The following is a 56,844-nucleotide window of genomic DNA, read 5'->3' on the forward strand; positions in this document are numbered from 1 at the left end:
GGAGTGGACGTGGGCTTCCGGATACCGGGACGCCACCTGCTCCGCGCGCTGCCCGCTGGAGGTGACCACGGCATCCAGCCGCAACCGCGGCTGCGCCGCGATGAGCGGGGCGTGAAAGGCGGAACCCGCCAGACCGTAACCGAACAGACCGACCCGAAATCGTCCCTCCGAATCCATGCCCCCATTACATCAAGCGGGCCACCGGCCCCGAGGTGCCCGTCTCAGACGGACTCGCCGCTCGCACGGCGGACAGGGATTTCCGGGTCGAGGGCGGGTCCCGGCATCGACACATCGCGCCCGGGGCGGACCAGCCCGGTCTCGTAGGCCAGGATGACGAGTTGGGTGCGCGAACTCAGGTTGAGTTTCTGCATCACGTGGTAAACGTGCGACTTCACGGTCAACTCGGCCAGTCCGAGATTCTCGGCGATCTCGGCGTTGGAGCCGCCGCGTGCCACCTGGAGCAGCACGTCCCGCTCCCGATCGGTCAACGGCGCCAGTTCGAGCGAGGCGTCACGCATCTCCAGCGCGGCGAACCGGTGCAACAGCCTGCGGGTAACGCTCGGGGCGAGCAGGGCGTCACCGGATGCCACGGTGCGAACGGCGCGGAGCAATTCCTCCGGCGGCGCGTCCTTGAGCAGGAAACCGCTGACTCCGGCCCGGAGCGCGGAGTAGACGTACTCGTCCAGGTCGTGGACGGTAAGCATGATCACGGCTGTGCGTCCGTTCGTGGCTCGGATGATCTCGCGTGCCGCGACTATGCCGTCGGTACCGGGCATTCGTATGTCCATCAGCACCACGTCCGGCATTCGTCGTCGAACGGCGGCCACGGCACTGCGGCCGTCGTCCGCCTCGGCGGTCACCCGAAGATCCGGCTCGGCCGACAGCAGGGCCACCAACCCACCACGAATCATCGCCTGGTCATCGGCGACCAGCACATCCGTGACCGACTGCTTTACCACCTACGGACCTCCTCGGATCGCCCCGGGTCCGAAATTTCCGGGCACGGTAGCACGGCAGACAAGTGAAAGCCGTTCGAAACAGGATGCGCCGTCAGGGTGCCGCCGAGCAACGACACCCGCTCACGAAGTCCGATCAGACCATGCCCGGTGGAACCGGGATCGCCCTGCGCCACCTGCCTCGCATCGTGCTCCGTGGAACGCACCCGACCGAGGAAATCGGTGGTGTGATTGTTCACCTCGATATCCAGTCCGGACGCCCGGTAGCTCAGCGAGACGCGCGCGTACCCCCGCCCGGCGTGTTTGAGCACATTGGTCACCGCTTCCTGAATCACCCGATAAGCCGTCATCTCCACTCCCGGATCCAGTTCGCGGACCCGGCCGATGCGCTGCAGTCGCCAGGTAACCCCGGTCCCACGCACCGAATCGATCAACTCGTCCAATTGCGCCAGCCGCGGCGCCGGGGTGCGATCGGCTTCGCCTCCGGCGAGAACTGCTTCGTCGGAGCCGGATTCGGCCTCGGAACCGCCCCTGCCGTCGGGAACGGCACCGTCGTCGCTGTCCGCCCCGGGAACCGCGCGCAACGCGCTGACCAACTGGCGCATCTGCTCCAGAGAGGAACGTGAGGTCTTTTCGAGCTCCCGGAGCGTGTCCCTGGCATGGTCGGGATCGCGGTCCACCAACGAACGGGCCACCCCGGCCCGCAGCGCCACCACCGAGAGATTGTGCGAGACGATGTCGTGGAACTCGCGGGCGATGCGGGCTCGCTCCACGGCCGCCGCCTCCCTGGCGAGCTGGTCCCGTGCCCGGTCGAGCAGATTCACCGCCTGTTCGAGCTGTGCGGCCTGCCTGCGTTTGATTCGCATGGCCCTCCCCCAACCGAGCACCATGACCACGTTGACCAGCGCGCCGAGCAGCATCACCGTAGCGGCGTACGGCGACATGGAGGGCAGCCTGCTGAGGGGCCAGATCATCGCCACCGCCCCGGCGGCGACCGTGGTGGGGAGCTCGCCACGTACGCACACCGAGTAGACGCTGATCAGAATGGCCAGGTTCAACGGACCCACCGGCTCCTCGGTTCGGGTGAGCACGATGGTGACCGTCACCAGCACCACCAGACTCACCCATGGCAGGAACCGCCGTAACAGCAGTACGGCCAACGCGGGCACACCGAGCGACAACGACCACCGAAACGTCTCTCCCTGGTGCGCGGGCAGGAAGACCACGAGCAGGTGACAGCAGACGAAAACGGCGACCAGCCCGATCTCCAGCAGTGCTCTGCGCCACCGCTTCGGAATCGGGGCCGATAAGGAGACCGCCTCGGAATTCCCGTTGCGCAACAGGGAGCCCTTTCGGAGTACCGGCGTGGGGTGCACAACAGTACTTGCCCACGCGGTTCCGATCACCCGGGCGAAACGACTTCTTCGCCGCGTTTCCGTGGGAATCGGGAGCATCGGTCGAGCTCGGACGAATCCGGCCGGGAAAGTCCTGTTCGGACCTGTCTCGGATTGCCTCTCCGGGATTCGGGCCCTCATCGAGGTGAGAAACGGCGAAGCCCGGTAACTCGGTTGTGATCACCCGGTCAGTCAAGCGAAGTTGATCTCGAATCCAATGATCGGCGTGCTAGTTCCGGACGGGGTGACCGCTGCCGGAGTCGCCGTCCTGACCGAGGTACCGCGTTCCCACGGCACGGACCGAGGGGCTGTCTCCGGAGCATAGCCGCTGGTCACGGTCGAGGTCCCCCGCGGATTCCGCCCCGGAAACGGCTACGAAAACCGAGACCGCGAAGTCCCGCTAGTAACCCCGGTCCTTCCACTCACTCAGATGTGGCCGCTCGGTGGCGATCGTGGTACTGGGGCCGTGCCCGGGACGGACGATGGTCTCGCCCGGTAGCGTGAACAACCGGTTCGCGATCGACTCGATGATCACGTCGAAGTCCGAATAGGAACGCCCCGTGGCTCCCGGTCCCCCCGCGAAGAGGGTGTCGCCGGTGAACACCGTGTTCAGCTCCGCCGAGTACAGACTCACCGCGCCGGGGGCGTGCCCCGGGGTGTGCAAGACCCGCAGCCCGGTCCCGGCCGCTACACCGATCACCTCGTCATCGACCAGCATCCGGTCCGGTTCCCGGTTCGGATGCGTCATCCGCCACAGCACCGAATCATCGGGGTGCAGCAGAATCGGTGCTCCCACCGTGTCGGCCAGCTCGGGAGCGAACCGGACGTGGTCATCGTGTCCGTGGGTGGCGATGATCGCCGACACGTCACGGTCCCCGACGAGTTCCAGGATCGCGTTCACGTCGTGCGGGGCGTCCACGACTACGCACTCGTGGTCGTCACCGATCACCCAGACGTTGTTGTCGACCTCGTGGGTCTGCCCGTCCAGCGAGAACGTACCGGAAGTGGTCGTGTGGTCGATACGCGCGTTCACAACACCACCACCGAACGGAGCACGTCGCCGCTGCGTATCCTGCCGAACGCGGCTTCCACCTCTCCCAGCTCGATCTGCTCGGTGACGAACTTCTCCAACGGCAGTCTCCCCTGCAACGACATCTCGATCAACGCGGGAAAGTCCCTGGTGGGCAAGCAGTCGCCGTACCAGCTCGACTTCAACGCGCCACCTCTCGCGAACACGTCCAGCAGCGGCAGGTCCAGCCGCATCTCGGGCGTGGGGACCCCGACCAGCACGACCGTACCCGCCAGGTCACGTGCGTAGAACGCCTGTTCGTAGGTGCGCGGGCTGCCGACGGCCTCGACCACCAGGTCCGCACCGAATCCGTCGGTGACTTCGCGGATCGCCGTGACCGGATCGGTCCGGCCCGCGTCCACGGTGTGGGTCGCGCCGAATTCGCGGGCCCACTCCAACTTGCGGGGGTCGGTGTCGACGGCGATCACTCGACGCGCTCCGGCCATGACGGCACCGGCCACCGCGCCGTCGCCCACACCGCCACAACCGATCACGGCCACCGAGTCCCCGGGCCCCGCGGCGCCGGTGTTGACGGCAGCGCCGATACCGGCCATCACACCGCAGCCGAGCAGACCGGCCACCGCGGGACGCGCGGCCGGGTCGACCTTGGTGCACTGGCCCGCGGCCACCAGAGTTTTCTCCGCGAACGCACCGATGCCCAGCGCGGGGGACAGCGGGGTGCCGTCGCGCAGCGTCATCGGCTGGCTCGCGTTGTGGGTGTCGAAGCAGTACTGCGGACGTCCCCGGCGACACGCCCGGCATCGACCACAGACGGCACGCCAGTTGAGCACCACGAAGTCGCCGACCACCGGATCGGTGACGTCGGACCCCACGGCTTCCACCACACCGGCGGCCTCGTGCCCCAGCAGGAAGGGGAACTCGTCGCTCACCCCGCCGTCGCGGTACTGCATATCGGTGTGGCACACCCCGCACGCCTGCACCCGCACCAGCGCTTCCCCGGGGCCGGGATCCGGGACCCGGACAGTGGTGACCTCCACCGGCTGCTCCGCGCCACTCGCGACCACCCCACGAACCTCAGTCGCCACCAACAACCTCCGGCAATCGAGCGAAACCTCGCGATCCGATCATCGTCGTACGGCGGTGCCGCGAGCACAACCGCGACGCCGGAACCGTCGCTCGATCGAATTGTCGGGGGCCGACAGGCATACTGCCGACGCCATCAGCGGCCGATCACACCGGTAAGCACGTTGAGTAACATAGAGATCACACTACGACTGCGGCGTTCACCCATGCCGTAACCGACACGCCCCGGACTCACGGTGAACATTTCCACGCCAGGTAGTTCTCCGTAACGCCGCGCCCCAGGAGAAGACAAACAGGATGTGGGCATGAACTGGGACGATTCCCGATACCGGCGGCAACTGGACCTGACGCGTCCCTGTGGCGCACGAATCACCGACGCTTTCCTCGGGGGCTGCCACAACTTCGGTGTCGAGCGAGAGTTCGTGGAACGCGCCGAGCGGAGGATCCCCGGGATCACCGCCACGATGCGGGAGAGCCGGGCGTTTCTGCGTCGCGCGGTCGACCACTCCCTCGCATCGGGGATCAGGCAGTTCATCGACCTCGGTTCGGGCTTGCCGACCGTGGGCCACATCCACGAGATAGCGGGCAGGCTCACTTCCGACTACCGGGTCGTCTACGTGGACAACGAACCGTTGACCGCGGCGCACGGTGCTCGGCTCCTGACTGAGGAACCGAACACGGCGCTGTTGCACGAGGACTGCCGCGAGATCGACTCGGTACTCGCCGCGCCGGAACTACGACGGCTGATCGACCTGAACGAGCCGGTGGCGCTGGTACTGACCGGGGTGGTGCACTCGCTGCCGGAGAGTTCGGACCCGCGTGCACTGGTGAGTTCCTACCGCCGGAAGCTGGCGACCGGCAGCCACTTGGTGCTCGCCCACCTGACCGACAGCCTCCAACCCGATCGGGCTCGAACCCTGCAACGACTGTACTCGGAGAGTTCGGATCCGGTGTTCGCCCGCGGTACCGGTTGGATCGACACGCTGTTCGGGGACTTCGAGATACTCGCCCCCGGGCCGGGCCCGCTCACGGCCTGGCGCCCCGATCCCCGGGAAACCGGGGAGACCGAACGCTGTCGGATGCTCTACGGCGGAATCGGCCGCAAACGCGAACCCGCGGAAGTCGTTTCGGCGACAGCCGGTTCAGTGGGCACGGCGCACGGTGGTGCGGCGCCACACGATCCACAGCGAAACGGCGGCGAGCAGAGCCACCAATCCAGCGGCGGACCACGCCTCGGCCAGTCCGGCTTGCGAGGCCACCACTCCGAATAGCAGCGGCCCGGCGCTACCGCCGATGTAGACGCCGGTCTGGCTGACCGAGGTCGCGCCGGCGACCCGCCGCGGGTACAACCCGGCCACCGCGAAGTTGAGCAGCCCCGGCCACGACCAGCCCGCCCCGAAACCGACTACGGCTCCGATCAGGAATGCCACCGGTAGCGGCAGCGCCATCAGCACGAATCCCGCGGATCCGATCAACAGCAGTAACGTGATCACCCCTATGGGGTTCGGATTCCTGCGGTCCGCCAGCACCCCCATCGTCAACCGCATGCACAGTCCGGCGACCGACCCCACGGCAAGCACCAGTCCGGCGGTGCCGGGGTCGAAACCGACCTCCACTCCGGTCGTGGTCACGAAGGAGCCCAGCGAATTCGCCGCCGCCGAGGCGAGCCCCGCTGCCAGGGTTATCAGCAGCAGTACGCTCCTGCCCGGCTCGGCCGACTCCGTTCTCGTGACGGCGGTGGAACCGCCGTGGCCGGTCACGCTCCTCGGCACGGCCAACGCGGCAACCAGTCCGACCAGCGCCGCGCCCGCAAAGGCCCAGCGCCAGCTGAACGTCAGCGCCACTGCCGGGACGGCCAGCCCCGCCAGCAGAGTGGACGCCGGAATGGCGGACTGCTTGATACCGAAAGCGGTGGCGCGACGGGTGCCGGGCACGCACCGCGCGATCAGCAGATTGGAGGCGGGCTGCCCCAGGGCGTTGGGAAGCCCGGCCAGCCACAACATCACCAGCAGCCAGCCCAGGTTTCGAGAAGCCGCGATTCCCCCGGCGCAAACCGCGCTGCCCACCGCGGCCAACCGCATCGCGGGAACGGGCCCGATCCGCTCGGAGAGCCAACCCATCAGCCGGGAGGAAAGCGCTGCCACCGCGAAGAACCCGGCGGCACCGGCACCGAGCACGGCGGGACCGAATCCGAAGTCCTGTTGCAGCTGAACCCCGAGGCCGCCGACGAGGAACGCTGGCAGGATTCCCACGGTCACCACCACCGCGACCGCGGACATCGCCCGCTTGGGCAATCGGACCGCGGGGTCACGTGTCAGCGGCATCGCTTCCGGCATCACGGCACCAGTCCTCGTCGGCTCCGGTAACGGGCACCCCATGTCCTAGCACTCCGTACCGTTACACCGAACGGACCAGTGACCGATCCCTCGCCCGGCGCTCCGGTTCGCTCGCCCACACCCCGGTGCACATTTCGCGGGAAATCACCACCGCCCTGCCTCACTGACGCTTTCCTGCCCTGCTGTCGGGCGGGATAGGTCTTTTACGGTTCCGATAACACCGAAAGCCACCTCACCAACGCGACCACCCGCGGGTTCTCCCGTGCGGCTCTCGCGAGGACGCCGGAGACGTGGCGTAGTACCTACTCGATGTCTCCGGACCCGCAGCGAGAGCCGTGCGAGAGGTTCCGCCGAGCGAGCGACCCGCCAACCCGACCGGAAAGCTTCAATCAGTCCCGGAAGGCCTGCATCCCCGTCATCGCGGCGCCGATAGTCAGCGCGTGCATCTCGGAGGTTCCCTCGTAGGTCAGCACCGACTCGAGATTGGTCATGTGCCGCATCACCGGGTACTCCAGCGAGATGCCGTTGGCGCCCAACACGGTCCGGGCGGTGCGCGCGACCTCCAGCGCGCCGCGCACGTTGTCCAGCTTTCCGAAGCTGACCTGCTGCGGCAGCAGCCTGCCCTCGTCCTTGCGCCTGCCGAGGTGCAGCGCGAGCAACCGCGCGTTGTGCACCCGCACCGCCATGTCGGCGAGCTTGGACTGGGTGAGCTGGTGGCCGGCCAGGGGTTTGCCGAACTGCTCGCGCGTGGTGGAGTAGTCCAGTGCCGCGCGCAGACAGCTGTGCGCGGCGCCGGTGGCTCCCCAGACGATGCCGTACCTGGCCTCGTTCAAACAGCTCAGCGGACCACGCAGCCCGGTCGCTTCCGGCAGCACGGCGTCCTGCGGCAAGCGGACGTCGTCGAGGACGAGTTCACTGGTCACGGAGGCGCGCAGCGAGAGCTTGTGCCGCATCTCCGGTGCGGCGAAGCCCGGTGTGTCGGTGGGGACGACGAAGCCGCGGATCCCCTCGTCGGTGCTCGCCCAGACGACCGCGACGTCGGCGATCGTGCCGTTGGTGATCCACATCTTGCGACCGTTGAGGACCCAGTCCGTGCCGTCCCGGCGTGCCGAGGTACGCATCGAAGCCGGATCCGAGCCGTGGTCGGGTTCGGTCAGGCCGAAACAGCCGATGGCCTCCCCAGCCGCCATGCTCGGCAACCAGTGCTGCTTCTGCTCCTCGGAGCCCCAGCGCCACAGGGCGAACATCGCCAGCGACCCCTGCACCGACACCAACGAGCGGAGTCCGGAGTCGCACGCCTCCAGCTCCTCACAGGCCACGCCGTAGTCCACAGCCGACATCCCGGCGCAGCCATAGCCGTCCAGATGCATGCCGAGCACGCCGAGCCCACCGAGTTCACGCGCCAGCTCGCGCGCCGCGGGCAGTTCACCGTTCTCGAACCACTCCCCCACGTAGGGCTGCACCCGGTCGCGACACAGCGCACGGACGCTGTCCCGGATGGCCAGTTGTTCGGTGCTGAGCTCGTCGTCGATGCCCAGCGGGTCGCGGGGATCGAAGTCCGGGCGGGTTCCGGCGTTCATCTGCTCATGCCTCCAAGGACGCGTCAGATCGGGTGAATGTCCATTCCCGGACCGGTGAGATCGCGAGCTCGCGATTCCGGTTCGGGCGCGGCCGGGGGCACCCCGCGGCCGAGCAGCCAGTCGAGGATCTCGGTGTTGTGCTCGCCCAACCGTGGTGGCGGGGAGGGACGGGCGTGGCCGGACTCGGACAGTCCTATCGGGTTGCGTACCGACGGGGACTCCCCGCCGCCGGGGGAAACGGTGGGGGCCAGGCCCAGGGACTCCGCGTAGCGCACCGCCCCGGCCAGGTCGTTGACCTGTCCGCAGGCGATTCCCACCCGCTGCAGCCGGTGTTGCCAGGCGGCGGCCGGACGTGCCCCGAGCACGTTCTCCAGTTCGACCACGAGCTCCTCGCGGTTGTGCACCCGATCCGCGTTGGTGGCGAACCGCGGGTCGTCGGCCATCCCGACGAGCCCGAGGGTTTCGGTGAACCTGCGGAACTGCTCGTCGTTGCCTACGGCCACGGCGAGCGACGCGTCCTCACAACGCAGTGTCTCGTAGGGGGCGATACTGGGATGCCGGTTTCCCATACGTTCCGGACTCTCACCGGTCGCCAGGAAACCGCCGACCTGGTTGACCAGCCCGGAAAGCAGGCTGGAGAGCAGGTTGACCTCGATGTGCTGCCCGCGGCCGGTGGACTCGCGCTGCCGCAGCGCGGCCAGGACACCGAGCGCCGCGTCCTTGCCGGTGAGCACGTCCACGACGGCAACCCCCACCTTGTTGGGTGGCCCGTCGGGTTCCCCGGTGATGCTCATCAGCCCGCCGACGGCCTGCACCACGAAGTCGTAGCCCGCCAGCTCAGCCCCTTCCGCGCTGCCGAAGCCGGAGACGGAGACGTAGAGCAGACCGGGGTTGTCCGCGTGGAGGCTCTCGTAGTCGAGCCCGAACCGCTCCAGTGCGCCCGGCTTGTGGTTCTCCACCAGCACGTCGGCGCGGCGAGCGAGCTCTGTCGCGGCGGCGCGGTCGCGCTCGGCGGCCAGGTCGAGGGTGACGCTGTGTTTCCCCCGGTTCAGCGATTCGAAGTAGGCAGAGCCCGAGTCGGTCCACGGCGGTCCCCAGGCTCGGGTGTCGTCCCCGGTGTCGGGGCGTTCGACCTTGACGACGGTGGCACCGAGATCGGCGAGCAGCATCGTCGCGTAGGGGCCCGCGAGCACCCGGCTGAAGTCCGCGACGAGCACCCCCTCCAACGGCAGAGTCCGCGCCATTCGGCTCCCACTTTCTCGCACTCGCGGCGCGTATCGCGTCCTGTCGGTGTCCTCCGCCACCGCCGTACGGCGGCCTTGCCACCGGCCGAGTGTGCTCACCGCGACGGGTTCGGTGGTAAGGAAGGCTTGCGCGACGTAAGGTTGGATCCAATATACAGTCGAGCGGGCGCCGGTCAAGCCGAACCGAATGTGACAGGAACTACCCGTCCGACCGCATCGGTCCAGTAACGGCTTTCCCTGCGAACAGGGGGCGTCGAGCGCACCGAAGAGGTGCCGGTCCTCTCGACTCCGCCGGCGGATCACAGGAGGGGTGATATGCCACGACCGCCGACAACCCAGCAGTTCGTACTCGACGAGTTGCGCAGGGCGATCCTGTCCCGCGAGCTGGCACCGAACCAGCCGATACGGCAGGACAGCGTCGCCCACGAGCTGGGAGTCAGCCGGGTACCGCTCCGGGAGGCACTCAAAACGCTGGAGGCGGAGGGGCAGGTGGTCTACCGCCCACACCGGGGCTACACGGTCGCCGAGCTGTCCCTGGCGGATCTGCTCGAGGTATACCGGTTACGCGAACTGCTGGAGACCGAGGCCTCGCTGGTTTCGGCAACCAAGGCCGACGAGCGGGACTCGGCCACGGTTCGGGCGGAACTGCGTGCCGTCGCCGAGGCGGCGGCGAACGGCGATCTGGTGGAGATGATCGCGGCCAACCGGCGGTTCCACTTCGCGATACTGGAACCGGCGGACATGCCATGGCTGATGCGCATGGTGCGCACGCTGTGGGACACCACCGACGCCTACCGCGCGGTGTACTACAACGCCCCCGCCAACCGGAGTCGCGTGCTCGAGGAGCACGAGGCGATCGTGCGTGCCTTCGAGGCGCGCGACGGCGCGGAACTGGCCGGGCTATTGCAGCAACACCGGGAACACGCCGTGGCGGCGTTGCGGGCGACACTGGCGGACACCGCGAACGGCTGACCGGGCGCCGCCGTTCGAGACCCCACGTCGCGTAGCCGTACCCGCCGACTCACCCCATCCGGCGTCCCCATCCGGCGAGAGCCGACGAGAATCGGTCCGGATTCCGCCGGCTGAGCACCGGCGGAATCCGGACCGACGACGCCCTTCCGGTGGGAACGTCCGGGCACGCGGAGCGAGGTCGCGCCACATGCCCGCGGCAGAACCTCACCAGCGGCCGGACTCCACCGACAGCCGGACTCCACCAGCGGCCGGACTTCAGTACTCGTAGAATCCTCGTCCCGACTTCTTGCCGTGCAGTCCGGCGTCGACCATGCGCCGGAGCAACGGCGGGGCCGCGTAACCGGGATCGCCGTACTCGGCGTGCATCGAGTCGGCGATGGCGACGATCGTGTCCAGCCCGACCATGTCGGCCAGCGTCAACGGTCCCATCGGGTGAGCACAGCCGAGCACCATTCCGTTGTCGATGTCCTCGGCCGAGGCGAACCCGCCCTCGTACATCCGCACCGCGGAGAGCAGGTACGGCACCAGCAGCGCGTTGACCACGAAACCGGCCCGGTCCTGCGCCCTGATGGGTTGCTTCCCGAGCTGTTCGGTGGCGAACGCCGAGGCCACCCGCACGGTTTCCTCCGAGGTGACCAGCGCGGGTACCAGTTCGACGAGTTTGAGCACCGGGACCGGATTGAAGAAGTGGACACCGATGACGCTGCCGGGCCGCTCGGTGGCTCCCGCCAGCTTGGCGATCGGGATGGAGGAGGTGTTGGAGGCCAGCACCGCCTCCCGATCGGTGACCACCCTGTCGAGCTCGGCGAACACGCCGGTCTTGATGTCGGGGTTCTCGGCCACGGCCTCGACCACCAGCTGCCGGTCGGCCTGCTCGGCCAGTTGGTTGGTGATGCGCAGCCGGCCCAGTGCGGCGTCCCGGTCCTCCCCGGCGAGCTTGCCGTTGTCGACCGCGCGGTCCATGGACTTCCGGATCCGCGCCCGGGCAGCCTCCGCCGCGTTCTCGTCGATCTCGGAGAGCACCACGTCGAGACCTGCCCGGACACTGACCTCGGCGATGCCCGAGCCCATCAGGCCGCCACCCACGACACCGACACGTTGGATCTGCCCCACCACTGACGTCCTTTCGCGCAACGACCGAACGTCGGGCCCACGCTCGACGTTCGGGAAGTACTCGACCGAGAATTACCGAACAGTAACCCCGATTACCCTAGTAGCTCGACCAAGACACGAAAACAGCCCGCGCCACGTGATGCACGGACCCGATCCACGAGATGCCGACTCCGAGGCGTCACGCGGCCACGGGCCGGATGCCACCCACCCGGATTCAAGCGGTGGCCGTGGGGGACAGATAACGGGAGAACCAGGCACCGGCGGCCTCGGCAACCCGCCGCAGCGCACCGCTCTCCTCGAACAGGTGGGTGGCGGCGGGCACCCGGTACACCTCGTGATCGCTCGGGAGATGTCGAGCCACGTTCTCGTTGAGCCGCAACACCTCGCTGTCGCGCTCTCCCACGATCAACAGCGTCGGCGCCCGCAGCGCGGCGACCCGCTCGGTGGTCAGATCGGGACGTCCGCCGCGCGAGACCACCGCACGCACCTCGTGTGGTCTGCGGACGGCCGCGCCCAGGGCGGCGGCCGCACCGGTGCTGGCACCGAACAGTCCCAGCGGACGTTCCCGCAGTTCGGCACGTTCGGAGATCCAGTCGAGCACCCCCAGCACTCGGGTGGTCAGCAGCTCGATGTCGAACCGGAGCCTGCCGTCGCGCTCGTCCTGGAGCCGTTCCCGGGGCGTCAACAGGTCCAACAACAACGTGGCCAGCCCCATCTCGTTCAGCCGTTCGGCCACGGCGATGTTGCGCGGGCTGTGCCGCGAGGAACCACTACCGTGCACGAACACCACGAGGCCGCCCGGGTTGTCGAGCCCGGCCAGGTCACCGGTCAGCCCCTCGTCACCGCTCGCCTCCCTCGCGGGCAGCGACACCTCTCGCCCCACCGAGGTCGCGGCTGTGGTGTTTCGCTCAGCGTCCATCGTCCTCCACCCGTTCGGCGTCCTCCTCCGGAGCCCGTTGCACCACTCCGGGGTCGGTGGCCTCGATGCCCTCGGTGGACGAGGCGCTTCGCCCGGTACTCTCGACCTGTTCCGCTTCCAGCACGTCGGCGTGGAAGGTCCGTATCGGCCGCTCCTCCTCGGCAGCCCCTTCCCCACCGGTCTCACCGATCTCATCCGGGGCGTCCCGGGTCCCCGTCGAGTCGGTGACCGGCGAGGAGTCGAGCACGTCCGCACCACCCGCGTCGAAATCGGGGCGTTGCTCCGCCAGCCTGCTGTCCAAACCGGTCCCCTCCGACTGCTCACTCGGGGTCGGGCGCTGCCTGCTCACCCGGGACCAGTCATCGGGCGGTTCGATCCCCTCCTCCAACGGGTCCGCGGCGAGTTCGTCCTCGTCCAGATCGGCGGCCGACTGCAACTGGGCCGGGTCTCTGGTCCCGTCTCCGTCGGAGACCGTCTCGTCTGCCGAAGGAGTCTCGCCGTCGAACGGATCCGACATGGTCGCCTCCGTCTCGCTTCCACTGGTTTCACCCCGCCTGCGGCGGGAACGGTTGCCAGCACGGCTACCCGCGAGCGCGTTTCACGCAAACCAGGCAGGGCGCGCCCTCGGGCGGAGACCGGCCCGCGATGCACTCGAATCGTGGCTGTCGTGGCCGGGCGGGATGTATCAGAATGCGATGAGACCGGTGATTCCCGGCGATTCGGGGACCACCCCGTTTCACCGTGAATCGGCGGCGGACGGGGTCGGAGCAACGCGGGAGCCGAAGCAACCCGGCGGATGCGGAGAGGAGTTCGGCGTGGGGCAACTGCAAACCGAGGTCGAGCCCACCGATGTGGGGCTCTGCCCGACGCGACTGGAACGAATCGACCAGCATTTCGCCGACTACGTCACCGACGGCAGGCTTCCGGGCTGGTTGGTGCTGATCGCGCGGCACGGCAAGATCGCCTACCTGCGCACCCACGGGATGCGTGACCTGGAAGCCGGGCTTCCGGTGGAGACGGACACGATCTTTCGGATCTACTCGATGAGCAAACCGGTCACCTCGGTGGCCGCGATGATGCTCTACGAACAGGGGCTGCTGGAACTCACCGACCCGGTGGCCGAGTACCTCCCGGAATTCGACCAGCCCCGCGTCTACACCGGGGGGTCGGCCGCCGCCGCCCAGACGCGCCCCGCCACCGAACCGATCAGGATCTGGCACCTGCTCACCCACACCGCAGGGCTCACCTACGGCTTCCACCGGATCCACCCGGTGGACCAGATCTATCGAGAGCAGGGGTTCGAGAACGGTTATCCGGCCGAACTCGATCTGGCCGGGGCGTGTGCCGAATGGGCACGGCTACCACTCCTGTTCGACCCCGGTACGGCCTGGAACTACTCGGTGGCGACCGACGTGCTCGGGCGCGTGATCGAGGTGATCTCCGGCAGCTCGCTCGACGAGTTCTTCCGGGCTAACGTCTTCGAGCCGCTGGACATGCGCGACACCGATTTCGCGGTGGCGGAATCGGAACTGGATCGGCTGGCCGCGCTCTACAGCGTGGACCGCGCCCACCGCGCCGTACGCAACGAGCGATTGAACCGGGTGAGCACCCGCCGCCCCCGGGTGCTTTCCGGAGGCGGCGGCCTGGTCTCGTCCGCACGCGACTACCACCGCTTCACGCAGATGCTGCTCGGCGGCGGAGCGCTCGACGGCAATCGGCTGCTGAGCAACCGCACCGTGGGGTTCATGACCCGCAACCACCTGCCGGGTGGAGCTGATCTGGCCGAGACGGCCATGGGGTCGTTCTCCGAGTCCACCAACGCGGGAAAGGGTTTCGGGCTGGGCTTCTCGGTAACCGACCGCCCGCAGGCCTCGAAAGTACTGTCCTCGCAGGGACAGTATGCCTGGGGCGGGATGGCGAGCACCGCGTTCTGGGTGGATCCCGGTGAGGATCTGACCGTACTGTTCCTGACCCAGCTGATGCCCTCCAGCGCACACCCGATCAGGACACGGCTGCAGACGCTGGTGTACCAGGCGCTGGTCGACTGAGTCCGCCCCCCGGACTCCGGTCACCCGGGATTCGCCACCCGGGTGGCGGAGCTGGCGCGGGAAGAGGCCACCCACCGACTCCGTGGGAGACCACCGACTCCGTGGGAGAGTCGAAGACCGGACGTCGGCCCCTGGGCGCGAGAGTGCTCGCTCGGCCACCGCGGAAACGCGATCAGCTGCCGCGGTTCTCCCCCAACTCCTCCACGATGGGATTGCTCGCGGTCTCGGTCTCGTGCTCGGCCAGGCCGTCCGCGGTGCGACGGGTGTTCTGGTCGGCCTTGTCGGCATCGGTCTGGCCCTGCTGGGAAGCAGGGTCGAGCTGGAGCGAACGCCCCACCTCGGTGAGGTTCTCGTACTCGTCGGCACGCGGCATGGCCCGCAACGCGGCGAGCAGCTCGTCGTCGGCACCGTTGTTCTCGGCGTACTCGACGATCCGGTCCTTGCCCGCCGGGAAGTCCAGTCCGGACAGACTCGTTTTCAGATCGGCTCGGTCCACAGCCACGGTCGGCTCCTTCTCGTTCGGATGATGGGTCCGGTTTTCGGGTAATGGGTCGTCGATCGGGTGATGGGTCCGGGCGAGGACGATTCGATCGCCACCGCCCACGTCGCCGTTGGCGCTCGATCCCGGATTGCGAACCGCTCGGTGGCCCGAGACTTCCGCGCCGGGTTCGCAGCGGGCGCCGGATCCTGCCGGTCATCCGGCGCCGGAGCCCGCCAAGCGGTGCCGGAACCCGGTCAGCCCGTGCCGGAGCTGGGAGCGCTACGGGCCTGGGAACGATGTTTGCCCTCGGCCAACTCCTCGACCGCCTTGTCGCAGAAGGCGTCGAGATCATCGGGGCTACGGCTGGTTACCAGGCCGGAATCGACGACGACCCGCTCGTCGGTCCACTCCGCTCCGGCGTTGCGCAGATCCGTGGCCAGGCTCGGATACGAGGTCAAGCGTCGACCACGCACCACGTCCGCCTCGATGAGCGTCCACGGGGCGTGACAGATCGCGGCGACCGGTTTCTGGGCGGCGAAGAACTCGGCGACGAAACGAACGGCTTCCGGCACCCTGCGCAGGGCATCCGGGTTCGCCACACCACCGGGCAGGACCAGCCCCCCGTAGTCGGCCACATCGACGTCGGTGACTATGCGGTCCACCGGGAAGGTGTCCGCCTTGTCGAGGTGGTGGAACGCCCGGACGGAACCGGAGGAAACCGAAACCAGCTCCGGCTGCCCACCGGCCTGCTCGACCGCCTGCCAGGGACGTGTCAACTCCACCTGCTCGACTCCCTCACCGGCGACCAGGAAAGCCACCCGCAGTCCGCTCAGACTCCCAGCCATTCCGCCAACACCTCCACTCGACATCGGGCGATCCGTGCCGCCTCGCGTTACCCCGTGGCAGGACGGCTCAAACCTCACCCACCAACGGGCGCGTTCGGACGGGTAGGTTCGGCGGGGGACCGAAGCCGATCACCCGAGACCTCGCGAGTTGGTCGTGAAACGGGCCGCTCCGATGGGCCGGGCACGCGAGCCGAAACGGCATCTCGAAAGGAGTCCCTGGTGCAGTCTGGCGAACTCGTACCGGATTTCGAACTGGCCGACCAGCGCGGAGCTCGCCGCACCCTGTCCGAACTGCTGACCGGTGGGATCGTGGTGCTGTTCTTCTACCCGGCCGCCATGACCTCCGGCTGCACGGCGGAGAGCTGCCACTTCCGGGACCTGGCGACCGAGTTCGCCGTACTGGACGCCCAGCCGGTCGGTATCAGCCCGGACCCGGTGGACAAACAGGCCCGGTTCGCGGAGACGAACTCACTGGGCTTCCCACTGCTCTCCGACGAGAACGGGACGGTGGCGCGTTCCTTCGGCGTGCGCCGCGGTTTCGGTCCGCTGCCGGTGAAACGGCACACCTTCCTGATCGACCGCGACAACCGGATCCTGCGGGTGATCCGCAGCGAGTTACGGATGGCGGCCCACGCGGACCGGGCGATCGAGTTCCTGCGGCACCGCGGCTGACGACCGCTCCCGGGAGCTCTCGAAAGGACGGAAAGCACTTGACCGAACAGACCGTCGGCATCGTCGGAGGCGGCATCGTGGGCCTGGCGGTGGGACGCGAACTCAGCCGACGTCACGGCAACACCCGGGTGGTCGTGTTCGAGAAGGAGAACCGGCTCGGTGCGCACCAGACCGGGCACAACTCCGGGGTGGTGCACGCGGGCCTGTACTACAGGCCCGGAAGCCTCAAGGCGGAGCTCTGCGCTCGCGGTCGGTCGATGCTTCGCGAGTACTGCTCCGAACGGGATCTGCCCTATGTGGAGTGCGGCAAGCTCGTGGTGGCTGTGGACGGTTCCGAACTCGCCCGCTTCGACGCGCTCGAGGCGAACGCGCGGCGCAACGGTGTTCCGGGGCTGCGACGGGTGGCCGGTTCGGGGATCACCGAGATCGAGCCCCATGCCGCCGGGGTGGCCGCGCTGCACTCCCCCGAAACCGCGATCACCGACTACGCGGCGGTGGCCCGGGCGTTGGGCGAGGACATCGAGCGGGCAGGTGGCAGTGTCCTGCTGGCCACGGCCGTGACCGGAGTACGGCGGCGGGTGGGGGGTGTGGAAGTCGAGACCGCGGACGGGGTCCACCCGGTGGATCGGCTCGTGGTGTGCGCCGGGCTACGGGCAGATCGGGTCTCCCGCTGGGCCGACGGTGCGGACGGACCGCGAATCGTGCCGTTCCGGGGCGAGTACATGCGGCTCGCTCCGTCGGTGCGCGAGCTGGTTCGCGGCATGATCTATCCCGTCCCGGACCCGCGTTACCCGTTTCTGGGGGTGCACTTCACCCGCCGCGTTTCCGGGGAGGTCGAGGTGGGGCCGAACGCGGTCCTGGCACTGCACCGGGAGGGCTACCGCCGTCGCGACGTGTCCCTGGCGGAGCTGCGCGGCTTGGTCGGCTGGCCGGGATTCCGGCGGATGGCACGCGCACACTGGCGCGCCGGCGCGCTGGAGATGCTGGGCAGCCTCTCGGTAAGGGCCTACATGCGCACGGCACGTCGCTACGTCCCCGAGGTGGGAGCCACCGATGTGCGACGCGCCGGCGCCGGAATCCGGGCACAGGCCGTGGACCGCGACGGTTCGCTGGTGGACGATTTCCGGATCAACCACGAGGACGGCATCACCACGGTGCGCAACGCGCCCTCTCCCGCTGCCACCTCCAGCCTGGCGATAGCCGAGCACGTCGTCGACCGCATGGCGGCGCACTGAGCACGAGCTCGAGCGACCGAGTCAACGGCGGGACCCCGGCCGTCACCGGGACCGAACGGATCACCCCGCGAGCAACGTCGCGTGCGCGGAGGTCCGTCTCGGGCCACTGGCGCCGTGCCAAGACGAAGCGGACCTCCGCACGTGACGGGTCCAGCTCGCCCTCCCGGCCCGTTCACTCGCCGAACAGGCCGGGCCATCGGATCGCCTGCCCCGCAGCACCGGCAGCACCGGCAGCACCGCGAGGCAACCTCGGCACGAGACCGCACGTCCCCCGGTTCGGACCATGCGCCCGTCCCGAACCCATTAAGCTTGGTGACCGAGACGGTGAAGGGGGAACTCAGTGCAGCCGCTGCTGACCAGCGAGCCGAGCAAGGTCGGCGACTATCGGCTTTTCGCCAGAATCGGCAAGGGGGCGATGGGCGCGGTATACCTCGGATGTTCCCGAGGGGGACGTCCGGTGGCGGTGAAGGTGGCCAAGCCGGAACTGGCGGAGGACGCGGACTTCCGGGAACGGTTCCGCCGCGAGGCCAGCATGTCGGCCGCCGTCGGTGGGTTCTGGACCGCGACCGTGGTGGACGCGGATCCCGAGGCGGAACATCCCTGGCTGGCCACCGAGTACGTGCCCGGCCCCACGCTGCACCAGGCGGTGAACGAGCACGGACCGTTCCCGGAACACACCGTGCGCAGGCTCGGAGCCGGTCTGGCCGAAGCGCTGCAAGCGGTGCATCGGGCCGGGCTGGTCCACCGTGACCTCAAACCCGCCAACGTGCTGCTCGGGCCGGACGGCCCTCGGGTGATCGACTTCGGCATCTCCCGGGCGATGGCCGCCACCGGCATGACGGCCACCGGGATGTTCTTCGGCACCCCGGGCTTCTTCTCCCCGGAACAGACCACCGGTGGCGAGATCGCCCCGCCCAGCGACGTGTTCTCGCTGGGGGCGGTGCTGGTGTTCGCCGCGACCGGAGAGGCGCCGTTCGGCAACGAGAACAGTGCCGCGATGCTCTACCGGGTCGTGCACGCCGAACCCGACCTGGAGTCGGTCCCGACCACGTTGCGTCCGCTGATCGCGTCCTGCCTGGCAAAGGACCCCAATGGCCGCCCGAGCACCGGCGAGCTGCTGGATCACCTCGGCCATTCGGGGTCCCCCACCGGCGAGTGGCTCCCGCGAGGCGTGACGACGCTGATCTCGGCGCACACCGCGGAGCTGGACCGGGTGTTTCGGGGCGAACCGCTCTCGGCGGGCAAGGGCGGCCCCCGAGCGGAAGAGCGGGGTGGCTCGGTAGCGGCCGAGGCGACACCCGCGGCCGTCGCTCCGGGCGGGGCGGCCGCTGCCCCACCCCAACCGTCGAACACTACCCGGGGAGGTTCCGATGCTCTCGGGGGCTCGCGTGCCGTCACCGCGAACGAGCGTCACGGAGTCGCGACCGGCACCCCGGAACGGGACCGGCCGGAGCGACCGTTGGTGCGGCCCGACCTCGCGGGACCGGTGTTCCGGAGCGGCAGGCGGGTCAACGCGCTGCTGTGGGCGGCGTTCTCGGGAGCACTGGCCTACGGCACGGCAGTGATCGGTGCGGATGTCATAACCCGGGGCCCCGGCCGGGCGCTGCTGGCGCTCGGGGTGTTCCTGCTCGTGCTCAGCTGTGTGCTGGGTATGGCGCAGGCACTGACACCGGGGGTCAGCCTGAAGATCAACAGCGATGGCCTGCGGATATCCCGCATGGGGTTGCACCGCGAGATTCCCTGGAGCCGGGTCGGCAGAGTGGGGCTGGTGGGCAACGGCAAGAAGCAGGCCCTCACGGTGTGGGTGCACCAGGGGTTCACACCGCACTCCAAGTGGTGGCACCGCACCCGTGAGTACTACGGTGGCAACAAGATCTTCCTCGTCGGGGCCACCGGAGGCTGGTGGGCTAGGCGGCGCGAGGCCCGCAGACTTCGCACCGCCCTGCAGCAGTACGCACCGCGAAGTTACGACGCCAGACTGCTCTGAGCTCGTCCGGACCGGCACCGCCGATCCGGACGAGCTACGGGCGCTCAGCTCGCCAGCGGGCTCTGCGTGGCGAGGAAACCGGAGACATCGGGCAGAAAGCCCTGCTCGTGACCGGCGGCGTCGGGGTGGAAGGACTCCTCGGCCGGGTAGGAGAGTCCGTTGATCCAGGGTTGCGCACCACACACGCCGTGTCCGGAGAAGTCGTCACGCACGTCGAGGAACGAGAAACCGGCGGCCGCCGCCTGCTCGGCGATCACGCTGTCGAGCGTGTCGGCGGCGTCGTTGAGCCTGCCCCGCTCGAACTCGCTCAGCAGGGACAGGCAGGAACCGAGTTCGAACAACCTGGGATACCCCACGACGGCCACGCGGGCTTGCGGGGCCGCCGCGCCGATCGCGTCGTAGGTCTCGGCCAACTCGGCGGGAAGTTGTTGGGTCGCGTAGTTCTCCGCCTCGGTGACCGCGTCGTCGCAGGTCTGGTCGCCGCCGGTGTTGCAGGTGGTGATCACATCGACGAATCCGGCGTCGTTGCCACCGATCGAGACGGTGACCACATCGGTACTCGAGCTCAGCGCGGTGACCTGCTCGTTCAGCACGTCCGGGGTCTCAGCCCCCGCGCACGCGGCGAAGTCCAGGGAATCGACGGCCCCCCGATCCGCCACCAGTCGCGGGTAGGCCTGCGGACTCCGCAGGCAGTCACCGCTCTCCGGGGTGTAGTTTCCGATTCCCACGCCGGACGCGTAGGAGTCCCCGAGGGCCACGTACTCGACCGGATCGGCGCGGTCGGTCACGGCGCTCGCGGCGGGGGCCAGCATCGGGAGCAGGGCGGCAGCCAGGACGGCGGAACAACAGTTCGACAGCACGGATTTGCGCACGGATACCTCCGGTGGCCTTGATCGACCGTCCGTGATTATCAACACACCGAAGGTCACGGAAGACGAACACGGAAAATCAGCCGGAATTGGCTGCGATCGTGTGAGTCCCCCTCACCGGAAAGCCGGAACGGGCCGGAGCCCGTACGGAGCAGCCCCGCCGCGCGGCGGACGCGGTGCGGGACGGGCGGGAGGACGCGGAAGAGGCTTACTTCGTCCAGCCGAAAAAGCGCACAACGAAGACGTGCGAACCACCACGACGACGCAACGAACAACCAAAGGAAGCAATGTGTCGCGGCTGAAAGTGTTGCCGTGACGACATAGCCTGTTGCCATGACCGCGGCCGTACCGAGCGTGCGTGGCACGCCTACCGAGACATCCGAGTTCCTGGCACTGGACGAGACCTACTCCGCGCACAACTACCACCCGCTTCCGGTGGTGCTCTCGAAGGGCACCGGGGCGTGGGTGACGGACGTGGAGGGTAACGACTACCTCGACTTTCTGGCGGGATATTCGGCGCTGAACTTCGGGCACCGCCACCCGGACCTGATCGCTGCCGCGACGGAACAACTCGAACGTGTGACGTTGACCAGCAGAGCGTTTCACCACGACCAGTTCGGCCCGTTCTGCCGGGAGCTGGCCGAACTGACCGGCACTGAAATGGTGCTTCCCATGAACTCCGGGGCCGAGGCCGTGGAGTCGGCGATCAAGGTCGCCCGCAAGTGGGCCTACCGCGTCAAGGGGGTCGCCGAGGACCGTGCGGAGATCGTCGTGGCCGGGTCCAACTTCCACGGCCGAACCACCACGATCGTCTCGTTCTCCACCGACCCCGAGGCGCGCGCCGACTACGGCCCCTACACCCCCGGCTTCGTCGTCACCGATTACGGCGACGCCGCCGCGGTCGAGTCGGTGATCACCCCCCGGACGGCTGCCGTACTCGTCGAACCGATCCAGGGCGAGGCGGGGGTGATCGTGCCCGAACAGGGATACCTGCGCGAGCTGCGGAGGCTGTGCGACGACAACAACGTGCTGCTGATCGCGGACGAGATCCAGTCGGGCCTGGCAAGAACCGGCGAGCTGCTGGCCACCTCGCACGAGGGGGTACAGGCGGACCTGTACACCCTGGGCAAGGCGCTCGGCGGAGGGATTCTCCCCGTTTCCGCGGTGGTGGGAAGCCGCGCGGTACTCGGTGTGCTGCGTCCCGGCGAGCACGGCTCGACGTTCGGCGGCAATCCGCTGGCCTGTGCGGTGGGGCGAGCGGTGGTGAACCTGCTATCCACCGGATACTTCCAGGACCGGGCGCGCGAGCTCGGTGACCGGCTGCACGCACGGCTGAACCAGCTGGTCGGGAACGGTGTTTCCGAGGTCCGCGGCCGCGGTCTGTGGGCGGGCGTCGACATCTCCCCCGGCGGTCCCGAGGGACGGGACGCGGCCACGGAACTGCTGCGGCGCGGTGTGCTCTGCAAGCAGACCCAGGAGAACACGCTGCGGATAGCCCCACCACTGGTGATCACTCCGGAGGAGCTGGACTCAGGACTGGACGCCGTGGCGCACGTGCTCACCACCGAACGCTGAGTGGAACGGGACCGGCGGGCTACCGTTGAGCCAGAACCGCCCCGCTCGGCTCAGGAGGTGGCCAACTCCCTGGAGAGCGCGGTGAGCCTGCTCAGCGCACGCAGGTACTTCTTGCGGTAGCCGCCTGCCAGCATCTCCTCACCGAACAGCGCGGACAACGGCTCGCCGGAGACGCGCACCGGTACCGCGCGGTCGTAGAGCCGGTCGGCCAGCGCCACCACCCGCAGCGCCACCCCCTGGTTCGGCACGGTGTGCAACCCGCTCAGGTGAACCGCGGCGACGTCGTCGACCATTCGGCCGTACTTGGAGGGATGCACCCGCTGCAGGTGGGCGCACAGTCGTTCGAAGTCGTCGAACGTGGCGGCGGGAGTGGTACGTGCCCGCTCGGCGAGCTCGTCCTCGTCGAGCGGTTCCGGAGGTTCGGGCTGATCGCGATGCCGGTAGTCGGGGCCGTCGATCCGCACGACGCGGAACCGCTCGGCCATCGCGTGAATCTCCCGGAGGAAGTCCACGGCGGCGAACCTGCCCTCGCCCAGTTTGTCGGGCAGCGTGTTCGAGGTCGCCGCCACCCTCACCCCGGCGTCGGTGAGTCTGCTCAACAGCTGGGTGACCAGCATCGTGTCCCCGGGGTCGTCGAGCTCGAACTCGTCGATGGCCAGCAACCGATGGCCGGAGAGCCTGCGCACGGCCTCGTTGAAACCGAGCACGCCCACGAGATTGGTCAGCTCGACGAACGTGGCGTAGGCCTTCGGCTGCTCGACCTCGTGCCAGAGCGAGGCGAGCAGGTGCGTCTTGCCCACACCGAATCCGCCGTCCAGGTAGAGCCCGGGCAGGCCGTCGGAGTGGCCGTTCCTGCCGCCCCGGCCGAACAACGAGCGCAACCAGGAGGCTCCGCCGGAAGCGGGGCGTGCGATACCGGCGGCGAACTCCCTGCATGCGGCGACCGCGGCGGCCTGACTCGGCTCGGCGGGATTGGGCACATAGTTGTCGAACCGTACTTCGTCGAAGCGCGGCGGAGGAGTCAACGCGGCGACCAGTTCGTCGGAACCGAGCTCGGGGTGGCGGTCGACCAGGCGCGGCATGCTCATGCTGGAACTGTAACCGGAGGCTCGTGGCCGCCCGTGGCCGTGCTGAGATGGACCCATGCAGCAGCTGTGGCCCGTTCCAGAGTCGAAACAGGTGGACAGCGATCCGGAAACGGCCGGCGAGCTGGAAAGCTTCTACGAGTACCCACCGGAACTGAGCCGCCCGTGGGTGAGGGTGAACTTCGTCTCCAGCCTGGACGGCGCCGTGGCGGTGAACGGCGGTTCGCGCGGGTTGTCCAACTCCGCGGACCGGCGCGTGCTCTCACTGATCCGGGACCTCTCGGATGTCGTGCTGGTCGGCGCCGGGACCGCGACGGCCGAAGGCTACCGGGGGGTGCGGCGCACCGAGGCACGCACCCGACGTCGCACCGAACGCGGCCTGAGTGAAGTTCCCCCGATAGCGGTGGTCACCGGCAGCGGTTCGGTCGACCCCGCATCGCCGTTGCTCACCGACACGTTCGCAACTCCGATCGTGCTCACCAGCGAGGCGGCTCCCGCGGAGCGCGTCGCCGCGCTGACCGAGGCGGGTGCCGAAGTGGTGACGGCCGGGCGGAACGAGGTCGATCTCCCGACGGCCCTGCGGGAGCTGGCACGGCGCGGGCTGTACCGCATCGGTTGCGAGGGCGGCCCCGGCCTGTTCGGATCACTGATCGCCGCTGATGTGGTCGACGAACTCTGCCTCACCGTGTCACCGCTGCTGACCAGCGGGAACACCAGTAGGATCGCCACGGGCCCAGCGGCCGGAACACCGCGTGACATGCGGCTGCTCTCGGCGCTGTACGCCGACGAATCGATGCTTCTGCTCCGCTACGGGAGACTGGCCGAGTGACCGACGGGGTCGATTCCCACCAACAGCTCGACGAGCGCGTTCGCGAGGACAGCGCACTGCTCGTGGCGGCCGGGAACGGCGACACCTCGGCGTTCGACTCCCTCGTTCGCACGCACACCGACAAGCTCTACCGCGTGGCCCTGCGAATCGTGGGCAATCCGGCGGAGGCGGAGGATGCCGTACAGGACGCCTGGGTCTCCGCCTGGCGCTCGCTGGCCACCTTTCGCGGTGACTCCGCCGCGTCGACGTGGCTTTACCGGGTGGTCACCAACGCGGCACTGAGCCAGGTCCGCAAACGGCGCCCCACGGTTCCGCTGGATCCGACCGACGAGACCATGACCCCGGTGGGTGAGACGGGAAACCCGGAGGGGACGGCGTTACGCGAGGAGGAGACCAGACGAGTGCACGCGGCGATATCCCGTCTCGAGCCCTCCCAGCGACTGCCACTGGTGCTGCGTGAGCTCGAGGGGATGAACTACGAGGAGGTCGCCGAAGTGCTGGAGGTGAACGTCACCGCGCTGCGGTCTCGGCTCCACCGAGCGCGGCTGGCGCTGTTGGCCGAGCTGAAGGAGGCGCCTTGAACGAGGAGGGCTTCGCTTCGGATCGGCGGCTGCCCTGTGGTCACCGGGTCGGTGAACTGATCGGATATCACCTGGACGATGTTCCCCCGGAGTTCGAGGAGCACCTGCGGGAGTGTCCGCACTGTCGGGCGGAGCTGGCGGAGACGTCCCGGCGCTGGCGACCGGTGCGACGACTGGCACGGAGTCACGCGGCTCCCTCGAACGACCTGGTGGACCGCACGCTGGCCACCCTGCGCGGACTGCACGACCGGCACGGTGGCCCACCGATGGAGGTGTCGCAGGAACACGGCACGCTGCTCATCCAGCCGGCGGCGACGCTGAGTCTGACGCGGCGGTTGAGCACGGAGGTCCTGGCGGAGTTCTCCGGCATGGCGGTGCGCACGTGCCTGATGACGAGGGAGGCGGTGCGGGTCGAGCTGGTGGCCACCCATCGGACGTCCGCCCACGAGTTGCTTCCCGAGATCCGGCACCGACTGCTGGCCGCGCTGCACGAGCATCTCGACGCGGGCACCCCGGAGGTCTCCGTGCGGCTGGCCGATGTCGTCCCGCCGTGGAACGGCACCGGGGAAAAATCCGACCATCCCCCAATCAGGTGATAATGCGCAGCGGGCCGGAAGACCGCGGCAGGAATTAGCATCTGATCGGGGACCAGTTCACGCCGGAAGCCCGGCACAAGCTCGGAGGGCCATAAACTCGGGGGGCAGGGCGACCGGTGTTCTCGAGAGGAGTAGGCATGACGCAGTCGGGCGGCAGCTCCACCCGTTCGAGCAAGTCGGAGTCCACGCAGTCGGAACAGACGGGCAGCACGGACGTATCCAGTATCCCGGAGTCGCGTTCGGGAGGCTCACCCGCACGCCTGGCGGACGACACCTCGGAGGGCAGGACCAGCATTTCCTCCTCGGTGGTGCAGAAGATCTCCGGAATCGCCGCGCGGGAGATCTCCGGGGTGTACTCGATGGGGGGCGGCGTGTCACGCGCTTTCGGCGCCCTGCGGGAGCGCATCCCCGGCGGCAGCGGGAGTTCGAACGTCTCGGGTGTGCAGGTGGAGGTCGGAGAACGCCAGGCCGCGATCGACCTGGACATCGTCGTGGAGTACGGTGCCGCGATCGTGGATCTCGCTCGTGCGGTACGCCGCAACGTGATCCACAGCGTGGAACGCATGTGCGGCTTGGAGGTTACCGAGGTCAACATCTCGGTCAACGACATCCACCTCCCCTCCGAGGACGAGGAGGAGCCCCAGCAGAACGGGACGGGATCGCGAGTGCAGTGACCGGCTGAGTGGCTGCTCTGCCCCATACCCCGTCCGAGGACGTTGTGCGTCCCGAACCACGGCACGACAGCACGGGAGCACGGGAATGACCACGGAACACGAGAGCGGACGGGAGTACGAGCACGTCGCCGATCGGATAGCGGCCGCGGCTCTGGAGCACCCCTGTGTGGTCCGGCTGGACGGCGGGGAACACGGAATCGTTGCCACCCACCTGCCCGGGCGGCGAGTGACCGGCGTACGAACCACCGCGGAAACCGGCGAGGCGACCGAGGTGTGTGTAGTGCTGCTGCTGCGACGTCCCGTTCCCGAGCTGGTGGCCGAGCTCCGGGAGAGAATACGCGAAGTGACCGGTGAGACGAGGATCGACGTGACCGTCGCGGACGTGCTGACACCGGAACAAGAACCGGAGTCGAACCACGGGGCTGGTGAGACGAGGTGACCGGTTCGTGCCGGGGTACGGACTCGCGTCGGGATTCGGACGACGCCAGGGAAGCGCGGGTCCGGCTGCGGGAGTTCGTACGTGCGAATCATCCCGACGTCGGTGGTGATCCCGAAGTCTTCGCCGCCGGTGTCGCGGAACTACAGTCGGTACGGGACGGGGTGCGCTCGCCGCACGAAACACCGACTCACCTGCCCGGTGAGACCATGCCCGGCGAACGGGGGGACGGACCGGTGGTGCTCGTGCGGCGGCACGGCCTGCGCGGGCTGCTGGCCCGGCTACGGGAATGGCGAGCACGCCGCGGGCGAGGGCCGCGAGTCGTATGACCACGGCGATCACGTACCGACCGAACACCTGCCGGCTCGCGGGACGAATAGGAAGGTTGTGCCATGAACGCGACACAGACCGGCTTGATCGCCGGGCTGATTCTCGGCGTAGCGGTAGCCATCGGTGGTTTCACCGCCTTTCTGATCACGTTGGCGGTCGGTCTGATCGGCTTCGTGGTGGGCCGGTTCGTGGACGGCGACATGGAGTTGGGTGACCTCTTCGGACGGGGCAAGGACCGGTGACCGGGACAGTGGATGCCGCCGAGAGCGCCGCGACGACACGTTCCGGGCACGGCAGTGTCACCGAGCCGTCGGAGCGCGGTGAACTGCGGATCGACCGGGGAGTGTTGCGCAGCATCGCCGAACACGCGGCGGACTCCGTACCGAACTGTGTTCGGATGCGACGGCGCGTGGCGGGAGTCGGTACGGGCGAACACGGCGCGACGGCACGGTTGACCGGCCCGGAGCGGCAACTGCGGATACGTCTGGACCTCGCGCTGCGCTATCCGGCACCGATCGCCGAGACCGTGAGCGCCGTCCGCGAGCGGGTGCGCACCGAGCTGGAACGCATGGCGGACTGCCGGGTCTCCACGGTGGACGTCACGGTCACCGCGCTGGTGCCTCGCCCCGCCGCCCCCCGGGTGGAGTAGTCGTTCACAACGGAGTCCCGGAAACGCCGGGGCACGAGCCACCGAGCGGGACGAGCTCTCCGGAAGCTCCGGAAAGCCGTTCCGCGGACCTCGGGGCCGGTTCACCCCGCCGGAGTCCCTGCCGCCAACCCCCCGTCCGAGTCGTGCTGGAAGGACTGCCGACCGATGCGTGCGTTCGTTCGAATCCTCACCACGCTGTTGGGGCTGCTGTTCCTGGCCGCCGGGCTGCTGCTCGTGGTCGAAGCGGTACGCGCCGCCGTCTCCACCGGAGCGGACCCGCTGCTGGTGGAACGCGCCACCCTGCGAGACGAGCTGGCCGGGGTCTCCTGGCGGGACACCCTGGTGCGAACAGGGGCGGCCGTCACCGCCGTGCTCGGCCTGTTGCTGATTCTCGTGGCCGCCCGGGCGGGCAGGGGCGACATCAGACTGCACGACCCCGCGCCGGATGTGTTGGTGGTCACCCGTCCCCGGTCACTCGCACGGCTGGTGGGCCACCGGGTTCGGGAACAGGACGGGGTGGCACGCGCATCCGTGGTCGCGCACCGCAAAGCGGTGCGGGTCAACGCGGTCGGCCAATTCACCGAGGTCGGTGACCTCGAACCCAGGCTGCAGGAGACCGCACGTACCGCGACGGAGGAACTGCCGCTGGTCACGACCCCCAGGGTCTCGGTCGCGGTCAAACCGGCGAAGCAGCGATGACCCCAAGGCTGTCGAGGAGCGATCATGGCGGTTGAGCAGTCGAGCACACCGCGACACCCCGAGCGGACGGCGAACCGACTGGGACGCTCGCTGACCTTCGAGCGGACGATCGTTCACGTGGTCGGGACGCTGGCGGTACTGGCGGGGGCGCTGACCCTGCTGGTGGGGTCGGGAGCCCTCGGGGTGTACCGGGCGGGCCGCCCGGTACTGGACCCGCTGCTGGAGCAGTGGATCCGGGACAATCCGCGGTTGAGTCTCACGGTGGTGGCCGCGCTGGGCGTGCTGCTGATACTGCTGGGACTCTGGTGGCTGATCCACGCGTTGCGCCCGGAGAACCACCCCGACATCCACATCGCCGGCGGTGCCGCGGGGACCACTTCGCTCGCGGGGACGGCTTTCACGGACGCGTTGCGGACCGACGCGCGCGGGATCAGCGGTGTCACCCGGGTACGGGTGCGCACCACCGGCACTCCCGAGAACCCCGGGCTGCGGATGGTGCTGTCGTTGCAGCACGGCACCGATGTCCGTCAGGTCTGGGAGGAACTGGACGAGAAGGTGCTCTCCCGCGCCCGCGAGGCGCTCCGTGTCGAGACGCTGCCGACCGTGGTCCGACTGGACCTGGAAAGCTCCCCGGCGCAGCGCGTGCGGTGAGAAGCCCCGGCGCTCAAGCTCGTCCGCTGGCGCGAGTCGCTCCGATCGAGGCGAGCACCACGCACAGCACCGCGAGCCACTGTCCCGCGCCGAGCGCCTCCCGCAGCACCACCAGCCCGGCCAGGGCGGCCACGGCGGGCTCCAGGCTCATCAGCACTCCGAAGACCCGCGGCGGGATGCGACGCAGCGCCTCCAGCTCCAGTGAGTAGGGCACGACGGAGGACATCAGGGCCACCACCAGCCCCACCGCCAGCACGCGGGGATCGAGCAGCGCGGTGTTCGACTCGACCACCCCGAACGGGAGCACCAGCACCGCGCCGACGGCCATCCCGACGGCGAGCCCGCCCCCGCCCGTGGTGCGGTCGCCGAGTTTGGCCCCCATCAGGATGTAGCCCGCCCAGAACACCGCCGCCAGCAGCGCGAAGGCGACCCCCAGGGGATCGAGTCCGCCCTCGACGCGGGAGAGCAGCAGTACGCCGGTGGCCGCGAGCAGCGCCCAGAGCACGTCGAGCTTGCGGCGGGAACCGAGAACGGCGACCGACAGCGGCCCCAGGAACTCGATGGTGACCGCGACACCCAGCGGAATTCGCTCGAAAGCGTGGTAAATGCTGGTGTTCATCCCGGCGAGCATCGCACCGTATCCGGCGACGACGGGAAAAGTCCTACGGTCCATCCGCAGCGCGGGACGCCACACCAGCAGCAGCACCAGCGCGGCGAAGGTGAGTCGGATCGCGCTCACGCCGAACGCACCGGCCATGGCGAACAGCTGCTTGGCGAAGGCGGCACCGACCTGCAAACTGATCATGCCGGTGACCACGAGCACGGGCGGGGGCACGGCCCCGAAAGCACGGGTGGCCAGCGCGCCGAACCGCCCTTCGGGAGGCCGACCCGCCGAGGACGTCTCGTCCAGTTGTGCCAAGGTCGCGTTCAGCTCCTGTCCGAATCGGTGCTGTGCGGGTCCACGACGTTCGCCACCACCGCGAACGGTGGGACCACGTCGGTACTGCCGGAGGCCCGGCCGGACGGCAGACTACTGCAACACCGCGCGAGCGGTACCACCGACGTGACCGCCGTGACCGTTCACCCACTTCTCACACCGATCGTGCGATGATTCCCGGAGTGCACAGGGGCGGGGAAGTGCACAGGGGAGGGAGAACGCCCGCCCGAGTCAGCACACCGCCCCGAGAAGGAGTTCACGTGCCGCGCGTCATCGGCAGAGTCGGTGTCATCCTGCTGCTTCTGGTGCTCACGGCATGTTCCGCGGGACCGTCCGACCGTCCGGCCGTGGCCTATCGAGACGACGGGAACTCCGGTGCGCGAACGCCCCGGAACTCCGAGTCACGAACCGTGCCACCACTGGGGCCGTCGAGCCACAACGCGTTGAACTGGTCGGACTGTACCGGCACGACCAGGAGTGAGCTGGGTCCGAACCACTCCCCCGAGGGCATGCGGTTCTCCTGCACGAACCTGCTGACCAGTACCGATCCTCCCGGGACCGTGCGCGGTGGCACCACGCGAATCGCACTGCTGGCCGCGGGCTCCGGCGACGTCCCGCTGGTGGTGGTCAACGACATCCGCGGCGCACCGGGAACCACATTCGCCGCGCGCCTCGCCACGCGACTGCCCGAGCGGATGCTGCGCGAGTTCAGGATCATCGGAATGGACCGTCGGGGCACCGGGGAGTCCGATCCGACGAACTGCGTACCCAAGGAGGAGCGCGAGGCCATCACTCGGTTCGACTCGCGAGCCACCGACGAGGCGGCGCTGGACAGGTTGTTGGAATCGGTGCGCACGGCCAGCCAGAAGTGCCTGTTGGACCTGGAGCGACGAGCCCAGACCTACGACACGCGCCACACCTCGGACGACCTGGAGGAACTGCGGCTGCAACTCGACGTTCCCCGGCTGCACGCCATCGGACGCGGCGAGGGATCGCGCGTGTTGAGCGTCTACGCACGTGACCATCCGAACAGCGTGGGCAGAATGGTCTTCGACGGCGCCCCCGACCCGACGCTGAAAACGCTGGCGCAGCTGAAACGACGTGCCGACAGCGCCGAGCGGACCTTCGACGTGTTCGCCGCGAGGTGCCGCGATTCCGAGGAATGCGCGCTGGGTGACTCGCCGAGACAACGGTTGGACTCGCTCATCGAACGCACCCGCGGGCAGGCCCTTTCGACCGGCGGAGCACCACTCACCTCCGGGGAACTGGCCAGAGCGGTGCTGCACGGGCTGGAGAACCGGGAGGACTGGCCCAGCTTGACCCGGGCCATCGCGGCGGCCGAGGACGGCGACGGCAGCGCGTTGGCCGGCTTCATCCGGAATTCCGAGGCCGGGGCCGACCGGCTGGGACAGCGCATGGTGACGCGCTGCAACGACACGATGTTGCGACTTCCGCCGGAGCGAGCGCGCAACATCGCCGAGGAATGGGTCGACAGCAGGCCACTGTTCGGCGGCGTGTTCGCCCAACGGCTGATCAGGTGCTCTACATGGCCCAGGCCGCAACAGGCGATGCCCTCGCCCGGTAACGGCCGTCTGCCGCGCATACCGGTGATAACCACCGAGAACGATCCCCTGACCCCCGCCACCGGCAGTGAGAACATGGCCGCCACGCTTCCCGACGGCAGCAGGATGAGCTGGTTGGGAAGCGGTCACGGTGCGCTGGGGCGGTCCGACTGCGTCACGGAACTCGTCAGCGGCTTCCTCGCCGCGGGCGAGGTTCCGCCCCGCGACGCGGCGTGTCCGGCGTGATGCCGCGCCCGGAGATCGGAATACCCGCGGGAGCTCCCGCGGTGCCCTCGCGAACCAGGCCCGACGTGGCGTAGTCGACTACTCGACGTCGGGCCTACCCGCGGCGCGGGCGGACGGCGGGGTTCCGCTCCGCGAGCACATGCGGAACCCGGGTTCGCCGGGTCCCGTCAGCAGCTGCTGCAGCACCCGCAGGAGGGGCCACTGCAACTGGCGCAGCAGCTGCACCCACCGAACTGTGCTTCCGTCGCGGTCTGTGCCACGGCTTGCTCCATGACGGCCTCCTGATCGCAGGAACATCGACACGTCGATGCTGCCCCGCCGTTCGAGCCACGGATACCGCTGGACGGGCGACAGCCGCGATCGAACACCGTTCCCGGTGCGGCACCGGTGGTGCTTCGCCGGGCCCGCCCCGATCGGTCTGCCTCGACCGACCCGAGCAGCCGCGCGGGTTCCGCACGGAGCGGCACGGGAAACCGGTTGAACGGAGTCCCGGCAGCGGCTTTCCGAACCGATCAGGTGGCTCCGGTGAACGTGCGATACGGGCGCACCGAAGGGCACGGAGGGTTACCGTGGGAGCATGTCACGCGCCGAGCACGGCGAACCGGACGAGCCGGCCGGCCGTTTCGCCGACGACCTGATCGGACTGGACCCGCACGACCCGGAGGCACAGGCGTTCGCCGCGCATCTGGACCGGATGCAGCACTGCGGCTCCCGAGCGACCGTCGAGGGCATGTTGCAGGGGGTCGGCGACTTCGCGCAGAGCGCGAACCGACTGCGGGGCGAGCGCAGACTGCTCGCCGTCGTCGTGGTCACGCTGATCCTGCTGGGAGTCGCTTTCACGATATGGAACGCCCTGGTGTTCATGGTGGCGGCGTTCTCCGGGTGAGCCCGCCTACCGAGGAGTGCCGCCTCCCGAGAGGCCGTATCTCCCGAGGGCCGCGCCTCCTGCGGTGCCGCCGCACTCGCGCGGAATTATCGTGGAGGTATGGATCCGGTAGTGGGAACCACCCCCAAGGTCGTCAAGTCGGAACAGCAGTGGCGGGAACGACTCAACCAGGACGAGTACGCCGTGCTGCGGCAGGGAGCCACCGAAGCGCCGTACAGCGGTGACTACGTGGAGGAGAAGACCCAGGGCGTCTACGAGTGCCGCGCTTGTGGCGCCGAACTGTTCCGCAGCGGCACCAAGTTCGAGTCGCACTGCGGTTGGCCCTCCTTCTGGGACCCCAGCGACTCGGAAGCGGTCCTGCTCCGGGAGGACCGCTCGCACGGCATGGTGCGCGTGGAGGTGCTTTGCGCGTCCTGTCACAGCCACCTCGGCCACGTGTTCGAGGGAGAGGGCTACCCCACCCCGACGGACCAGCGCTACTGCATCAACTCCATCGCGCTGCGGCTGGAGCCGGACGAGAACGCCTGACCGAAAGCGGCGAGTGCGGGGAACCCCGGCCGGGAGCGGCTCATCCGGCAGTGAAGCAGCACGTGCTGCCCCGGCTGTCGATGATCACGGTCTCGGCCGGGGCCGGCGCGGAAGCACGTGATGAGAGTCCGTGCCGCCCTCCGAGCGCTCGACGATGCTCACGCGACGAGCTCGACGGTCGAGGAGAGGCCGGGTGCTCTGGCAAGCCGAGCGTCGGCGGTCAGCAGGGGCACGTCCAGAGTGGTGGCCAAAGCGACGTAAAGAGCGTCGTAGAAGGTAATCGCACCGCGCAGTGACCAGGCCATCTCGGCGAGCGGCCCGACGTGAGGGTAGCGCTGGTCAGCTACATGTCTGCTCGCACGCAGCGCTGCGTGAGCGGACTCTTGGTCCAGCTCCCCCCGCAGCTCCTTACGTCGCAGGAAGTTGCCCACTTCGGCGTCGAACTGATGAGGGACATGGCACTCGAGCTCGGGAAGGCGCATTCGGAAGGACCGCGCGGCGGATTCGGAGCTCGTGAGAGCGAGAAGCGCCGCTGAGGCGTCGATGACGACCAATGACGTCATCGACGATCGGCTTCCCGGTCCTCGACGATGCTGTCCACTGTCACACCGGTCCCGGTGTTCGTCTCCAGCACTCGCTCCATCCTCGCCAGAACCTCCGCCTTCGGAGTTCTCGACGCTTCCTCTTCCAACACACCACGTAGATACGCCTGCAGCGACTGACCCGATGCACGAGCCCGGGTGCGGTGAACCTCGTAAGCGCGTTCGGAGAGATCGCGAACTTGTATGGTCGCCATAGCACAACGTTAGCGCTGAATCAGCGCAAAATCAATTCAGCGCCGGAGCTCACGGCAGCCGCGCGACCAGGTCTTCCGTCCCGACTCGCGGTCCGGTGTAGAACGGGGTCTCCTCGCGCACGTGCAGCCGGGCCTGGGTGGCACGCAGGTGACGCATCAGGTCGACGAGCCGATGGAGCTCGTCGGCCTCGAAGGACAGGATCCACTCGTAGTCGCCCAGTGCGAAGGCGGGAACGGTGTTCGCCCGCACGTCCGGGTAGTCCCTGGCCTCCTTGCCGTGCTCGACGAGCATGTCCCGCCGCTCCTCGTCCGGGAGCAGATACCACTCGTAGGAGCGCACGAACGGGTAGACGCACACGTAGGCGCGCGGATCCTCACCGGCGATGAAGGCCGGGATGTGGCTCTTGTTGAACTCGGCGGGCCGGTGCACGGCCACATTGCTCCACACCGGCTCACTGGCCCGACCGAGCGGGGTCTCACGCCGGAAGTCCGAGTAGGCCGTCTGCAGGTCCTCGATCCGGGAGGCGTGCCACCAGATCAGGAAGTCGGCATCGGCACGCATACCGGAGACGTCGTAGACACCGCGCACCACGAGGTCCGAGGACTCCTCGATTCCTTCCAGGAAACGCCTGGTGTTCACCCCGGCCTTCTCCCTGTCGTCGGGGAGTTCCCCGGGCCGGACGCGAAACACCGACCACATGGTGTAGCGGATCGTATCGTTCAATTCGTCGTAGTTCAGGCGGGCCATACCGACCAGTCTGCCACCGCCCCCCTCCGCCGGGGAGGACAGGTGCTCGGGGAGGTGCCTCAGCTCGCGGCCAACTGGTCCGCGATCGCGGCCGCGGCCGACTCGCCGGTGCCGACGCAGGCGGGAACCCCGACGCCGTGCAGCGCGGCACCGGCCACCGCCAACCCCGGTGCCCGCGAGACCGCGTCCTCGATCCCGGCGACGATCTCGGGGTGTCCCACGCCGTACTGCGGCAGCCCACCACCCCAACGAACGACGCGGCTCTGCGAGGGAGCGGCGGTCACTCCGGTGAGTTCGGCCAGGTCGGCGCGTACCCGGCGCAGCAGTTCCTCGTCGTCCGGCCGCAGTTCGGCGGGATCTCCCCTGCCCACCGAGGCCCGGACCAGCAACTCCCCCTCGCCGCCGCGCAGATGCGGCCACTTGCGGCTGGAGAAGGTGAACGCCTTCGCGGTGAACGGGGTCCCGTCCGCGTGCCGCTCACCGCGGGCGATGAGCACTCCGGAGGCGGCGGGCAGCTCGACGTGGGACGGCAGGGCCAGTCCGATCACGGCCATGGAGGCGAGTTGGAGCCGACCGAAGCAGTCTGCGGCATCCGGAACGGGGTCGGCGAGCAGCTTGCGGGCGGCGGGAGCGGGCACGGCCAGCACGACCGCGTCCACGTCGAGCGTCCGAGGACTCGGGGCGGAACCGATGGACAGGCTCCAGCCCCGGGCCAGCGGACGCAGCGCGCGAACCGGCCGACCGAGCTCGAAACTCGCTCGCGAGCGCTTCCGCAGTTCGTCGAGCAACGTCTCGTAGCCCTGCCGGAACGCCCCGAACACGGGAGGCCGGTCCGTACCGGGCGGAGGTGGTTCGGGCATGGCCGCGTGGACGGCGGCAGTCAGCGACTCGGCGCCCGCGTCCAGCGCGTTCGCCAGCGTCGGCATGGTGGCGCGCAGGCCCAGGGCGTCGGCAGAACCGCCGTAGACCCCGCCGAGCAGCGGCTCCACGAGGCGTTCGACGACCTCGGACCCGAGCCGTTCCCGCAGCAGGGCACCGACCGAGACGTCGCCTCCGGACAACCGCAGTGGTTCGAGCGACTCCTCCCGCTCGACGGCACGCACCCCGCTCTCCGAGAGAACCCCGCTGACGGCCTCTCCGGAGGCGGGGACCCCCATGAGCATCCCCGCCGGCAACGAACGGCTCCCCCCGCCGGCACGCACCGTCGCCGACGCGGAACCGGGGTGAACCAGCTCCTCGTCCAGTCCGAGCTCAGCGGCGAGTCGGGGGACTTCCGGACGCCGGGCCAGGAACGCCTCGGCCCCGAGATCGTAGTCACGATCGGCGAGCCGAGCGGTGTACAGCTTGCCGCCGGTTCGCTCGGCCTGGTCGAACACGACGATCTCGGCATGCTCACCCAGCAGCTTCCGCAACCGGTGCGCGGCGGTCATCCCTGCGACGCCGCCGCCGATCACAGCGACTCTGGCCATGGTCAGCTCCGGTCAGTCTCGGCGGGAGTGCACGAACTCGACGAGCCTGGTCAGCACTTCGGGATCGGTGTCGGGCAGCACGCCGTGCCCGAGGTTGAAGATGTGCCCCCCGGCCGATTCGCCCTCCGCGAGGATCCGTTCGGTCTCGCCGCGCACGGAGTCCCAGTCCGAGAACAGCACCGCAGGATCGAGATTTCCCTGCAGCACCGGGCGCGCGGGCTGCAGCGGATCGATCCGCGCCGCGGCCGTGTCCAACGGGACCCGCCAGTCGACTCCCGTCACGCTGGCGCCGGCTTCGTGCATGGCTCCGAGCAGTTCACCCGTCCCCACGCCGAAGTGGATCCGCGGCACCTCGTCGCCGGTGTACTCCGCTATGCCCCGCAGGATCCGACTGGTGTGCGGCTGCACGTAGGTGGCGTAGTCACGGGGGGAAAGCGCGCCTGCCCAGGAGTCGAACAGCTGAATCGCGTCGACCCCGGCGTCGACCTGCACCCGCAGGAATTTCAGCGTGGTCTCGGCGAGCTTGCCGAGCAGCGCGTGCCAGGTTTCCGGGTCGGAGTGCATGAGCGCCTTGGTGCGCTCGTGGTTGCGGCTCGGGCCACCCTCGACGAGGTAGGAGGCCAGGGTGAACGGGGCCCCCGCGAACCCGATGAGCGGGGTCCGTCCCAGCTCGCCGAGCAGCAATCGGATCGCCTCGGCCACCCCTTCGACGTGTTCGGTCTCCAACTCGGGCAGGGCGGCCACGTCGGCGGCACTGCGCACCGGCTGGTTGACCACCGGGCCGGTGCCGGAGACGATGTCCAGCCCCACACCGGCGGCGTACAGCGGAAGCACGATGTCGCTGAAGAGGATCGCGGCGTCCACGCCGTGCCTTCGGACCGGTTGCATCGTGATCTCACACACCAGTTCGGGCGTGAGGCAGGCCCGCAGCATGGGAACGCCTTCCCGTACCCGGCGGTACTCCGGCAACGAACGCCCCGCCTGACGCATGAACCACACGGGGGTGTGCTCGGGAGTTCCGCCGTTCGCGGCCACCAGCAACGGAGCATCGTCGAGCCCGCGTCGGTTGGAGACGTGCGTGGGATGGGTCATCGGAATCCTCCGCCGATTCGAAGGGGTCAGGGGCGCCGTAGGGCCGAATCCGGGCCCCGGCCGCCGCCGTGACGCAATGTCGCGGAGCCGGCAGGACCACGTCCGGACAAGCGCAATGGGGCTCCTCGGAGGTCCTCGCGGAACGGCTTGCGCGGGTGGCCGGGTGAGACGGCACGCCCACCGACGTCTCGGGCACCCCGGAGCCCCTCCACCCGGGTGGCCGGATCCGCCTGGGACGGACCCGACCTCATGTTCGCACGCCGTACGAGGAAGCCGAGCGTCCGGTCCACTGTTCGTGATCTCCGGCGTGGCGTCGCCACGTGGTTGCGAACAGGTCTTACAGTCACCTGCTGTGACCGAGATGTCGGCTGTTCCCATGGTTTTTCGGGACGCGGTGGCAACACTGCAGGCCCCGCCTCCCCGCAGGGAGATAGAGCTCAGCGAGATACGCCCACCGAAGCGGCTCGCTCCGTGGACCTATGCGCTGGCGGCCGAGACGAGCGGTCCCGAGGGTACGGCCGTCACGGCCCGACTCGTGCTGCTGCACGACCCGGAGGGGCAGCCCTCGTGGGAGGGGGTGCTGCGACTGGTCGTCTACCTGCGGGCCGATGTGGGAAGCGAACTGGCGGGCGACCCCGGGCTGGCCGAGCTCGGCTGGTCGTGGCTGACGGAAGCGCTGCACTCCTGCCGCGCCGGCCACACGGCGCTGGGCGGAACGGTTACCGAGACCTGCTCGGCCAGGTTCGGTGACATGGCGGAACCGGCGCGCGAGCACGAGCTGGAGCTGCGGGGTTCCTGGACTCCTTCGGACAGCGAACTGACCGCGCACGCACGCGCTTTCCAGGAAGTGATCGGCACCGCGGCCGGGCTGCCGCCCGTCGGCGTGAGCGTGTTGGGCAACCGGAGCACGGAGCGCCGCAGGCACGGCTGAACACCTCCGGCGTACGGATCGCTGTCGAGTGGGCGCCCGGTGAGTTGGCGCCCGGTGAGTTGGCGCCCGGTGAGTTGGGGCCCGGTGAGTTGGGGCCCGGTAAGTGGGCGACCCGGTGGGGGGCGGCGCCCGTCGAACGGTCACTCAACGGCGGAGCGGGCCAACCGGACGCCTCGGCGGCGCCTCCCGCAAGGCGCGGGCCCTCGGGGTTGCCGGAGGACCGGAACGAGGGCGACCCGTAGCGCACCGTTCCGATATCGCAGGAGAGACGGAGATCGAAAGATCTGTATCGAATCACTACGCTTCGGCGTTAACACTGTTTTCTAGTATCACCCGAAAGAAGTAGGCAGCGTCACATCGAGGACAACTCGATCGGGATACATACCCGTTTGATCGTCCCAATAATCCGCTCGGACGGTTACGCTACAACCTGAACGACACCACTTTCGGTCGATCAGTGGCGCGGCTGATCGGCCGAGAGTCCCGGTGCCGGTCGGGGGGCACGACCGACTCCAGGGAGGTAGTGACGTGGCTGCCGTCGGCTTAGGTCAGGCCGCTCGTACCACGCCAGCCGGTGCATTGCCGGCTAACATGGTTCCGCACCCGCGGGAAGAGCTGTTCACGGTGCTCGTGGTGGACGATCATCCGCTGCTCCGGGAGGCCATATCCTCCCGGCTGCTGCAGATGGGCGCCGGCACGGTGCACGAAGCCGCATCGATGGCCGAGGCCAAGGCACGCGCCTTGGCCACCGGTCCGTGCGACCTGGCAGTCCTCGATCTGGGACTGCCCGATGGGACAGGTGTAGACCTGGTTACGGAATTACGTACCCAGGGCTGGCCACGGATCGTGGTGCTCGCCTCGTCCGACGACCCCTATGCGGTTCGGGCCGCGTTTCAGGCGGGAGCACAGGCATACCTGCTGAAATCGGCCTCACCGACCGTGGTCACGGACGGCGTGCGCCGCGTGCTGGACGGTGGTGTGTACGCCGATCCGAACGTGGCTCCGGTGTTGGCCGCCGGTACCCGGGTTCCGGGCACCGACAACACTCCGCGCGAGCTCTCCGCTCGTGAGATCGAAGTGTTGCAGCTGGTGGCGGACGGCCGATCCAACAAAGAGATCGGCGAAACGCTCAATCTGTCCGCTCTGACGGTGAAGAGTCACCTGTCGAGGATCGGACGCAAATTGGGCACCGGAGACCGGGCCCAGATGGTCGCGTTGGCAATGCGAGCCGGAGTGATTCGATGATCTGACAACCGCCATCGAACCGGTCGGCGGACGGTGAATCGGACCGTTCGGTCCCCTCAGTCGATAGAGGGACGTATCGTCTGTGAGCCGTGGATGCTGTTCACCCCGAATCCGCCGAACCGGACCATTCCGAACCAGTGTTGCTGACACGTCCCTCCGGTGGGGTCCCACCGGTGGTCGAGCAGCCCCGATCCCTGCGTCTCGCCGCCGCGGCACTGGCGGCGGGCAGTGGGCCGATCGCGATCGATACCGAGCGCGCCTCCGGGTACCGCTACTCGCAGCGGGCGTATCTGCTGCAGTTACGCCGGGAGGGCACGGGCACGGTACTGATCGACCCGATCGCGCTGAACGGGGATCCGGGGCCGCTCGTCGCCGCACTCGGTGACACGGAATGGGTACTACACGCGGCCTCGCAGGACCTGCCGTGCCTGGCCGAACTCGGCCTGCGTCCGGACCGGCTCTTCGACACGGAACTGGCGGGCCGACTGGCCGGCTACGAACGAGTGTCGCTCGGCGCACTCACGGAGCGGCTGCTCTCGTACCGGCTGGAGAAGGGACACGGTGCGGCCGACTGGTCGCGCAGACCGCTGCCCCGCGAGTGGCTGGTGTACGCGGCGCTCGATGTGGAGCTGCTGGTCGAACTTCGTGCCGCGCTGCGCGCGGAACTCGACAAGCAGGGCAAGCTCGACTGGGCCATGCAGGAGTTCGAAGCCGTTCGCACGGCTCCGCCGCCACCCGCACGACCGGAACCGTGGCGTCGGACCTCGGGAATCCACCGGCTGCGCACTCCGGTACAGCTGGCGATCGTGCGCGCGCTGTGGCAACTGCGCGACGACATCGCCCGCCGCCGGGACATCGCACCGGGACGGATCCTGCCGGACAGCTCGATCATTCGGGCGGCGCGGGAGAACCCGACCACCAGGGAGGACCTCGTCGCACTGCCGGTGTTCGGTGGCAAACAGCAGCGCAGGCGGTCCGAGCAGTGGTTCGAGGCGCTGCGGGGCGCACGCGAGCTGCCTCCCGAGGAACTACCCGCCACCACCCCACCGAACGACGGACCACCACCCACGAACAGGTGGGCCGAGCGGGACGCGGCCGCGGCCTCCCGGTTGAGCGCGGTTCGGAACGTGCTCTCCGGTATCGCCGAGCGGAACAACCTACCGGTGGAGAACCTGCTGCTGCCGGATCTGGTGCGCAGGCTCTGCTGGCAGCCCCCCTCGGACGGAGGTGCGGCCTCGATAGCGGCACAGCTGCACGAACGCGGTGCCCGACGCTGGCAGGTGGAACTGACGGCGGAGCCGATCGCCAAGGCGATGGACGAATCCGGCGGCGAGACTTCCGACCAGGTGAAATAATCCGTTCGATTCACGGGCCTCGGCTTCGGCTCCCACTGCTCCGCCGGTGGTGTCACGGATGTGGTCCAGCAGACATCGATCCCACTGGTTACCGTTCGGTAATGAACGCTAGAGTGCACGTTACCGGCCGGTAGCGGCCTGGCCAGCCGTCGGGCAGCGGAGCCGTCCGGCCTGGCGCGTACCCACATCGACGCGTACCCACATCGACAAGGAGCACGCCGTGGCAGCACCTGCGTCGGCAACAGCCGACACGAGCAGCGGCCCCGCATCGGCGGGAACGCCGCGTGCCCTCAGGAACGTGGTCTTCGTCGACGGCGTCCGCACGCCGTTCGGCAAGGCAGGCACCAAGGGCATCTACGCCGAGACCCGCGCGGACGATCTCATCGTCAAGGTCATCCGTGAACTGTTGCGTCGGAATCCCGACCTCCCCCCGGAACGGATCGACGAGGTCGCCATCGCCGCCACCACCCAGATCGGCGATCAGGGACTGACGATCGGCAGGAACGCGGCCCTGCTCGCCGGACTGCCCAAATCCGTACCGGGTTTCGCGATCGACCGGATGTGCGCGGGCGCGATGACGGCCGTCACCAACATCGCGGGGGGCATCGGGTTCGGCGGCTACGACATCGCCGTGGCGGGCGGGGTCGAGCACATGGGCAACCACCCCATGGGCGAGGGGGTGGACCCCAACCCTCGATTCGTTTCCGACAACCTGGTCGACTCCTCGGCACTGGTGATGGGCTCCACCGCCGAGAACCTGCACGACCGGTACCCGAACCTGACCAAGGAACGCACCGACGCGTACGCCGCGCTCAGCCAGCAGCGCTACGAGGCGGCCGCGAAAGCGGGCAGGATCGGCGCGGACCTGGTCCCGGTGGCCACCCGCTCCAGCGAGTCCGGTTGGGGCCTGGCCACCGCCGACGAACCTCCCCGCCCCGGCACCACCGTGGAGTCCCTGGCGGGACTCAAGACTCCCTTCCGGCCGCACGGCCGGGTGACTCCGGGCAACTCCGCCGGCCTCAACGACGGTGCGACCGGCTGCGTGGTCGCCGACGAGGAGACCGCGCGCGGACTGGGGCTTCCCGTCGGGATGCGCATGGTCGGCTACTCCTTCGCCGGCGTGGAGCCCGAGGTCATGGGAGTGGGCCCGGTACCGGCCACCGAGAAGGCACTGCACCGGGCGGGGCTGTCCATCGACGACATCGGGCTCTTCGAGATCAACGAGGCGTTCGCGGTCCAGGTACTGGCCTTCCTGGAGCACTTCGGAATCGCCGACGACGACCCCAGGATCAACAAGTGGGGCGGGGCGATCGCCTGCGGGCACCCGCTGGCCTCTTCGGGCGTGCGGTTGATGACCCAGCTCTCCAGGCAGTTCGCCGAGCATCCGGAGGTCCGCTACGGCATCACCACCATGTGCGTCGGCTTCGGCATGGGCGGCACGGTGATCTGGGAGAACCCGAACCACGACGAGACCGCCGGGGGCGCCAAGTGAGCATCGACAGCGATTCCGCAGCACTGTTTCCCGACGAGGTCGTGACCCGCGCCCACACCCGGCTCGTCGAGGTCCCGGGACTGGACGGCAGGGTCGCGCTCGTCACCATCGACAACGGTCACGATCACACCAAGCCGTCCACCTTCGGTCCGGCCGGGCTCGCCTCGCTGGACTCCGCGCTGGACGAGGCGTTCGCGGCGGAACCGGCCGCCATCGCGGTGACCGGTAAGCCGTTCGTGTTCGCCGTAGGGGCCGACCTGTCCGGGATGGGCCAGCTCAGCGAACGGGAGTACGCGCACCGGATCGCCAAGGCGGGCCACGACGTGTTCCGGCGGCTGACCGAGTCCGAGATCCCCACCTTCGCCTTCGTCAACGGCGCGGCCCTGGGGGGCGGGCTCGAACTGGCCCTCTCGTGCCACTACCGCACCGTGGCCGACAACGCGGGCGCGATCGCGTTCCCAGAGTGCTTCCTGGGACTGTTCCCGGGCTGGGGCGGGACCCAACTGCTGCCCAACCTGGTCGGCGCGGACCAGGCGGTAACCGTGATCCTGGAGAACTCGCTCAACCAGAACAAGATGCTCAACCCCGGCAAGGCCACCGGCATGGGCATCTTCGACATCCAGCTCGAATCTCCCGACTTCCTGGAGGAGTCGCTGCGCTGGGCCGTGCGGGTGGTCAACGGATCCAGCACCGTGCAGCGCGCCGAGATCGACCGCGGCCAGGGCTGGGACGACGCGATCACTCGTGCGAAGGAGATCGCGGCGAGCAAGACGCACGGCGCCTCACCGGGCGTGAACAAGGCCGTCGAGCTGCTCGAACTCGCCAGGAACAACGACCTCGACGCCGGTTACGCGGCCGAGACCGAAGCACTCGCCGACGCGCTGATGACCGACGAGCTGCGTGCCGGGCTCTACGCCTTCGACCTCACGCAGAAGCGGGCGAAGAAGCCGGCCGGAGCACCGGACAAGTCCCTGGCCAACGACGTCAACAAGGTGGGCGTCGTCGGCGCGGGGCTGATGGCCGGGCAACTGGCGCTGCTGTTCGCACGCCGCCTGGAGGTGCCGGTGGTACTCACCGACATCGACCAGGGACGCATCGACAAGGGCGTGGCCTACGTGCACGGCGAGATCGACAAGCTCGGCGCGAAGGGGCGACTCTCCTCCGACGGAGTGAACCGGCTCAAGGCGCTGGTCACCGGTTCGCTGGACAAGAGCGCCTTCGCCGACGCCGACTTCGTCATCGAGGCCGTGTTCGAGGAGATGTCGGTCAAGCAGCAGGTGTTCGGCGAGTTGGAGCAGCACGTCTCACCGGAGACGGTGCTGGCCACCAACACCTCCTCGCTCTCGGTCGGCGAGATGGGCGCGAAGCTCGCCCATCCGGAACGGGTGGTCGGCTTCCACTTCTTCAACCCCGTCGCGGTACTGCCGCTGCTGGAGATCGTGCGCGGCGAGCGGACCGACGACACCACGCTGGCCACGGCCTTCACGGTCGGCAAGAAGCTCAAGAAGTCCTGCGTGCTGACCGCCGACACACCCGCCTTCGTGGTCAACCGGCTACTGACCCGTTTCCTCGGCGAGGTCATCGCCTCGGTCGACGAGGGAACCCCCTTCGAGGTGGCCGACCGGGCGCTGAACCCGCTGGGGCTGCCGATGAGTCCGATGGTGCTGCTGCAGCTGGTCGGTCCCGCGATCGCACAGCACGTCAACGAGACCATGCACGCCGCCTACCCGGACCGGTTCGGTCTCAGCGACAACCTGCGGCGGTTCGTCGACGCGGGCAAGACGGGCGTGTGGACCACCGACGAGGCGGGCAACCAGATCGTCGACCCCGAGGTCGCCGAGCTGTGGCAGCAGGGCGACGAACCGCTCTCCGAGGAGCAGGTCCGTGACCGCGCGCTGCGCGCGTTGGCGGAAGAGGCGCGGATCATGCTGGACGAGGACGTCGTCGTCGAGGCCGCGGATCTCGATCTGTGCATGCTCCTCGGGGCGGGATGGCCGTTCTGGCTGGGCGGCATCACCCCCTACCTGGACCGCTCGGGTTACTCCGAGCTGGTCAACGGCAAGCGCTTCCACCAACCCGGGGTAGCCAGCCTGCCCAGCAGCTGAGCGATCGCTCCGGAAGTCCGGTTGGTAATCACGGAGTGACCGGTGCTCGAGGGCCGGGACGGTACCCACCGTCCCGGCCCTTCTGGTGTGGCGCGGTCCGCGACACCCGAGCGGAGAAGGCGTTCCGCACGGATTCCTCGGAGCCCGTGCCGGTTCGAGCCCCGCGACGGCGCCCGCGTGGGTATCCTCGGAGCACCGCTGTCCCCGGCGCACAGCTGCTCCCGGAGCACGGCGAATCGCACGCACGGCGGCTCGCCGGTCGTGGCATGATGGATCACGAACGAGGTGAGGTGATGCTCGGTGACCGCGCTTGTACAGCACGAGATCGGCCCGTTCACGATCGACGACTGGCACGCGCTGCCCGCCCGCGCCGACGGATCGCGCCTGGAACTGCTCGAGGGGTACTGGCTGGTGACGCCACCACCGAGCGGCCCGCATCAGTGGGCCGAGAAACAGCTCGTGAACTTGCTCGACAGGGCTATCGCGTCCACGCCGAACGCGCTGTACGCGGTGGGTGGCATCGGCGTGGAGAGCGGCACCGAGCGGCGGACGGCGCTGATCCCGGACTTCGTGGTGCTGGACACCGCTCCCCTCGGTAACTCGTTCGGCGCCGAGCACGTACGGCTCGCCGGAGAGATCTGGTCACCCGGCAACACCGCACGGGAACAGCGCGACAAGCTGGACGCCTGCGCCGAGGCGGGCATCCCGTTCTTCTGGAGCGTTGCCCAGGACGGTCGCGGGCCGACCGAGCTGGTGGCATACCGGTTGGACGAGGGACGGTACGCCCCCGCCACATCGGTGCGCCTGGGTGACGGACCGGTACACCTCGAGGAATCACCCGCACCACTGGAACTGGACATCGCCACCCTCCGGCTCTGAGGAAGCCACACAGCGGTGCTCTCGCCGGTGGGGAGTTTCCGGGACGGTTTCGCGGAGCTCACCGCGCTGCTGGCAGCCACACGGTCACCGAGAGCCCGCCGCCCGGAACCGGACACGCCGAGACGGTGCCACCGTGCGCGCTCGCCGCGGCTCGCACGATGGACAGGCCGAGCCCCGCGCCCGTGCGGGCGGTGCGTTCCGCTCCTGCCCGTCGGAACGGTTCGAACAACCCGTCCACCCGCTCCGAGGAGACCTCGGTCCCGGACGAGGAAACCGTCAACGAGGTCCACTCCCCCGAAACAGCGGTGACGACGTCGATCCAGCCGCCCTCGGCGTTGTAGCGCACCGCGTTCTCCAGCAGGTTGCCCGCCACTCGTTCCAGCAACGCCGGATCACCCATCGCGAAGGCCGGGGCAGGGCTGAGCTCCGTACGCAGCCCGGACGCGCACGTCTGCTCCTCCAACGGCCGCAACGCGCCACGTGCCAACTCGGTTAGATCGACCGGCTCACGACTCGGCAGCTCGGCCCCCTCGGTACGGGCGAGCAGCAGCAACGATTCGACGAGTCGCTGCGATTTCGCCGTCGCATCGCGCACCACTCCGGCCATCCGGCGCAGCTCGGCCGCGTCGGCGTTCGGATCGGACAGGGTGACGTCGAGTTCGGTGCGGATCACCGACAGCGGCGTGCGCAGCTCGTGGCTGGCATTGGCCACGAAACGGTGCTGGGACTCGAACGCGCTCTGCAACCGGTCCAGCATTCCGTCGAAGGTTTCGGCCAGCTCCGCGACCTCGTCCCGGGGGCCCCGCAACCCGATCCGCTCCCCCAGCGATCGTGCGGAAAGCCTGCGTGCGGTGCCGGTGACCGAGTGCAGTGGCCGCAGCACCCTGCCGCACACGGTCCACGCAGACACCGCGGCCGCCAGCACGACGGCCACGAAGGCTACCCCGCCGACCAGCAGCACCCGCTCCCGCGCCCGAGCACGCAGCGCCTCGGCGAGTTCACCCGCGGAGACCGGCACGCCGTCCACCCGCACCGTACTTCCGGGAGGCATGCGCGGTACGGCGGCCACCACGTCGCCGACCAACAACCAGCCGAGCCACAACAACAGACCGCTGACCAGTGCGACCAGCACGGTCGACAGCAGCGTCAGCCGCACCCGCAGTCCGGGTCCGCGCCGCGCGGGTGCTTCGGCGGGCGCGGGACGTTCCACCGAACGAGCCCGGAACAGCATCACTTCTCGCCGGCACCGGAGACTTCAGCGTCCGTGTCGGACGAGGTCCCCGAGCCGGCGGAGGGCACGCGGTAACCGGAACCGACCACCGTGTCGATGACGCCCGGGTCACCGAGCTTCTTCCGCAATGTCATAACGGTCACTCGCACGGTGGTGGTGAACGGATCGGCGTACTCGTCCCACACCCGTTCCAGCAGTTCCTCGGAACTGACCACGGCGCCGCGCGCGGCGAGCAGCACCTGCAGCACCCCGAACTCCTTGCGGGTCAGATCCACCTCGCCACCGCTCCTGCTGACCCGCATCCTGGCGGAGTCCAGTTCGAGATCGTGCGCGGTCAGCAACGGCGGTGTGGCGGGTGTGGAACGCCTGCCCAGCGCGCGCACCCTGGCCACGAGCTCGTCGAACGCGAACGGCTTCGCGAGGTAGTCGTCGGCACCGAGCGAGAGCCCCTCGACGCGGTCGGCCACCGTGCCGCTCGCGGTGAGCATCAGAACCCTGGTGAGCTCCTCGGAGGCGACCAACTCGGCGCACAGCCGGTCACCGGACAACGAGGGCAGATCACGATCCAGCACCACCACGTCGTAGCGAGTGACCGCGACCTTCTCCTGAGCGTCGAGGCCGTCGTAGGTCACGTCCACGGCAAGCCCTTCCCGCTTCAGCCCACGCGCGATCGCGTCGGCGAGCGGCTGTTCGTCCTCCACCACAAGGATCCGCACGTGTTCACCGTGCCACAGCACGGCCGTTCCGGACGATCAGGGAGCGCGGGATCACTCGGCTCGCGGCGTGTCCAGATCGGTGGTGATACCGGTCTCGTCCTCGTCCAACTGCCCTTCGAGTCGGTCGGCCACCCACTCGGTGATCCGGCGAGCCACGTCCTGCTCGGTGAGTCCGAGTTCGGCGAGCACCTCACCACGCGAGGCGTGTTCCAGAAAACGATTCGGAATCGCGAGGTCCCGCAGCGGGACGTCGATGTCCGCGTCACGCATGGCGGCCGCCAACGACCACCCGAAACCACCGTGCCGACCGCAGTCCTCGAGCGTGACGACGAGCCGGTGGTACCGGGCCATCTCGAGCACGGCCCCCGGAACGGGAACCACCCAGCGCGGATCCACCACGGTCACACCGATCCCCTGTGCGGAGAGTCGTTCCGCGGCGGCGACGGCGAGCTCCCCGAACGCGCCGACCGCGCTCAACAGCACGTCCCGTTCCTCGTGTTCCGCCGGGCGACGCAGCACGTCGACACCCTCGACCCGTTCGAGGGCGGGAACCTCGTCGATGACCGTTCCCTTCGAGAACCGCACCACGGTGGGGCCGTCCTCCACCGCGACCGCCTCCCGAAGCTCCTCACGCAGCGTCGCCGCATCGCGCGGGGCAGCGACCCGAATCCCCGGGATCATCCCCAGGACGGAGAGGTCCCACATGCCGTTGTGGCTCGGCCCGTCGTCACCGGTGACGCCTGAGCGGTCCAGGGTCACCGTCACCGGCTGCCGATGCAGCGCCACGTCCATGAGCAACTGGTCGAACGCGCGGTTGAGAAACGTCGAGTACACCGCGAACACCGGATGCAGGCCGCCCATCGCCATCCCCGCGGCCGAGGTCATGGCGTGCTGCTCGGCGATGCCCACGTCCACGCAGCGCGCTGGGTAGTTCCGGGCGAACTTGTCCAGACCGGTGGGCCCGAGCATGGCACCGGTGATCGCGACGATGTCGTCGCGCTCCCCACCGATACGGACGAGCTCGTCCGAGAACACGTTGGTCCAGCTGGTCGCGGTGGGCCCGGTGGGGGCGCCCGTGGCCGGGTCCATGACCTTGACCTGGTGCATCTGGTCGGCCTCGTGGTTCTCGGCGGGCGCGAAGCCGTTGCCCTTCTGCGTGACAGCGTGCACGATCACCGGGCCGCCGAACGTCTTGGCCATCCCCAACGCGTAGTCCAGCGCCTTGAGGTCGTGCCCGTCCACCGGCCCCAGGTACTTGATCCCGAGGTCGGAGAACATCACCTGTGGGCTCAGCGCGTCCTTGATGCCCCGCTTGGCCGCGTGCAGCCCGGTGTAGAGCGGCCGCCCCACCACCGGGAGACTGCGCACGGTACGACGCCCGTTCTCCAACGCCCGCTCGTAGCCGGGACGCAACCGCAACGAGGCCAGGTGCTCGGCCAGCCCGCCGATCGTGGGGGCGTAGGAACGCCCGTTGTCGTTGACCACGATCACCAGCGGGCGTTCCTGATCGGCCGCGATGTTGTTGAGGGCCTCCCAGCACATGCCTCCGGTCAGCGCCCCGTCGCCGACGACGGCGACGACGTGGCGGTCGGAGTCGCTCAGCTGGATCGCCCGTGCCAGACCGTCGGCATAGGACAACGAGGTGGAGGCGTGACTGTTCTCGACCAGGTCGTGCTCGCTCTCGGCCCTCGAGGGGTAACCGGACAGCCCGTCGCGTTTTCGCAGCCGGTCGAAACCCTGCTGCCTGCCGGTGAGCATCTTGTGCACGTAGGACTGGTGCCCCGTGTCAAACACGATGGGGTCGCGCGGTGAGTCGAACGCACGGTGCAACGCCAGGGTCAGCTCGACCGCACCGAGATTCGGCCCGAGGTGCCCACCGGTACGCGATACCTTCTCGATCAAGAAGGATCTGATCTCGGCGGCGAGCTCGACCAACTCACCGTGCTCCAGGCGCTGGACATCGGCCGGGCTGTGCACGGACTCCAGCAGCGTCACCGCTCCACCTCGCTCGTCGTGACCGACTACAGGTCTCGGGGCACGGACACGACTCCCGTTCGCGGAGCGGCCCGTCTCCCACGGCACGCGGCTCCCGTTCCGGGAACCGCGCTTCGAACTTTCACTTCGCACATCACGTGCCTGTCGTGATGTATTACATCGTCACGTGTTTCAGGGTCATGCACTACGGGGTCATGTAATACAGGGTCACCACGCGACTTCGCCAGTCTACGGAGCCACGAACGACGTGGTTCCACAAGGCGTAGTGACGCGCTGACTCACGAGTTCCGTTCAGTGTCCTCCAACAGAGCGATGCATTCCACGTGCTGTGTCATGGGGAAGGCGTCGAAGGCCTCCAACCGCCTCAACCGGTAACCCCGCTCCCGAAAGAGCCCGACGTCGCGTGCCAGGGAAGCGGGATCGCAGGCGACGTGGACGATCCGGCCCGGCCGTGCGCGGGTGATCGCGTCCACCACCCCGCTGCCCGCTCCCTTGCGCGGCGGATCGAGCACCACCACGTGGGGGGCGGGCACGGTCGGATCGGTAACCACGCGCTCCACCCGGCCGGAGCGCACCCGCACCTGCGGCAGATCGGCCAGGTTGGCCTCGGCGTCGCGCACCGCCGACTCCCCGGACTCGACGAGCAGCACGTCACCGTTCGGGCCGGCCTGGTTCCCGAGCACGGCCGCGAACAGTCCGACACCGCCGTAGAGGTCCCATGCCCGGCCACCGGGAGGGACGTCGGCCATCCGGGCGACGACTTCGGCGAACCGGTCGGCGGCCTCGGGGTGCACCTGCCAGAACCCCTCCGAACGGACACCCCACTCCCGCCCCAGCGCGGTCTGGTGAGCGATCCCCGTTCCCCGTACCTTCCGAGCGGCCCGGGTGGGGCGGCCGCCGCCGCGACCGGAGCGCCGGGGCCGGACCGAGTGCTCGGTCACGTGCACCTCCCCCGAATCGTCCCTGGTGACGGCAACCTCGGCCCCCGGGTTCCAGGAACGGGAAACGACATCGTCGAGTGCGCCCTCCACCGTGATCGGGCAGTCCCGAACCGGTATCACCCGGTGACTGCGGTGCGCACGAAAGCCAACCGCGCCGTCGTCGTCCACCGCCAACCGGACACGGCTGCGCCAGCGCAGCGGACCACCCGGCAGCGGTAACACCTCGACCGGGTACTCGACCCCGGCCAGTCTGGTGAGTTGCTCGGCCACCACGGCGGCCTTCAGTTCCCGCTGAACGGCGGGGTCGACGTGCTGCCAGTCACAGCCACCGCAACGATCGGTTCCGCGTGAGATGTCGGCCAACGGACAGGGCGGTTCCACCCGGCCGGGAGCGGCTTCGATCACCGACACGGCATCGGCCCGGCAGAACCCACCACCACGGTCCTCGGTCACCAACGCGTCCACGGTCTCCCCGGGCAGGGTGTGCCGCACGAACACGACCCGACTCTCGTACCTGGCGACGCAGTGCCCGCCGTGGGCCACCGCACCGATCTCGAGACGAAGCCGTCGTCCCGTCCAGTCCGGTTTGTCATTCACCAGTTCTCACGCCTCCAATCGACGGTGGCTTCCGGCGGACCAGCGGCGCGGAAACCGATGCGGCGACAGTAGCGACGGCCTGCCATGAGCCGCGGCGGCCCAAACCCGGACGCAGCGGCGCGGAGGCGGACACATCGAGCAGCGAACCTCGATGAGTGGAGGTACCGAACCGGCACGGACATGCGTCGGGGCGGGGATCAACGCTGCCCGCTGTCCCTCCCACCGTTGTTCTTCTCCCCGTTGCCCTCGTTCCCGTCTTCGGCTCCCCAGCGCACTGAGCGGCGGGGCGTGGGGGCACGCAGATCGACCCTGGTGGAGGACTCCAACTGCCACGGCACACTGGTGACCATCACACCCGGCTCGAACAACAACCTGCTCTTGAGGCGGAGCGCACTCTGATTGTGCAGCAACTGCTCCCACCAACGTCCGACCACGTACTCCGGGATGAAAACGGTCACCACATCGCGCGGACTGTCCCGCCGGATCCGCTTCACATAGTCCACGATCGGCCGAGTGATCTCACGGTAGGGGGATTCGAGCACCTTGAGCGGGACCGTGACGTCCCGTTCCTCCCAGGCGGCCACGAGCCGTCTGGTGTCCGAGTCGTCGACGTTGACAGTGATGGCCTCCAGCTCGTCGGGGCGGGTGGCGCGTGCGTAGGCAAGTGCCCGCATGCTCGGCAGGTGCAACTGCGAAACCAGCACCAGGCCGTAGTTGCGGGAGGGCAGTACCGTCGGCCCGTCGGTGCGACTCAGCTCCGCGCTGACCCGGTCGTAGTGCTTGCGTATGCCACGCATCAACAGGTAGCCGGCGACCATCGCGGCGATCGCGATCCAGGCACCGTGCAGGAACTTCGTGATCAGCACGATGACGAGTACCGTGGCGGTCATCGCGAGCCCGATCGAGTTGATCACGCGGGCCCTGCGCATGCTGGCCCGGGCGGACGGATCCTCCTCGGTACGTAACCGCCGATTCCAGTGTCTGATCATGCCGCTCTGACTCAGCACGAACGAGACGAACACACCGACGATGTAGAGCTGGATCAGCTTGGTCACATCGGCCTCGAACACGAGGACCAGCACGGTGGCGAACCCGGCCAGGAACAGGATTCCGTTGGAGAAGGCGAGCCGGTCGCCCCGGGTGTGCAATTGCCGCGGCAGGTACCGGTCCTGGGCCAGGACGGACCCCAGCAACGGGAAACCGTTGAACGCGGTGTTGGCGGCCAGCACCAGGATCAACCCGGTGAAGAAGATCAGGTAGTAGACGGCGGGGGTGACCCCGCCGAACACCGCGTGGGCCAGCTGCGCGATCAGCGTCTTCTGCTCGTAGCCCTCCGGCGCCCCGATGAGCTGGTGCTGCGGATCCTCGGCGATGACCACACCGGTGATGCGGGCCAGCATGAGCAGCCCCATGAACATGGTGACGGCGAGCAGCCCCATCCACAGCAGGGTCGTGGCGGCATTGCGCGGTTTGGGCTTGCGAAAGGCGGGCACACCGTTGCTGATGGCCTCCACACCGGTCAACGCGGCGCTGCCGGAGGAGAAGGCGCGCAGCACGAGGAAGACGAAACCGAGTCCGGCGATATGAGAGGGCTCCTGGGCCAGTTCGAAGCCCGCGCTCTCGGCTCGCAACTCCTCACCGCGCACGTAGGTGCGGTAGAGGCCGAAGCCGATCATTCCCAGAATACCCAGCACGAACGCGTAGGTGGGCACGGCGAACGTGGTGCCGGACTCGCGGGCCCCCCGCAGATTCACGGCGGTGAGCAGGGCGATGGCGCCCACCGCGAAAGCGACCTTGTGCGTGGCCACGAACGGCACGACCGAGCCTATGTTGGCGGCGGCCGAGGAGATGGAGACGGCGACGGTGAGCACGTAGTCGACCAGCAGCGCGCTGGCGACCACGAGCCCCCAACGGCGGCCGTGGTTGGTGGTGGCCACCTCGTAGTCGCCGCCCCCGGAGGTGTAGGCGCGCACGTTCTGGCGGTAGGAGGCCACCACCACCAGCATCACCGCGACGACGACGAGGCCGATCCACGGGCTGATCGCGTACGCCGATATGCCGGCCACGGACAGCGTGAGCAGGATCTCCTGCGGAGCGTAGGCCACGCTGGACATCGGGTCCGACGCGAACACCGGTAGGGCGATGCGTTTGGGCAGCAGCGTGCGCGACAACCGGTCACTGCGGAACGGTCGGCCCACCAGCAGACGCTTGGTCACGGTCGCGAGCTTGGACACGGCCAAGAGCGTAGGAGGCAGCCCACGAACCGCTCCCGCGGGATCGCCCACCCGAGCCGCGTCCCGGGGCGGCACGGGTCTTCGTGGCATCATCCGCTGGCCACTCCCGCCAACGGTGGTGTGCCCGGGCGCAACAGGCCGAAATCGGTGGCCACGAGCTCGCTGCGCACCGGAAACCGAACACCGGGGTCTCGCCAGGACCCCTGGGTGAGTGAGCCCCGCTTCACTCGATACGGTGCACCGGCCCGCGTCGACTCAACGCGTCGTGTCGAGCCGAGTCGTCGTCCGTCACCGGGCCGAGCCGTTCCGAGACACGGAGACTCGGCACAGCGACGGGTACTGTCAGAGCTGTGGGAAGGGTCACGGATCCCGACACAGTGGGTCCGGCAACCAGCCGAGAGCGAGGAAACCGGTCGTGCATGTCGTGATCATGGGCTGTGGCCGAGTGGGGGCTTCCCTCGCGGCCGCACTGCAACGGCTCGATCACACCGTGGCAGTCGTGGACAAGAACGGTGAGTCCTTCCACCGGTTGAGCAAACAGTTCCACGGTCAGTGTGTGACCGGGAACGGTTTCGACCGGGACGTACTGGTCGAAGCCGGGATAGAACGGGCGGGCTCCTTCGCCGCCGTCTCCAACGGGGACAACTCCAACATCGTCTCGGCACGGGTGGCCCGGGAGACCTTCGGTGTGGGCCACGTGGTGGCACGGATCTACGACCCGAAACGGGCCGAGGTGTACCAGCGGCTGGGGATCCCCACGGTGGCCACGGTGCCGTGGACCACCGACCGGTTCCTCCGGATGCTGCTCCCGGAAGGAGTGGCAACGGAATGGCGGGACCCGTCCGGGAGCGTGGCCGTGCTGCGCCTGCCGTTGCACGAGAGCTGGGTGGGTAGGCGCACCCGTGACCTGGAAACCGCGACCGGGTGCCGGGTCGCGTTCATCATGCGGTTCGGCAACGGCGTGCTGCCGAAGTCGGACACGGTGGTGCAGGCCGACGACACCGTTTACGTGGCTGCGCTGTCGGGAACGATCACCGAGATAACCGCGACGGCGCAGCGCCCACCCGAGGAGACCCAGTGATGCGCATCGCCATAGCCGGAGCAGGCGCGGTCGGGCAGTCCATAGCGGGCGAGCTCCTCGAAGGCGGGCACCAGGTAATGCTCATCGAGCGCTCGGCGCAGAACTACCAGCCCAGAGCCATTCCGGGAGCACAGTGGGTGCACGCGGACGCCTGCGAGCTCTCCTCGTTGGAGGAGACCGGCATCGAGACCTGCGACGTGGTGATAGCCGCCACCGGTGACGACAAGGTCAACCTGGTGGTCTCGCTGCTGACCAAGACGGAGTTCGCGGTGAGGCGAGTCGCGGCACGGGTGAACGATCCGCACAACGAGTGGTTGTTCAACGAGGCGTGGGGAGTCGATGTCGCGGTCTCCACCCCGCGCATGCTGGCCGCGATGGTGGAGGAAGCGGTCAGTGTCGGTGACATCGTCCGGCTCATGACGCTGCGGCAGGGCCAGGCCAACCTGGTGGAGATGACCCTGCCCGAAGGAGCTCCGCTGGCGGGCCGCAGGGTCCGTGATCTGACCTTGCCCGCGGACGCCGCGCTGGTCACGATCCTTCGCGGCGGACGGGTCATCGTTCCGCAGCCCGACGACCCGCTGGAAGTGGGTGACGAGATGCTCTTCGTCGCCTCGGGCGACGTGGAACGCCGGATCAGCGAACTGGTGCACGACCCGCCCGACCCGGCCTGAGAAGCACCGGTCGCGAAACGGCGTTCACGACTCGCCCGAACGGCCGGTCCGAACGGTCGGTCCGAACGGCCGGGAGGGACACGTGGCGACACCTCCCGGCAGCCGGGGTCATCCCATTTCCTGGCGCGGCCGCGGGGGAGACACCTCGCCGGCACCCCCACCGCCGACGGACTCCGCGGAATCGGCCTGGCGATCCTGTTCGGCGACTTTGCCGGCGCGTCGAATGGCCCACACCGTCACCAGCAGTGCCAGGGCCGTGAGCGGGTACCCCATGGCGATACGCGCCACAGCCAGCCAGCCCGTCTCGTCAGCGGCGTAAAGCCACTGCTGCACCACGAACTTGGCGACGAAAACGATCGTCCAGGCAAGCGTCGCCAGATCGTAACCCGTCAGGGCCCGCCGCTGCTGTCGCCACCGGAATCCGTGCCCGTTGAGCACGGACCAGACGACGCCGATCAGCGGCCACCGCACGAGCATCGAAACGAGGAAGACGCCACCGTATATCAGGCTGGTCCAGATCCCGAGCAGAAAGAACCCCTTGGCATCCCCCGTGCGGTAGGCGATGAAGGAACAAACCGCCACCCCGAGCACACCCGAGACGGCCGGTTGCAGGGGTTCCCTGCGGACGATCCGCACCAGGGCGAGCACGAGGGAGCTCGCGATGGCGATCCAGATGGCCGGAACCATCCCGACCAGCGAGTTGGCGACAACGAACACGACTATGGGAACCGCGGAATAGGCGAGACCGCTGACACCGCCCATCTGTTGCAGCAGTGTCTGCTCGGCCCCGTCACCCCCCTCGGTGGGGACACGTATCCCGAGCGGCGCCTTGGGCGACCCGGTGGCCCCATCGGACCCGCCGTCGGACGCCTCGTCGTGACTCCGGGCGGGGTCCGCCCCGTCCGGAGTGGATGAACCGGATTCAGTCATGCGGTGTTCTGCAACTCGTAGTAGGGATTGTAAAGAACCTTGTGACCATCACGATCGGCAATCCGACCACGGGCCTTTATAGTTCTGCCGGGTTCGATACCGGTGATCTGACGCCTGCCGAGCCAAACCAATGTCACCCCGTCGGTGCCGTCGTACAACTCGGCTTCCAACGTGGGAACCGAGGCCTTGGGCGCCATACCGACACAGCGGACTCGCCCCAACACCTCCGCTTGTTCACCGCACTTGCAGTCGCACGCCCGCCTGGCCCCGCTCGCCCGCGACCTCTCGGAGAGGTCGTCGGCGTCGAGTTCGGCGACGTCGCTGGTGAGGCGGCGTACGAGGCGGCGGAGGTAGCCGTCTCCGGTATTGCTCATCTCGCGCTCCTGTGCGCAGTGGGCCAGTGTGCCCGCCCGGGTTCTCACCCGTGCGAGTTCAGCCTAGTCTCGTAGTCCAGCCTCGTGGGGGTAACGACGGTCCGAGCGAATGACTTCCGAGGTCGGATCCCAGCCGGAGCACGAGCGATCTCAGGCTCCCGCCTGCTCCTGCTGCTGCTGGATGTGCTGCGCGATCTCGTCGGGAAGCTCGATCGGCAGCGGGGTACGGACCGGCATGGGATCCGAACCGCGATCGACGACCGTCTCGTCCATGACCGCGTACAGCAGCTTCGTGCACGAGTCGAGGTCCTCGGACGGGCTGGCCGCAACGCCGCGCAGCAACCACCGAGGCCCGTCCACGCCGACGAAGCGCAACGAGGTCCTGTCCGTGTCGGCCACGAGTTCGGTGTCCCAGATTCCCTGCTCGTGACGCACTCGGGCCCCGTCGGAACGCAACTGCTCGATCAGCTCCTGGCGCACCTCCTGCCAGAGGTCGCCGGTTCGCGGAGCGGCGAACGCACTGACGGTGAGCCGTCCGGAAGGAGTGAGCAGGTGCACGGCCCGCACCGGACCCTCGGGATCGACCTCCACCTGCAGCTGGCTGTTCTCCGGCACGGGCAACCGCACCGATCCGAGATCGAGCCGTTCGACTTCGTCGTGCGGAGCCTCGTGCGTGTCATAAGGTCCGCCGTCGGGCACGGAATCCGCCCCGTCGTGATAGTCCTCGCTGACATCGGAACCATCCGCGTCATTCTCGCGTCCGTCGCGACGGCGCCATCCGAACATCCCGTCAGACCTCCGTACTACCGGTCGTATTGCCTGGGTCGCCAACCTCGGCCGAACCCGTCAACGCGCTGTGACCTCCGGTCGAACCATAACCGTCGGAGCCGCGTACCGACTCCGGCAGTTGGACGACCTCCTCGAAAACGGCGTG

At 68.7% G+C, this 56,844-nt stretch carries 57 protein-coding genes and 1 pseudogene (2 of these 58 running past the window's edge); 28 read left to right on the forward strand and 30 right to left on the reverse strand.

Annotated elements, in window-relative coordinates:
• The 5 genes from BLR41_RS13115 to BLR41_RS13135 all read right to left on the reverse strand — a co-directional run.
• Nucleotides 1–177: the 5' portion of a Gfo/Idh/MocA family oxidoreductase gene (locus BLR41_RS13115; RefSeq protein WP_092628544.1), read on the reverse strand. It extends 894 nt beyond the left edge of the window; only the first 177 of its 1,071 coding nucleotides appear in the window; the start codon lies at nt 175–177; the stop codon falls past the left edge of the window.
• 44 nt (nt 178–221) lie between these two features.
• Nucleotides 222–959, reverse strand: coding sequence for a response regulator (locus BLR41_RS13120; protein ID WP_245694124.1), 738 nt, complete (start codon nt 957–959; stop codon nt 222–224).
• Nucleotides 953–2,296, reverse strand: a complete 1,344-nt coding sequence (locus BLR41_RS13125; protein WP_245694126.1) for a sensor histidine kinase — start codon at nt 2,294–2,296, stop codon at nt 953–955. Before BLR41_RS13125 ends, BLR41_RS13120 begins: the two co-directional genes overlap by 7 nt.
• A 454-nt stretch (nt 2,297–2,750) precedes the next feature.
• Complete coding sequence (locus BLR41_RS13130; RefSeq protein WP_092628547.1) at nt 2,751–3,383, reverse strand: MBL fold metallo-hydrolase; 633 nt, start codon at nt 3,381–3,383, stop codon at nt 2,751–2,753.
• Nucleotides 3,380–4,465 (reverse strand): S-(hydroxymethyl)mycothiol dehydrogenase, encoded by a 1,086-nt coding sequence (locus BLR41_RS13135; RefSeq protein WP_092628768.1) that lies wholly within the window; start codon nt 4,463–4,465, stop codon nt 3,380–3,382. The genes BLR41_RS13130 and BLR41_RS13135 overlap by 4 nt, the downstream gene beginning before the upstream one ends.
• 303 nt (nt 4,466–4,768) lie before the next feature.
• On the opposite strand from BLR41_RS13135, the pseudogene BLR41_RS13140 reads away from it, so the two are divergent.
• Nucleotides 4,769–5,557, forward strand: a pseudogene (locus BLR41_RS13140) (SAM-dependent methyltransferase); the annotation flags it as partial.
• Nucleotides 5,558–5,605: 48 nt separating this feature from the next.
• On the opposite strand, the gene BLR41_RS13145 reads toward BLR41_RS13140, so the two are convergent.
• From BLR41_RS13145 to BLR41_RS13155, 3 genes are all read right to left on the reverse strand, one after another.
• Nucleotides 5,606–6,799: an MFS transporter gene (locus BLR41_RS13145; RefSeq protein ID WP_092628548.1), complete on the reverse strand. Its 1,194-nt coding sequence runs from the start codon at nt 6,797–6,799 to the stop codon at nt 5,606–5,608.
• 389 nt (nt 6,800–7,188) lie between these two features.
• Complete coding sequence (locus BLR41_RS13150) at nt 7,189–8,379, reverse strand: acyl-CoA dehydrogenase family protein (RefSeq protein ID WP_092628549.1); 1,191 nt, start codon at nt 8,377–8,379, stop codon at nt 7,189–7,191.
• A 23-nt stretch (nt 8,380–8,402) separates the two neighbouring features.
• Nucleotides 8,403–9,623 carry a CaiB/BaiF CoA transferase family protein gene (locus BLR41_RS13155; protein ID WP_092628550.1) on the reverse strand — a complete coding sequence of 407 codons (1,221 nt, stop codon included), beginning with the start codon at nt 9,621–9,623 and terminating at the stop codon, nt 8,403–8,405.
• A 315-nt stretch (nt 9,624–9,938) separates the two neighbouring features.
• Between BLR41_RS13155 and BLR41_RS13160 the strand changes: the two genes are divergently transcribed.
• On the forward strand, nt 9,939–10,595 hold the full coding sequence (locus BLR41_RS13160) for a GntR family transcriptional regulator (RefSeq protein WP_092628551.1): 657 nt from the start codon (nt 9,939–9,941) through the stop codon (nt 10,593–10,595).
• Between the two features lie 255 nt (nt 10,596–10,850).
• On the opposite strand, the gene BLR41_RS13165 is transcribed toward BLR41_RS13160, so the two are convergent.
• The 3 genes from BLR41_RS13165 to BLR41_RS13175 form a co-directional block, all read right to left on the reverse strand.
• Complete coding sequence (locus BLR41_RS13165) at nt 10,851–11,708, reverse strand: 3-hydroxybutyryl-CoA dehydrogenase (RefSeq protein ID WP_092628769.1); 858 nt, start codon at nt 11,706–11,708, stop codon at nt 10,851–10,853.
• Nucleotides 11,709–11,922: 214 nt separating this feature from the next.
• Nucleotides 11,923–12,627 carry a dienelactone hydrolase family protein gene (locus tag BLR41_RS13170; protein WP_092628553.1) on the reverse strand — a complete coding sequence of 235 codons (705 nt, stop codon included), beginning with the start codon at nt 12,625–12,627 and terminating at the stop codon, nt 11,923–11,925.
• The gene (locus tag BLR41_RS13175) at nt 12,617–13,144 is read right to left on the reverse strand and encodes a hypothetical protein (protein WP_092628554.1); all 528 of its coding nucleotides are present in this window, start codon (nt 13,142–13,144) and stop codon (nt 12,617–12,619) included. The genes BLR41_RS13170 and BLR41_RS13175 overlap by 11 nt, the downstream gene beginning before the upstream one ends.
• A gap of 298 nt (nt 13,145–13,442) precedes the next feature.
• Between BLR41_RS13175 and BLR41_RS13180 the strand changes: the two genes are divergently transcribed.
• A complete protein-coding gene (locus BLR41_RS13180; RefSeq protein ID WP_092628770.1) occupies nt 13,443–14,675 on the forward strand; it encodes a serine hydrolase domain-containing protein in 1,233 nt (410 codons plus the stop codon).
• 172 nt (nt 14,676–14,847) lie between these two features.
• On the opposite strand, the gene BLR41_RS13185 is transcribed toward BLR41_RS13180, so the two are convergent.
• Together BLR41_RS13185 and BLR41_RS13190 are read right to left on the reverse strand one after the other, a co-directional pair.
• Nucleotides 14,848–15,177, reverse strand: coding sequence for a DUF2795 domain-containing protein (locus tag BLR41_RS13185; RefSeq protein WP_092628772.1), 330 nt, complete (start codon nt 15,175–15,177; stop codon nt 14,848–14,850).
• A gap of 233 nt (nt 15,178–15,410) precedes the next feature.
• Nucleotides 15,411–16,001: a type 1 glutamine amidotransferase domain-containing protein gene (locus BLR41_RS13190; protein ID WP_092628555.1), complete on the reverse strand. Its 591-nt coding sequence runs from the start codon at nt 15,999–16,001 to the stop codon at nt 15,411–15,413.
• A gap of 219 nt (nt 16,002–16,220) precedes the next feature.
• On the opposite strand from BLR41_RS13190, the gene BLR41_RS13195 reads away from it, so the two are divergent.
• The 3 genes from BLR41_RS13195 (at nt 16,221) to BLR41_RS13205 (ending at nt 19,895) form a co-directional block, all read left to right on the forward strand.
• The gene (locus BLR41_RS13195) at nt 16,221–16,673 is read left to right on the forward strand and encodes a peroxiredoxin (protein ID WP_092628556.1); all 453 of its coding nucleotides are present in this window, start codon (nt 16,221–16,223) and stop codon (nt 16,671–16,673) included.
• A gap of 38 nt (nt 16,674–16,711) precedes the next feature.
• Nucleotides 16,712–17,908, forward strand: coding sequence for an L-2-hydroxyglutarate oxidase (gene lhgO / locus BLR41_RS13200; RefSeq protein WP_092628557.1), 1,197 nt, complete (start codon nt 16,712–16,714; stop codon nt 17,906–17,908).
• Nucleotides 17,909–18,248: 340 nt separating this feature from the next.
• Nucleotides 18,249–19,895 (forward strand): serine/threonine-protein kinase, encoded by a 1,647-nt coding sequence (locus BLR41_RS13205; protein WP_092628559.1) that lies wholly within the window; start codon nt 18,249–18,251, stop codon nt 19,893–19,895.
• 44 nt (nt 19,896–19,939) lie between these two features.
• Here the strand turns inward: BLR41_RS13205 and BLR41_RS13210 are convergent, their stop codons facing one another.
• Complete coding sequence (locus BLR41_RS13210; RefSeq protein ID WP_218120118.1) at nt 19,940–20,767, reverse strand: SGNH/GDSL hydrolase family protein; 828 nt, start codon at nt 20,765–20,767, stop codon at nt 19,940–19,942.
• Between the two features lie 330 nt (nt 20,768–21,097).
• Here BLR41_RS13210 and rocD point away from each other — a divergent pair, with 330 nt between their 5' ends.
• Nucleotides 21,098–22,339, forward strand: a complete 1,242-nt coding sequence (gene rocD / locus BLR41_RS13215; RefSeq protein WP_092628560.1) for an ornithine--oxo-acid transaminase — start codon at nt 21,098–21,100, stop codon at nt 22,337–22,339.
• Nucleotides 22,340–22,389: 50 nt separating this feature from the next.
• Here rocD and zapE read toward each other — a convergent pair whose 3' ends face one another.
• Entirely contained in the window at nt 22,390–23,427 is a 1,038-nt protein-coding gene (zapE, locus tag BLR41_RS13220) for a cell division protein ZapE (protein ID WP_092628561.1), read from the reverse strand.
• Nucleotides 23,428–23,482: 55 nt separating this feature from the next.
• Between zapE and BLR41_RS13225 the strand changes: the two genes are divergently transcribed.
• From BLR41_RS13225 to BLR41_RS13270, 10 genes are all read left to right on the forward strand, one after another.
• Nucleotides 23,483–24,253, forward strand: a complete 771-nt coding sequence (locus tag BLR41_RS13225) for a pyrimidine reductase family protein (RefSeq protein ID WP_092628562.1) — start codon at nt 23,483–23,485, stop codon at nt 24,251–24,253.
• On the forward strand, nt 24,250–24,834 hold the full coding sequence (locus BLR41_RS13230; RefSeq protein ID WP_092628564.1) for an RNA polymerase sigma factor: 585 nt from the start codon (nt 24,250–24,252) through the stop codon (nt 24,832–24,834). The genes BLR41_RS13225 and BLR41_RS13230 overlap by 4 nt, the downstream gene beginning before the upstream one ends.
• Nucleotides 24,831–25,430, forward strand: coding sequence for an anti-sigma factor family protein (locus BLR41_RS13235; RefSeq protein WP_092628565.1), 600 nt, complete (start codon nt 24,831–24,833; stop codon nt 25,428–25,430). The genes BLR41_RS13230 and BLR41_RS13235 overlap by 4 nt, the downstream gene beginning before the upstream one ends.
• Before the next feature lie 137 nt (nt 25,431–25,567).
• On the forward strand, nt 25,568–26,104 hold the full coding sequence (locus BLR41_RS13240) for an Asp23/Gls24 family envelope stress response protein (protein ID WP_092628566.1): 537 nt from the start codon (nt 25,568–25,570) through the stop codon (nt 26,102–26,104).
• 85 nt (nt 26,105–26,189) lie between these two features.
• Nucleotides 26,190–26,543: a hypothetical protein gene (locus BLR41_RS13245; RefSeq protein WP_092628567.1), complete on the forward strand. Its 354-nt coding sequence runs from the start codon at nt 26,190–26,192 to the stop codon at nt 26,541–26,543.
• Nucleotides 26,540–26,869: a hypothetical protein gene (locus BLR41_RS13250; protein WP_092628568.1), complete on the forward strand. Its 330-nt coding sequence runs from the start codon at nt 26,540–26,542 to the stop codon at nt 26,867–26,869. Before BLR41_RS13245 ends, BLR41_RS13250 begins: the two co-directional genes overlap by 4 nt.
• 63 nt (nt 26,870–26,932) lie before the next feature.
• Nucleotides 26,933–27,112 carry a DUF2273 domain-containing protein gene (locus BLR41_RS13255; protein WP_092628570.1) on the forward strand — a complete coding sequence of 60 codons (180 nt, stop codon included), beginning with the start codon at nt 26,933–26,935 and terminating at the stop codon, nt 27,110–27,112.
• Nucleotides 27,109–27,519: an Asp23/Gls24 family envelope stress response protein gene (locus BLR41_RS13260; RefSeq protein WP_245694128.1), complete on the forward strand. Its 411-nt coding sequence runs from the start codon at nt 27,109–27,111 to the stop codon at nt 27,517–27,519. The genes BLR41_RS13255 and BLR41_RS13260 overlap by 4 nt, the downstream gene beginning before the upstream one ends.
• Nucleotides 27,520–27,684: 165 nt before the next feature.
• Complete coding sequence (locus tag BLR41_RS13265) at nt 27,685–28,218, forward strand: DUF6286 domain-containing protein (RefSeq protein WP_092628571.1); 534 nt, start codon at nt 27,685–27,687, stop codon at nt 28,216–28,218.
• Nucleotides 28,219–28,242: 24 nt separating this feature from the next.
• Entirely contained in the window at nt 28,243–28,869 is a 627-nt protein-coding gene (locus BLR41_RS13270) for an alkaline shock response membrane anchor protein AmaP (RefSeq protein ID WP_092628572.1), read from the forward strand.
• 13 nt (nt 28,870–28,882) lie between these two features.
• Here the strand turns inward: BLR41_RS13270 and BLR41_RS13275 are convergent, their stop codons facing one another.
• Nucleotides 28,883–29,779 carry an EamA family transporter gene (locus tag BLR41_RS13275; protein ID WP_218120136.1) on the reverse strand — a complete coding sequence of 299 codons (897 nt, stop codon included), beginning with the start codon at nt 29,777–29,779 and terminating at the stop codon, nt 28,883–28,885.
• A 287-nt stretch (nt 29,780–30,066) separates the two neighbouring features.
• Here BLR41_RS13275 and BLR41_RS13285 point away from each other — a divergent pair, with 287 nt between their 5' ends.
• The 3 genes from BLR41_RS13285 to msrB all read left to right on the forward strand — a co-directional run bounded on the left by BLR41_RS13285 (nt 30,067) and on the right by msrB (nt 33,028).
• Nucleotides 30,067–31,614 carry an alpha/beta hydrolase gene (locus tag BLR41_RS13285; RefSeq protein ID WP_092628575.1) on the forward strand — a complete coding sequence of 516 codons (1,548 nt, stop codon included), beginning with the start codon at nt 30,067–30,069 and terminating at the stop codon, nt 31,612–31,614.
• A 577-nt stretch (nt 31,615–32,191) separates the two neighbouring features.
• Nucleotides 32,192–32,500 carry a hypothetical protein gene (locus BLR41_RS13290; RefSeq protein ID WP_092628576.1) on the forward strand — a complete coding sequence of 103 codons (309 nt, stop codon included), beginning with the start codon at nt 32,192–32,194 and terminating at the stop codon, nt 32,498–32,500.
• A 99-nt stretch (nt 32,501–32,599) separates the two neighbouring features.
• Nucleotides 32,600–33,028, forward strand: a complete 429-nt coding sequence (gene msrB, locus BLR41_RS13295) for a peptide-methionine (R)-S-oxide reductase MsrB (protein WP_092628577.1) — start codon at nt 32,600–32,602, stop codon at nt 33,026–33,028.
• Nucleotides 33,029–33,186: 158 nt separating this feature from the next.
• On the opposite strand, the gene BLR41_RS13300 is transcribed toward msrB, so the two are convergent.
• Genes BLR41_RS13300 through hemE form a run of 5 tightly spaced genes read right to left on the reverse strand, consistent with a single transcriptional unit; the run spans nt 33,187 to nt 37,133 of the window.
• Entirely contained in the window at nt 33,187–33,591 is a 405-nt protein-coding gene (locus tag BLR41_RS13300) for a type II toxin-antitoxin system VapC family toxin (RefSeq protein ID WP_092628578.1), read from the reverse strand.
• The gene (locus BLR41_RS13305) at nt 33,588–33,824 is read right to left on the reverse strand and encodes a FitA-like ribbon-helix-helix domain-containing protein (RefSeq protein ID WP_092628579.1); all 237 of its coding nucleotides are present in this window, start codon (nt 33,822–33,824) and stop codon (nt 33,588–33,590) included. Before BLR41_RS13305 ends, BLR41_RS13300 begins: the two co-directional genes overlap by 4 nt.
• A 49-nt stretch (nt 33,825–33,873) precedes the next feature.
• Nucleotides 33,874–34,572 carry a hydrogen peroxide-dependent heme synthase gene (hemQ, locus tag BLR41_RS13310; protein WP_092628581.1) on the reverse strand — a complete coding sequence of 233 codons (699 nt, stop codon included), beginning with the start codon at nt 34,570–34,572 and terminating at the stop codon, nt 33,874–33,876.
• Between the two features lie 59 nt (nt 34,573–34,631).
• Entirely contained in the window at nt 34,632–36,041 is a 1,410-nt protein-coding gene (hemG, locus tag BLR41_RS13315; RefSeq protein ID WP_092628582.1) for a protoporphyrinogen oxidase, read from the reverse strand.
• A gap of 12 nt (nt 36,042–36,053) precedes the next feature.
• A complete protein-coding gene (hemE, locus tag BLR41_RS13320) occupies nt 36,054–37,133 on the reverse strand; it encodes a uroporphyrinogen decarboxylase (protein WP_092628583.1) in 1,080 nt (359 codons plus the stop codon).
• Nucleotides 37,134–37,485: 352 nt separating this feature from the next.
• On the opposite strand from hemE, the gene BLR41_RS13325 reads away from it, so the two are divergent.
• The 6 genes from BLR41_RS13325 to BLR41_RS13350 all read left to right on the forward strand — a co-directional run bounded on the left by BLR41_RS13325 (nt 37,486) and on the right by BLR41_RS13350 (nt 45,140).
• Nucleotides 37,486–38,064, forward strand: a complete 579-nt coding sequence (locus BLR41_RS13325; protein WP_092628584.1) for a DUF3000 family protein — start codon at nt 37,486–37,488, stop codon at nt 38,062–38,064.
• A 591-nt stretch (nt 38,065–38,655) separates the two neighbouring features.
• Nucleotides 38,656–39,309, forward strand: coding sequence for a response regulator (locus BLR41_RS13330; protein ID WP_017976119.1), 654 nt, complete (start codon nt 38,656–38,658; stop codon nt 39,307–39,309).
• Between the two features lie 89 nt (nt 39,310–39,398).
• Entirely contained in the window at nt 39,399–40,664 is a 1,266-nt protein-coding gene (locus BLR41_RS13335) for an HRDC domain-containing protein (RefSeq protein WP_092628585.1), read from the forward strand.
• A 298-nt stretch (nt 40,665–40,962) separates the two neighbouring features.
• A complete protein-coding gene (locus BLR41_RS13340) occupies nt 40,963–42,156 on the forward strand; it encodes an acetyl-CoA C-acyltransferase (protein ID WP_092628587.1) in 1,194 nt (397 codons plus the stop codon).
• Nucleotides 42,153–44,261: a 3-hydroxyacyl-CoA dehydrogenase NAD-binding domain-containing protein gene (locus tag BLR41_RS13345; RefSeq protein ID WP_176797974.1), complete on the forward strand. Its 2,109-nt coding sequence runs from the start codon at nt 42,153–42,155 to the stop codon at nt 44,259–44,261. The genes BLR41_RS13340 and BLR41_RS13345 overlap by 4 nt, the downstream gene beginning before the upstream one ends.
• A gap of 300 nt (nt 44,262–44,561) precedes the next feature.
• The gene (locus BLR41_RS13350) at nt 44,562–45,140 is read left to right on the forward strand and encodes a Uma2 family endonuclease (protein WP_092628588.1); all 579 of its coding nucleotides are present in this window, start codon (nt 44,562–44,564) and stop codon (nt 45,138–45,140) included.
• A gap of 58 nt (nt 45,141–45,198) precedes the next feature.
• On the opposite strand, the gene BLR41_RS13355 is transcribed toward BLR41_RS13350, so the two are convergent.
• From BLR41_RS13355 to BLR41_RS13375, 5 genes are all read right to left on the reverse strand, one after another.
• The gene (locus tag BLR41_RS13355) at nt 45,199–46,371 is read right to left on the reverse strand and encodes a sensor histidine kinase (protein WP_092628589.1); all 1,173 of its coding nucleotides are present in this window, start codon (nt 46,369–46,371) and stop codon (nt 45,199–45,201) included.
• Nucleotides 46,371–47,087, reverse strand: a complete 717-nt coding sequence (locus BLR41_RS13360; protein ID WP_092628781.1) for a response regulator transcription factor — start codon at nt 47,085–47,087, stop codon at nt 46,371–46,373. Before BLR41_RS13360 ends, BLR41_RS13355 begins: the two co-directional genes overlap by 1 nt.
• Nucleotides 47,088–47,138: 51 nt before the next feature.
• Nucleotides 47,139–49,082, reverse strand: a complete 1,944-nt coding sequence (dxs, locus tag BLR41_RS13365) for a 1-deoxy-D-xylulose-5-phosphate synthase (protein WP_092628590.1) — start codon at nt 49,080–49,082, stop codon at nt 47,139–47,141.
• A gap of 278 nt (nt 49,083–49,360) precedes the next feature.
• Nucleotides 49,361–50,620, reverse strand: a complete 1,260-nt coding sequence (locus BLR41_RS13370; protein ID WP_092628591.1) for a class I SAM-dependent RNA methyltransferase — start codon at nt 50,618–50,620, stop codon at nt 49,361–49,363.
• 197 nt (nt 50,621–50,817) lie between these two features.
• Nucleotides 50,818–52,854: an APC family permease gene (locus tag BLR41_RS13375; RefSeq protein WP_092628783.1), complete on the reverse strand. Its 2,037-nt coding sequence runs from the start codon at nt 52,852–52,854 to the stop codon at nt 50,818–50,820.
• A 415-nt stretch (nt 52,855–53,269) separates the two neighbouring features.
• On the opposite strand from BLR41_RS13375, the gene BLR41_RS13380 reads away from it, so the two are divergent.
• Together BLR41_RS13380 and BLR41_RS13385 are read left to right on the forward strand one after the other, a co-directional pair.
• Nucleotides 53,270–53,935: a potassium channel family protein gene (locus BLR41_RS13380; RefSeq protein WP_092628593.1), complete on the forward strand. Its 666-nt coding sequence runs from the start codon at nt 53,270–53,272 to the stop codon at nt 53,933–53,935.
• Complete coding sequence (locus BLR41_RS13385) at nt 53,935–54,606, forward strand: potassium channel family protein (protein ID WP_092628594.1); 672 nt, start codon at nt 53,935–53,937, stop codon at nt 54,604–54,606. Before BLR41_RS13380 ends, BLR41_RS13385 begins: the two co-directional genes overlap by 1 nt.
• A gap of 108 nt (nt 54,607–54,714) precedes the next feature.
• On the opposite strand, the gene BLR41_RS13390 is transcribed toward BLR41_RS13385, so the two are convergent.
• From BLR41_RS13390 to dut, 4 genes are all read right to left on the reverse strand, one after another.
• The gene (locus tag BLR41_RS13390; RefSeq protein ID WP_092628595.1) at nt 54,715–55,536 is read right to left on the reverse strand and encodes a DUF3159 domain-containing protein; all 822 of its coding nucleotides are present in this window, start codon (nt 55,534–55,536) and stop codon (nt 54,715–54,717) included.
• Nucleotides 55,533–55,910 (reverse strand): OB-fold nucleic acid binding domain-containing protein, encoded by a 378-nt coding sequence (locus tag BLR41_RS13395; RefSeq protein ID WP_092628784.1) that lies wholly within the window; start codon nt 55,908–55,910, stop codon nt 55,533–55,535. Before BLR41_RS13395 ends, BLR41_RS13390 begins: the two co-directional genes overlap by 4 nt.
• A 150-nt stretch (nt 55,911–56,060) precedes the next feature.
• The gene (locus BLR41_RS13400) at nt 56,061–56,696 is read right to left on the reverse strand and encodes a DUF3710 domain-containing protein (RefSeq protein ID WP_092628597.1); all 636 of its coding nucleotides are present in this window, start codon (nt 56,694–56,696) and stop codon (nt 56,061–56,063) included.
• 4 nt (nt 56,697–56,700) lie between these two features.
• A protein-coding gene (gene dut / locus BLR41_RS13405) for a dUTP diphosphatase (RefSeq protein ID WP_092628598.1) crosses the window boundary here: on the reverse strand, nt 56,701–56,844 show its 3' portion. Its footprint extends 363 nt past the window's final position; 144 of the gene's 507 nt are visible here — the last part of the coding sequence; its start codon lies beyond the right edge, outside the window — the gene reads right to left on this strand; it ends in the stop codon at nt 56,701–56,703.

Source organism: Actinopolyspora mzabensis (genome assembly GCF_900101095.1).
Lineage (GTDB): Bacteria > Actinomycetota > Actinomycetes > Mycobacteriales > Pseudonocardiaceae > Actinopolyspora > Actinopolyspora mzabensis.

Coding starts and splice junctions, on each gene's coding strand:
- BLR41_RS13145 (WP_092628548.1), bottom strand. CDS start 6,799: ATGCCGGAAGCGATGCCGCTGACACGTGACCCCGCGGTCCGATTGCCC.
- BLR41_RS13150 (WP_092628549.1), bottom strand. CDS start 8,379: ATGAACGCCGGAACCCGCCCGGACTTCGATCCCCGCGACCCGCTGGGC.
- BLR41_RS13155 (WP_092628550.1), bottom strand. CDS start 9,623: ATGGCGCGGACTCTGCCGTTGGAGGGGGTGCTCGTCGCGGACTTCAGC.
- BLR41_RS13160 (WP_092628551.1), top strand. CDS start 9,939: ATGCCACGACCGCCGACAACCCAGCAGTTCGTACTCGACGAGTTGCGC.
- BLR41_RS13170 (WP_092628553.1), bottom strand. CDS start 12,627: ATGGACGCTGAGCGAAACACCACAGCCGCGACCTCGGTGGGGCGAGAG.
- BLR41_RS13175 (WP_092628554.1), bottom strand. CDS start 13,144: ATGTCGGATCCGTTCGACGGCGAGACTCCTTCGGCAGACGAGACGGTC.
- BLR41_RS13190 (WP_092628555.1), bottom strand. CDS start 16,001: ATGGCTGGGAGTCTGAGCGGACTGCGGGTGGCTTTCCTGGTCGCCGGT.
- rocD (WP_092628560.1), top strand. CDS start 21,098: ATGACCGCGGCCGTACCGAGCGTGCGTGGCACGCCTACCGAGACATCC.
- zapE (WP_092628561.1), bottom strand. CDS start 23,427: ATGAGCATGCCGCGCCTGGTCGACCGCCACCCCGAGCTCGGTTCCGAC.
- BLR41_RS13225 (WP_092628562.1), top strand. CDS start 23,483: ATGCAGCAGCTGTGGCCCGTTCCAGAGTCGAAACAGGTGGACAGCGAT.
- BLR41_RS13240 (WP_092628566.1), top strand. CDS start 25,568: ATGACGCAGTCGGGCGGCAGCTCCACCCGTTCGAGCAAGTCGGAGTCC.
- BLR41_RS13245 (WP_092628567.1), top strand. CDS start 26,190: ATGACCACGGAACACGAGAGCGGACGGGAGTACGAGCACGTCGCCGAT.
- BLR41_RS13255 (WP_092628570.1), top strand. CDS start 26,933: ATGAACGCGACACAGACCGGCTTGATCGCCGGGCTGATTCTCGGCGTA.
- BLR41_RS13265 (WP_092628571.1), top strand. CDS start 27,685: ATGCGTGCGTTCGTTCGAATCCTCACCACGCTGTTGGGGCTGCTGTTC.
- BLR41_RS13270 (WP_092628572.1), top strand. CDS start 28,243: ATGGCGGTTGAGCAGTCGAGCACACCGCGACACCCCGAGCGGACGGCG.
- BLR41_RS13290 (WP_092628576.1), top strand. CDS start 32,192: ATGTCACGCGCCGAGCACGGCGAACCGGACGAGCCGGCCGGCCGTTTC.
- msrB (WP_092628577.1), top strand. CDS start 32,600: ATGGATCCGGTAGTGGGAACCACCCCCAAGGTCGTCAAGTCGGAACAG.
- BLR41_RS13300 (WP_092628578.1), bottom strand. CDS start 33,591: ATGACGTCATTGGTCGTCATCGACGCCTCAGCGGCGCTTCTCGCTCTC.
- BLR41_RS13305 (WP_092628579.1), bottom strand. CDS start 33,824: ATGGCGACCATACAAGTTCGCGATCTCTCCGAACGCGCTTACGAGGTT.
- hemQ (WP_092628581.1), bottom strand. CDS start 34,572: ATGGCCCGCCTGAACTACGACGAATTGAACGATACGATCCGCTACACC.
- hemG (WP_092628582.1), bottom strand. CDS start 36,041: ATGGCCAGAGTCGCTGTGATCGGCGGCGGCGTCGCAGGGATGACCGCC.
- hemE (WP_092628583.1), bottom strand. CDS start 37,133: ATGACCCATCCCACGCACGTCTCCAACCGACGCGGGCTCGACGATGCT.
- BLR41_RS13330 (WP_017976119.1), top strand. CDS start 38,656: ATGGTTCCGCACCCGCGGGAAGAGCTGTTCACGGTGCTCGTGGTGGAC.
- BLR41_RS13355 (WP_092628589.1), bottom strand. CDS start 46,371: ATGCTGTTCCGGGCTCGTTCGGTGGAACGTCCCGCGCCCGCCGAAGCA.
- BLR41_RS13385 (WP_092628594.1), top strand. CDS start 53,935: ATGCGCATCGCCATAGCCGGAGCAGGCGCGGTCGGGCAGTCCATAGCG.
- BLR41_RS13390 (WP_092628595.1), bottom strand. CDS start 55,536: ATGACTGAATCCGGTTCATCCACTCCGGACGGGGCGGACCCCGCCCGG.
- BLR41_RS13395 (WP_092628784.1), bottom strand. CDS start 55,910: ATGAGCAATACCGGAGACGGCTACCTCCGCCGCCTCGTACGCCGCCTC.
- BLR41_RS13400 (WP_092628597.1), bottom strand. CDS start 56,696: ATGTTCGGATGGCGCCGTCGCGACGGACGCGAGAATGACGCGGATGGT.